We start from the raw sequence: 57,671 nt of genomic DNA, 5'->3' as shown, positions 1-57,671 counted from the left end.
CGCACGCCCCGACACCAGGCCATCAAAAGCAGGTGTCAGCGCTTCTCGGTCCTTCGCGGCACAGCGCACCCGGGCGTCAGGCGCGGGAGCCGTCCGGCCCCCGCGGCACAACCGAGAAATTCAAGGAGATACGGCCATGGCCGTCGTCACGATGCGGGAGCTGCTGGAAAGCGGCGTCCACTTCGGTCACCAGACCCGTCGCTGGAACCCGAAGATGAAGCGCTTCATCTTCACCGAGCGCAACGGCATCTACATCATCGACCTGCTCCAGTCGCTGTCGTACATCGACCGCGCCTACGAGTTCGTCAAGGAGACCGTCGCCCACGGCGGCACGGTCATGTTCGTCGGCACGAAGAAGCAGGCGCAGGAGGCCATCGCCGAGCAGGCCACCCGCGTCGGCATGCCCTTCGTCAACCAGCGCTGGCTGGGCGGCATGCTCACCAACTTCTCGACCGTCTACAAGCGTCTGCAGCGCCTCAAGGAGCTCGAGCAGATCGACTTCGAGGACGTCGCCGCGTCGGGTCTGACCAAGAAGGAGCTTCTCGTGCTCTCGCGCGAGAAGGCCAAGCTGGAGAAGACCCTCGGTGGTATCCGCGAGATGTCCAAGGTGCCCAGCGCCGTCTGGATCGTGGACACCAAGAAGGAGCACATCGCGGTCGGTGAGGCCCGGAAGCTCAACATCCCGGTCGTCGCGATCCTCGACACCAACTGCGACCCCGACGAGGTCGACTACAAGATCCCGGGCAACGACGACGCGATCCGCTCCGTCACCCTGCTCACCCGCGTGATCGCCGACGCGGTCGCCGAGGGCCTCATCTCCCGCTCCCGTGTCGCCACCGGCGACAAGGGCGAGAAGGCCGCCGGCGAGCCGCTCGCCGAGTGGGAGCGCGACCTGCTCGAGGGCGAGAAGAAGGCGGACGACGCCGAGGTCCAGACCTCCGCCGAGACCGAGAAGGTCGCCGACGCCGAGCAGGCCGAGGCTCCGGCTGCCGCTGAGGCCGCTGTCGAGGCTCCGGCCGCCGCCGAGGCCGCCGAGGCCGTTGTCGAGGCTCCGGCTGCTGCCGAGGCCGTTGTCGAGGCTCCGGCCGCGGACGCCGAGCAGGCCTGACCCCTCTGCTGAAGCGTTGACGGTGGGGGCGGCGGCAGGAACTCCGCCCCCACCGTTCATCCGTAGGTCAGCCAACGGTCCGCGATCCACCCCTGCAGGTGGAATCCGCACATGGAATCCATGGAATTCATGTGGATCGCAGACGCGCAGATCTTCGATCTTCCAGACTTCGAGAAAGACTTACAGACTCATGGCGAACTACACCGCCGCTGACGTCAAGAAGCTCCGCGAGCTCACCGGCGCCGGCATGATGGACTGCAAGAAGGCCCTGGACGAGGCCGAGGGCGATGTCGACAAGGCTGTCGAGGCGCTCCGCATCAAGGGCCAGAAGGGCGTCGCCAAGCGCGAGGGCCGCTCCGCCGAGAACGGCGCCGTGGTCTCGATCATCGCCGACGACAACTCCTCCGGCGTCCTCGTCGAGCTGAAGTGCGAGACGGACTTCGTCGCCAAGGGTGACAGGTTCCAGGCCGTCGCCAACACCATCGCCGAGCACGTCGCCAAGACCGCTCCGGCCGACCTGGAGGCGCTGCTCGCCTCCGAGATCGAGCCCGGCAAGACCGTCCAGGCGTTCGTGGACGAGGCCAACGCCAACCTCGGCGAGAAGATCGTCCTGGACCGCTTCGCGCAGTACGCCGACGGCTACGTCACCGCCTACATGCACCGCACGATGCCCGACCTGCCGCCGCAGATCGGTGTCCTCGTCGAGCTGGACAAGCCGAACGCCGAGGTCGCCAAGGGCATCGCCCAGCACATCGCCGCCTTCGCGCCGAAGTACCTGGCCAAGGAGGACGTGCCGGCCGACGTCGTCGAGTCCGAGCGCCACATCGCCGAGGAGACCACCCGCGCCGAGGGCAAGCCCGAGGCCGCGATCGCCAAGATCGTCGAGGGTCGTCTGAACGGCTTCTTCAAGGACGCCACGCTGCTCGGCCAGCCCTACGCGCTCGACAACAAGAAGTCGGTCCAGAAGGTTCTGGACGAGGCCGGTGTCACCCTGAAGCGCTTCGCGCGCATCAAGGTCGGCATCTGAGTCCGTACCGCGATCGACGCGCGACCCACGGGGAAATCCCGATAGGGTCGGTCGACAGCAGTCGTCCGTACACACCGCCACACCCAGGGACGTGACGGACGGCGGCAGATCTGACGAGGAGGCCATTGCCGCGCATGGGCAGCGAAAAGCGACCCCACCGGCAATGGCCTTCTTCGTATGCGTATGTGCAACACGTGAAAGAGGCGGGATCTCCATGACCACCAAGGCCCAGAAGAGCGACGACGGCAAAGTACGCGGCCGGTTTCTGCTGAAGCTGTCCGGAGAGGCCTTCTCCGGTGGCGGGGGCCTGGGCGTGGACCCCGACGTGGTGCACAAGATCGCCCGCGAGATCGCGGCCGTCGTCCGCGACGGAGCGCAGGTCGCCGTCGTCATCGGCGGCGGCAACTTCTTCCGCGGCGCCGAACTCCAGCAGCGCGGCATGGACCGGGCCCGCTCCGACTACATGGGCATGCTCGGCACCGTCATGAACTGCCTCGCCCTCCAGGACTTCCTGGAGAAGGAGGGCATCGACAGCCGGGTGCAGACCGCGATCACCATGGGACAGGTCGCCGAGCCGTACATCCCGCTGCGCGCCGTGCGCCACCTGGAGAAGGGCCGCGTGGTCATCTTCGGCGCCGGTATGGGCATGCCGTACTTCTCCACCGACACCACCGCCGCCCAGCGCGCCCTGGAGATCGACGCCGAGGCGCTGCTCATGGGCAAGAACGGCGTGGACGGGGTCTACGACTCCGACCCCAAGACCAACCCCGACGCCGTCAAGTTCGACTCGCTCGGCTACGGCGAGGTCATCACCCGCGAGCTCAAGGTCGCCGACGCCACCGCGATCACGCTCTGCCGCGACAACAAGCTGCCGATCCTGGTGTTCGAGCTGGTGACGGAGGGCAATATCGCGCGCGCCGTCAAGGGTGAGAAGATCGGCACGCTGGTGGGTGACCAGGGCAGCCGGGCCTGACCGGCAACACCTGACGCACCCTGACCGGGGGATGGACAATGTCCTGCCGGTCGGGAACCGTCAGGGAAAGAAGACGCGACGCAGCCGGCCGCCGCCCCGCAACGGAACCGCAGCCGGGCCTTACTCAAGACACGCAGGAGCAAGTGGTGATCGAAGAGACCCTCCTCGAAGCCGAGGAGAAGATGGAGAAGGCCGTCGTGGTCGCCAAGGAGGACTTCGCCGCGATCCGCACCGGCCGTGCGCACCCGGCGATGTTCAACAAGATCGTGGCCGACTACTACGGCGCGCCGACGCCGATCAACCAGCTGGCCTCGTTCTCCGTGCCGGAACCGCGCATGGCGGTCGTGACCCCGTTCGACAAGACGGCCCTGCGCAACATCGAGCAGGCCATCCGCGACTCGGACCTGGGCGTCAACCCGAGCAACGACGGCAACATCATCCGGGTGGTGTTCCCGGAGCTCACCGAGGAGCGTCGCCGCGACTACATCAAGGTCGCCAAGGGCAAGGCGGAGGACTCCAAGGTCTCCATCCGTTCCGTGCGCCGCAAGGCCAAGGACGCGATCGACAAGCTGATCAAGGACGGCGAGGTCGGCGAGGACGAGGGCCGTCGCGCCGAGAAGGAGCTCGACGACACCACCGCGAAGTACGTCGCGCAGGTGGACGAGCTCCTCAAGCACAAGGAAGCGGAGCTTCTCGAAGTCTGATGAACGACTCATCCTGGGGAGCCCCGCCGCAGGCGGGCTCACCCGCCGGGCAGGCCGGATCACCGGCCGGGTACTGGGGACCGACCGATCAGGGCACCGGCCAGGGCTACGACCAGGGCAACGGGCCGGACTCCGGCCAGGGGTACGGCTCCGGCGAGGGGTACGGATCCGGCCCTGCCCAGGGGTACGTCCACGCTCCCGGTCAGGGGTACGACCTCGGTCGTACCCACGGCTATGACCAGGGGCATGTCCAGGGAGCCGTCCCGGCGGGTCCCGCGTACGATGCGCAGAACGCGCAGCAGACTCGCCCCATGCCCATCGTGCCCGACGACGTACCCGCGTACGGCTCAGACCAGGACGACGACCGGGGGGCCGCTCGGCTGAGCGGCCCCTTGTTCCGCGACGAGACGTTCCGCAACGAAACACCGTCGGCGCAGCCCCTGCCTCACGCGGCGGCGCCGCAGAACCAGAATCCGGAGCCCATGCCCGACGCCCCACAGCCGGCGCCCGCGCCGCAGAAGAAGAGCGCGGGACGCGACCTGGGTGCGGCCATAGGGGTCGGCGTCGGACTGGGCGTCGTGATCGTGGCATCCCTGTTCGTCGTCAAGGCCGTCTTCGTCGGCGTCGTGGCGGTCGCGGTCGTGGTGGGCCTGTGGGAACTGACCAGCCGGCTCCAGGAACGCAAGGGCATCAAGGCGCCCCTAGTCCCGCTGGCGCTCGGCGGCGCCGCGATGGTCGTGGCCGGCTACGCCCGGGGTGCCGAGGGCGCCTGGGTCGCCCTGGCGCTCACCGGGCTCGCGATCCTGGTCTGGCGGATGACGGAACCGCCGGAGGGCTATCTCAAGGACGTCACGGCGGGTCTCTTCGCGGCGTTCTACGTCCCGTTCCTGGCGACGTTCGTCGCGATGATGCTCACCGCCGACGACGGCCCCTTCCGGGTCATGACCTTCCTGCTCCTCACGGTGGTCAGCGACACCGGCGCCTACGCGGTCGGCTGGCGCTTCGGCAGCCACAAGCTGGCCCCGCGCATCAGCCCCGGCAAGACCCGCGAGGGCCTGGTCGGCGCGGTGCTGTTCGCGATGGTCGCGGGCGCGCTGTGCATGCAGTTCCTGATCGACGACGGTACCTGGTGGCAGGGCCTGCTGCTGGGCCTCGCGGTCGCGGCCAGCGCCACGCTCGGCGACCTCGGCGAGTCCATGATCAAGCGGGACCTGGGCATCAAGGACATGGGCACGCTGCTCCCGGGCCACGGCGGCATCATGGACCGCTTGGACTCGCTGCTGCCGACGGCTCCGGTGGTGTGGCTGTTGATGGTGCTGTTCGTCGGCAGCGGCTGATCTGCTTCGCCGGGAGCGGCTGATCTACAGACACGTCGGCAGTGGCTGACGTACAGCTGTCGTAGGCGAGCCCCCGTCCTTCACAGGGCGGGGGCTCGGCGGCATGTCGGCCCCGGATGACGCAGCAGAAATCGCATGGTCAGGCCGGTCAGAGGGAGACTCCCTGTGAGGACGCGGTGTCCTCCGACGTGCGTGCAGGGAGTGTGCCCATGCCCCTCGACCCGGCCCCGGCCTCCACCCCGTCCCCGACCACGCCTCCTCCGCCGGTGCGGTTCTGGCCCGTCGACGATCTGCCCGCGCTCGACCCGGACCCGTTCCTGGACGAGCTGCTGCGCGACGAGCCCGTCACCCGCATCAGACTCGCGCACGGCGAGGGGGACGCCTGGCTGGTCACCCGGTACGAGGACGTCCGCTTCGTCACCTCCGACCCGCGTTTCTCCCGGGAGTCGGTCGTCGGCCGCGACATCACCAGCATGCGCCCGGCGCCCGTGGCCTCCCAGACGGCCGGCCTCCAGTACATCGACCCGCCCCGGCACAACCGGCTGCGCCGGGTCGTCGCCCGGGCCTTCACCGGGCGGGCCATGCAGCGGCTGCGGCCGATGGCGGAGCGCCGGGCCGGCGAACTCCTCGACACCATGGAGGCCGCGGGCCCACCGGCCGACCTCATGGAGTATCTGCACGGCCCCTTCCCCATCGCCGTGATCCGTGACTTCCTCGGCATCGACGAGAAGGACTGGCACCGCTGGGCGGCCACCGGCGAGGCGCTGCTCTCCGCGGGCCCCGACGCGGAAGCGCGCGCCCGGGAGGCCGCCCGGACCACCCGGGCCCGGATCGCCGAGCTGCTGCAGAGCCGCCGCGAGGAGCCCCGCGACGACCTCGCCGGGGTGCTGGCCCAGGCCACCGCGGACGGCGAGATCACCGGCGACGAGGCGATCTCCCTGGCCACCGCCATCCAGGTCAGCGGAGGGCACGCGGTCCGCAACAACAGCGGCTCGATGATGTACGCGCTGCTCACCCACCCCAAGCACCTGGACCGGCTGCGCCGCGAGCCGGAGCTGCTCCCCAAGGCGGTGGACGAGCTGTTCCGCTACGTCCCGCACCGCAACGGCGTCGGCATCCCGCGCGTCGCCGTCGAGGACGTCGAGGTCGGCGGCCAGCTGATCCGGGCCGGCGAGGTCGTCTACAACGCCTACGTCGCCGCCAACCGCGACCCCGCCGTCTTCGACGACCCGGACGACCTGGACTTCGACCGCGCCAACGGCCCCCACCTGGCCTTCGGCCACGGCCCCCACCACTGCATGGCCGCGATCATGGCCCGCATGGAGGCCGAGACCATGATCGGCTCGGTGCTCTCCCGTTTCCCCGGCATCCGCCTGGCCGTACCCCCCGAGGAGGTCGAGTTCCAGCGCCAGGGCCTGATCCGGGGACCGCGTACGCTGCCCGTGACCTGGTGAGCGAAGGCGGCCGCAGACGGCCGAGGAGGACCCCGCAATGCTGACAACCCAGTATGTTCCCGGCGCTCCGAACTGGCTCGACGTGGGCACCCCCGACACTGACGCGAGCGCCGCCTTCTACTCCGCCGTCTTCGGCTGGGAGCACCGGTCGGCCGGACCGGAGGCGGGCGGCTACGGCTTCTTCGAACAGGACGGCGGAACGGTCGCCGGGATCGGCCCGCTCACCGAGGCGGGCGCGAGCGCGTCCTGGCGGGTGTACTTCCACACCCCGGACGCCGACGCCACCGCCAAGGCCGTGGAACAGGCGGGCGGCAGCGTCCGGATCGCCCCGGCGGACGTCTTCGCCTTCGGGCGGGCGGCCGCCTTCGTCGACCCCACCGGAGCGGACTTCGCGGTCTGGCAGCCGGGCGACACAAAGGGCCTGGACCTCGTCGCGGTCCCCGGCAGCCTGGCCAGGACGGAGCTGTACACCACCGACGCCGGCGCGGCGAAATCGTTCTACGAGTCGGTCTTCTCCTGGCAGACCCGCGATGTGCCGATGGGCCCGGAACTGACCTACACGGTCCTCACCCCGGCGGGCGGCGGCCCGGCGGCGGCCCACGGCGGGCTGATGCAACTGCCCCAGGCCAACCTCGACGCCGGATCGACGCCGAAATGGCACCCGTACTTCGAGGTGACCGACTGCGACGCCACGCTCGCCAGGGCCACCGAGGCCGGAGCCACCGTCCTCATCCCGGTCACCGAGGCCCCGGGCATCGGCCGCTTCGCCATGTTCCTCGACCCCTTCGGCGCCCTCCTCGCCATCATCACCACCGCCGTGCGCTGAGCCCCTGGACCCCTGCCGAATCCACGGTCGCGGGCCACCGCAGTTGATCTGCGACACTGGTTGGGTTATGCCTAAGCCCGGAGAACTCACTTTCGTCGCGCCGCGCGGAGCCAAGAAGCCGCCGCGGCATCTCGCTGATCTCTCGCCCGCCGAGCGCAAGGACGCGGTGGCCGAGGTCGGGGAGAAGCCGTTTCGTGCCAAGCAGCTCTCGCAGCACTACTTCGCGCGGTACGCGCACGACCCCGAGCAGTGGACGGACATCCCGGCCGCCTCGCGGGACAAGCTGCGGGAGGCGCTGTTCCCCGAGCTGATGACCGTCGTACGGCATCTGTCGACCGACGAGGGGACGACCCGCAAGACGCTGTGGAAGCTCTTCGACGGGACGCTCGTCGAGTCGGTGCTGATGCGTTACCCGGACCGGGTGACCATGTGCATCAGCTCACAGGCGGGATGCGGGATGAACTGCCCGTTCTGCGCGACCGGGCAGGCGGGGCTGGACCGCAATCTGTCCACCGCGGAGATCGTGCACCAGATCGTCGACGGGATGCGGGCGCTCCGGGACGGTGAGGTGCCCGGCGGGCCCGCGCGGCTGTCCAACATCGTCTTCATGGGGATGGGGGAGCCGCTCGCCAACTACAAGCGGGTGGTCGGAGCCATCCGCGCGCTGACCGACCCCGCCCCGGACGGGCTCGGGCTCTCGCAGCGCGGGATCACCGTCTCGACCGTCGGACTCGTCCCGGCCATCCACCGGTTCGCCGACGAGGGCTTCAAGTGCCGGCTCGCGATCTCGCTGCACGCCCCCGACGACGAACTGCGCGACACCCTCGTCCCCGTGAACACGCGGTGGAAGGTGCGCGAGGTCCTCGACGCCGGGTTCGAGTACGTCGAGAAGAGCGGGCGGCGGTTGTCGATCGAGTACGCGCTCATCCGCGACATCAACGACCAGGCCTGGCGCGGGGACCGGCTGGGCCGGCTGCTCAAGGGCAAGCCCGTGCACGTCAACCTCATCCCGCTGAACCCGACGCCGGGTTCGAAGTGGACCGCGTCGCGGCCCGAGGACGAGAAGGCGTTCGTCGAGGCGATCGAGGCGCATGGTGTGCCCGTCACCGTCCGGGACACCCGGGGTCAGGAGATCGACGGCGCCTGTGGTCAGCTCGCGGCGACCGAGAGGTAACCGCCGTAGGCACCGAGCGGTAGGATCTGGCCAACACATCTTCATAATCCGACAGGGGAGCGCCACAGCGCTGAGAGTGCGGCAACCGGGCCGCAGACCCTCTGAACCTCGCCCAGGTCATTCTGGGTAGGAAGTTCGGTCATCACTCAAGCTGTTGCGCCCTGCCCGCACACCGCGGGCAGGGCCGCGTCTCTTCCTGGTCAACTCCAGGAGGAAGAACACCAGTGCACACCATGCACACCAGAACCTTCGTGGCCGCGGCGGTCGGGCTCGGGCTCGTGACGCTGTCCGCGTGCTCGTCCTCGTCCTCGGGAAGCGGGGCCGAGTCAAAGACCATCACCCTCGTCAGCCACGACTCGTGGGCCGTCTCCAAGAACGTGCTCCAGGACTTCGAGAAGCAGTCCGGCTACCAGGTCAAGGTCCTCAAGGACGGTGACGCCGGGCAGGCCGTCAACAAGGCGATCCTGACCAAGGACAACCCGCAGGGCGACGTCTTCTTCGGCGTCGACAACACCCTGCTCTCCAGGGCCCTCGACAACGGTCTCTTCCAGCCGTACGAGGCGAAGGGGCTCGACACGGTCGGTACGGCGTACCAGCTCGACGCGGCCAGGCACCGGGTCACGCCCATCGACTACGGCGACATCTGCGTCAACTACGACAAGGCGTACTTCAGCAAGCACAAGCTGACCCCGCCGACGTCGTACGCCGACCTCGTCAAGCCCCGGTACAAGAACCTCCTCGTCACCGAGAACGCGTCCACGTCCTCGCCGGGGCTCGGGTTCCTGCTCGGCTCGGCCGCGCAGTACGGGGACAGCGGCTGGCAGGGCTACTGGAAGCAGCTCAAGGCCAACGGCGTGAAGGTCGTCGACGGCTGGGAGCAGGCCTACAACGAGGAGTTCTCCGGCTCGGCCGGCGGGAAGAAGGCCGGCGGCGACCGGCCGCTCGTGGTGTCGTACGCCTCCTCGCCGCCCGCCGAGGTGATCTACGGCGACCCGAAGCCCAGCACCGCGCCCACCGGTGTCGCGACCGGCACCTGCTTCCGGCAGATCGAGTTCGCCGGGCTGCTGAGCAACGCCGGGAACAGCAAGGGCGGCAAGGCGCTCATCGACTTCCTGGTCTCCAGGGAGTTCCAGGAGGACATGCCGCTGAACATGTTCGTGTACCCGGTGGTGAAGGGGGCGAGCGTGCCTGCCGAGTTCACGAAGTACGGGCCCGCCGCCCAGGATCCCGAGACCATGGCGCCCGACAGGATCGCCGCCAGCCGTGACCAGTGGGTCAAGACGTGGACGTCACTCGTACTGAAGTAACCGGAGCAGCCGGCAGGCGCGGGAGCGCGGCGCGGCTCGGGCTGATGGCCGTGCCCGTCGCGTTCTTCGCCGTCTTCTTCGCCTGGCCGGTCGCGGCGATCGTCACGCGCGGCCTGAAGGCCGACGGGGTCTGGCGGTTCGGGCGGATCGCCGACGTCCTCGGCCAGTCCGACATCCGGCACGTGCTCTGGTTCACCACCTGGCAGGCGCTCGCCTCCACCGCGCTGACCCTGCTGGCCGCGCTGCCCGCCGCCCATGTCTTCGCGCGCCTCGACTTCCCCGGCAAGCAGGTGCTGCGGGCCGTGGTGACGGTTCCCTTCGTGCTGCCGACGGTCGTGGTGGGGACCGCCTTCCTCGCGCTCGTCGGTCGGGGCGGGCTGCTGGACGAGTTGTGGGGCGTACGGCTCGACACCACCGTCTGGGCCATCCTGCTGGCGCACGTCTTCTTCAACTACGCGGTCGTCGTACGGACCGTGGGCGGGCTGTGGGCCCAGCTGGACCCGCGGCAGGAGGAGGCCGCCCGGATGCTCGGGGCCTCCCCGCTGGGCGCCTGGCGGAAGGTCACGCTGCCCGCGCTCGTGCCCGCCGTGGCCGCCGCCGCGCTGATGGTGTTCCTGTTCACCTTCACCTCCTTCGGTGTGGTGCAGATCCTCGGCGGGCCGACGTTCTCCACCCTCGAAGTGGAGATCTACCGGCAGACCTCCGAGATCTTCGACCTCTCCACGGCCGCCGTCCTCACGATCGTCCAGTTCGTCGCGGTCGGCGCGATCCTCGCCGTGCACGCGTGGACGGTACGGCGGCGGGAGAGCGCGCTGCGGCTGGTGGACCCGTCGGTGACGGCACGCCGGCCGCGCGGGGCCGGGCAGTGGGCGCTGCTCGCCGGAGTCCTCGCCACCATCGCCGTCCTGCTCGTGCTGCCGCTGGCCGTGCTGGTACGGCGGTCGCTGGACGGGGGGTTCGGGTACTACCGGGCGCTGGGCGACGCCGACGGCGGGACCTTCCTGGTCGCGCCGATCGAGTCGGTGGTCAATTCCCTGGAGTACGCGGTCGCGGCCACCGCCATCGCGGTGGTGATCGGCGGACTCGCCGCCGCCGTACTGGCCCGGCGGGACGCGGGGCGGCTGGTCCGGGGCTTCGACGCGCTGCTGATGCTGCCGCTCGGGGTGTCCGCGGTGACCGTCGGCTTCGGGTTCCTGATCGCGCTCGACAGACCGCCGCTGGATCTGCGCCAGTCCTGGATCCTCGTCCCGCTCGCCCAGGCGCTGGTCGGTGTCCCGTTCGTCGTACGGACCATGCTGCCCGTGCTGCGGGCCGTGGACGAGCGGCTGCGGGAGGCGGCGGCCGTGCTCGGGGCCGCGCCGTGGCGGGTGTGGCGGGAGGTCGATCTGCCGATGGTGCGGCGGGCGCTGCTGATCGCGGCGGGGTTCGCGTTCGCGGTGTCGCTCGGGGAGTTCGGCGCGACGGTGTTCATCGCGCGGCCGGACAACCCGACCCTGCCGGTCGCCGTGGCCCGGCTGCTGTCCCGCCCCGGTGATCTCAACTACGGCCAGGCGATGGCCCTTTCCACGATTCTGATGGTGGTGTGCGCGGTGGCGCTGCTGGTGCTCGAACGGCTGCGGACCGACCGGACGGGGGAGTTCTGATGCTGCTGGCTCTCGACGCGGCCACCGTGCGGTTCGGCGGGCGGGCCGTGCTGGACGCCGTCGATCTCGAGGTCGCCGAGCACGAGGTGGTCTGTGTGCTCGGGCCGAGCGGAAGCGGCAAGTCGACGCTGCTGCGGGTGGTCGCGGGGCTGCAACCCCCGGCTTCCGGGCGGGTGCTGCTCGACGGACACGACCAGACGCGGGTGCCGGCGCATCGGCGGGGGGTCGGGCTGATGTTCCAGGACCACCAGCTGTTCCCGCAGCGGGACGTGGGCGGGAACGTGGCCTTCGGGCTCCGGATGCGCGGTGCGGGGAAAGCACAACAGGCCGAGCGGGTCGGCGAGTTGCTGGAGCTGGTGGGGCTTCCGGGGGCGGCCCGGCGGGCTGTCGCCGGGCTCTCCGGCGGGGAGCAGCAGCGGGTGGCGCTCGCGCGGGCGCTGGCGCCCCGGCCCCGGCTGCTGATGCTCGACGAACCCCTCGGGCAGCTCGACCGCTCGCTGCGGGAGCGGCTCGTGGTCGAACTCCGGGAGCTGTTCGGGCGGTTGGGCACCACCGTGCTCGCCGTGACGCACGACCAGGGCGAGGCGTTCGCACTGGCCGACCGGGTGGTGGTGATGCGGGACGGGCGGATCGCCCAGTCCGGCACGCCCCTCGACGTCTGGCAGCGGCCCGCGGACGAGTTCGTGGCCCGCTTCCTCGGCTTCGACAACGTGGTCCCGGCGACCGTCGAGGGAACGGTCGCGGTGACGCCGTGGGGGAAGGTGCCGGTGCCCGAGGGCTCCGGGCAGGGGACGCGGACCCTGCTCGTACGGCCGGCCGGCGTACGGCTGGTCGCCGCCGACGCGGGGCTGCCCTGCACGGTGGCCGCCCGTACCTTCCAGGGCACCCATGTCACCGTCCACCTCCAGCCCCAGGACGGCGGCGGCCCCCGCCTGGCGGCGGCCTGCGCGCTGCGGGAGGCACCGGAGGCCGGGGACGCGGTGGGCGTCGAGTTCGACGCGGCGGAGACCGTCGTACTGGACTGACCGCGTGCGCGGGTACGGCCGAGGCCCGTCCCCCGGGGATACGGGGACGGGCCTCGACGGTGTACGAGCGTGAGGTGCGTCAGTTACCGCTGTGCGCGCCACGACGGCGCATGCCGAACCAGACCGCGCCACCGCCGACCGCCACGAGCGCGGCCGCGACACCGGCGATCAGGCCGGTGTTGGAGTTGGCACCGGTCTCGGCGAGGTTCGACTCACCGACGGCCGGGGACGGGGCGTTGTCCGACGTGGACGCCGGGGCGGTGCTGCTGCTGTCCGTGGCCGACGGGGTCGGGGAGTCCGACTCGGCCGGGGTGGACTCGGACTCCGACGGCGACGGGGTGGCCGACTCCGAGGGGGAGGGGCTGGTGCTCTCCGCTGCCTTGCAGGCGGTGGAGGGAGTGGTCAGGTTGTCCTTGATGTCCGCATCGACCTTGCCGTTGTCGGTCGTGACGCGGATACGGTACACGGCGTTCGGCGCCCAGTCCTCGGAGAAGCTGACCGTCGCACCTTCCTTGGTGCCCTTGATGGGCTTCGCGTCGCCGACCTGCTTGGCGTCGGCGCCGTTGGTCTCGAGGAAGACACTGATGGTCGCCGGAGTACCTGTGGCGTCCTGGTCGGTGACGGTGATGACACCGTTGGAGCCGTCGCAGGTGGCTTCGGCGGAGAACTCGGAGATGTTGCACGCGAGGGCGGTGCTGGACACGCCCAGGACCAGCGCGGCCGACGCGGAGGCAACACCCAGGATGCGCACGGAACTACGTGCACTGCGGCGGGATATGGACACGTTTGTCCTTACTGAGTGCATAACTGCGGGGGGTAGTGGGGGGAGTTGACGCAACGGTGAGGTGAGGCATCAGCATCCCCGGGAGGCTCACAGGTCTATAAGCGCTCCATAAGTAGTGTCAATGCATATGCGGTCCACGTGCGTTGACTTTGCTCGCTTATTAATCAGCGAGGCGTTTCAGCGCCTGTGAAGCTTGCTCGATCCGGTCAACGAGGGCGATACGGGACGCCATCGCGCGTTCCCCCGCGAGCGAGGTCAGCAGCTGCCAGGCCGGCAGCTTCTCGCTCCAGTGCGCCTCGTTCACGAGCACCATCGGGGTCGGCTTGCCCCGCGACTCGTAATAGTTGGGCGTCGCGTTGTCGAAGATCTCCTGTACGGTCCCGGCGGCACCCGGCAGGAACACCACACCGGCGTTGGAACGGGCCAGCAGGCCGTCCTCGCGGGTGGCGTTGGCGAAGTACTTGGCGATGTGCGCGGCGAAGGCGTTCGGCGGCTCGTGGCCGTAGAACCAGGTGGGGATGCCGACCGAGGGGCCGCCGTCCGGCCAGCGCTCGCGGACCTCGAAGGCGGCGCGCGCCCAGTCGGTGACCGACGGCCGGAACGAGGGCGCCTTGGCGAGGAGTTCCAGGGCCTCGTCGAGCATTCCGTCGTCGAAGGGGGCCGCGTAGGCGCCGAGGTTCGCCGCCTCCATCGCGCCCGGCCCGCCGCCGGTCGCCACGGTGAAGCCGGCCCGTGCCAGCTCCCGGCCGAGCCGGGCGGCACCGGCGTACTCCGCCGTGCAGCGCGCCATCGCGTGGCCGCCCATCACGCCCACCACCCGGGCGCCGACGAGGAGTTCGTCCAGGGCGTCGGAGACCGCGTCGTCGTGGATCGAGCGCAGCATCGAGCCGAAGATGTCGCCGTCCGCCCTGGTCTGCTGGAACCACGCGTACGAGCGGGCGTCCGGGGTCGCCTCGTAGCCCGCGTCGAGCGAGTCGAACAGCTCGCCGGGCGTGTAGACGAAGGCCCGGTAGGGGTCGAAGGGGAGGTCCGGGACCGGCGGGAACACCAGGGCGCCGGACGCGCCGACCCGGGCGGCGGCCTCGGCGGACATCGGGCAGCCGAGGAAGACGGCGCCGGTGGTGTCGGTGGTCAGCAGGACGTCCGTACGGTCCGTCAGATCGACGGCCTGGAGCCGGTACCGGGCGAGCGTCCCGTGCGCGGCGACGACCTCGTCGAACTCGGCGAGGGACTCGATCTCACGGTCACGGGCGGCGCGGTGCGGCTGGGCGGGCCGGGGTCGGGCGGGCTGCGGCTGGGCGGGTGTCGGAGGCACCCGCCCATGCTAGGCGTCAGCCCTGGACCGCCGCTGGCGCTCTCGTGGCGCTCCGGGGTACAACGCCCGCCCCGGCGCGGCCGGAGAATTCAGTCGTCCGGCCGCGCCGGGGCGATCAATGGCGCTGGATCGGCGTCACAGCAGATTTCGGTTCAGTGCGTCGGCCTCCTCAGGGGTGAGGGCGTAGTTCCAGGCTTGGACGTGGCTGACGGCGCCCGGTACGAAGTCGGTGGCTGCGCCGTTGTACTGGCCCCGGCCGACGGTGAAGGCACCGGAGGAACTCCAGGAGGCGGCACCGGTGACGGTGGCGGCGAGGGTGCCGTTGACGTACAGCTTGGCCGTCTGGGTGGTGGCGTCGTACGTGCCGAGGAGTTGTGTCCAGGTACCCGCGGTGGCGCCGGCGGCGTAGGCGTTCCAGAAGCCGGCGCCCGCGGTGTCGCTCTTGCTGAGGCTGAACGACCAGCCCGGGGTGCCGTTGTAAGTGTCGTTGTACTGGAGCATGAAGGGGCTGGTCTGGCTGCCGTCCTGGGCGGCGATGGTGGCGTTGTGGCCGGGCAGGGAGGACATGTCGACCCACGCGGAGACCGAGTAGCTGCCGGTCGTGTTCAGCGCGCTGCTGCCGGAGGCGGCGTAGCCGCTGGTCCCGTCGAGGCTCAGCACCTCGCCACGGGTCGTGTCGTTGGTCCAGGTGGTGCCTCCGCTCAGGGTGAGCGGATTGTTGCCCACGGTGGGATCGGGCATCGCGTAGGCGGTGTCGGTGGGCGCGGTGTCGTTGGCGAAGGTGTAGCCGTCGCCGTCGTCCAGGTTCCAGGTGTTGTGCGGCGAGTCGTAGGCGCCGACGATGGCACCGATGCCCGCCGGCTTCGGATTGACGTGGTCGAAGCTGTCCGCGCCGGGCGCCAGCTTCTCCTCGCCGTTCGTGGTGTCGACTGCGGCCAGGGTCGAGTCGATGTCGGTGACGAAGACGGGCGGAGTGTCCCACCACCCTCCGAGGTTGTAGCTGCGCAGCCAGTCGTTCACCGCTGAGCGGTACTGGTCGACGGTCGAGCTGCAGGGGTCGTTGACGGGGGACGACGCCGAGGTGCCACCGCCGGCATAGCCGTCGCAGGGGGTGAGAGTGCTCACGGTCGTGCCGATGTCCCAGGCGGTGAGCTGCTGGACGAGGGCGGTATAGCCGTTGGTCTCCAGGTCGACGTCCGTGCGGCCGCCTTCCAGCACGTCTTCGAGTCCTTCGTAGATGAGGACGTTGTCCATTCCCGGCTGGTCGAGCACGTCGCGGTCGATACGGGACAGGAGCGAGGGACCGGTCCTGGGCGGAGTGCCGTCGGCGTAGTCGCTCATGATCTGGTTCGCGGAGATGCCTTCGGATATCTCGCCGTAGGCCTGGCTGCCGGAGGCGTCGGAGCGTTGCAGCACGTCGTCGATCTGCGTGCCGCTCGGATAGGCCTTGTCGCGCGGTGAGTCGATCTCGCCGTTCCCGACGATGCCGCGGGTGGGGGCGCCGGCGGTCGTGACATCGACACCGGTGAGCAGGTCCGTGACCGGAGTGCCTCCCCACTTGGAACTGGTGAACGGGGTCCCTGTGGTGTTGGTGGTGTTGTCGCCGGTTCCGGGGTCGGCGAGGTATTCAAGCCCCGCGTAGGCCTCGGAGTGCCCGACGATCTCGGTGACCGAGCTCGTCAGGTAGTAAGAAACGAGCAGGAACCGGTTCCGGGTCACGGTGAAGGACAGCGGATCGCTGTAGATCATGCCGCCTGCCGGCACGGTGACGCTCTGGCTGCCGGAGAAGGTCAGAGAGGTGGGGGTCCCGCTGGGTACCGCTGAGGGCACGTAAGGGTTGGGCGTCGTGTCGGACGACGTGGCGATGGTGGCGTGCCCTATGGACAACTTCGAGGACCCCAGCGCGTTGTCGAGCTTGATCCGCACGGTGTTGCCCGAGGCGGAGGGGCGAAGTGCGAGCCGGAACGTCTGGTTGCCGTACGGCCCCATCCCCCCGGCCTCCCCGTCGAGGGGGCTGGCCCAGGCGCCGGTCCAGGTCTGGCCGTTCGGTGCGGCCACGCTGGTGCCGTTGGACTCCGCCGTACGAGCGGTGGTGTTGCGCGTCGCGAGGGAGAAGACGTGCAGCGAGGGCGTGTGGTTGCCGATGCGGTTGCCGACGTCGGGCAGGGTGACCGACGCGATGGTCCTGGCCGGGTCGAGCGGGACGGAGAACGCGTACAGCCGCCGCTTGCTCGCGGCCTGTCCGCTGGGGTTGTTGCGGTGCGGAAGGACCACCGCGGCGATCGAGTCGTCGGCGACGGTCCAACCGGGCACGGTCAGGGCGTACGAGGCGGAGGTGCCGTCGGTGTAGTTGATGGTGCCGGTCGCGGCACACGGCCCGTCAGGCGTGGTCCCGGTGAAGCAGTAACTGCCGGTCACGGAACTTCCGGCGGGCACGTACGGCGCCGTCGCCTGGCCGTCGATGGCGCCGGGGTCGGTGGCGTTCGAGTACGAGGACGAGGCCAGGAACTCCAGCGCGTTGCCGGAACCGCTGTAGGTGACGGTCTGGTTGGCGGCCAGCACGTTGTCCTTCTGCCCGGACCCGAAGGCGGGCAGCGTGAACGTGGCGCCGTCGACGGTGACCTTGCCGCCGGAGGTCCAGCCGACGTTGTTCAGGTCGGTGGCGGAGTAGCTGCCGCCGGTGCCGTCCATGTCGGCCTGCGACGGGGTGGCGTCGGCGCTGATGCCGGTGTTGTTGTAGCAGGCGGTCAGGCTCGTGCAGGTGGTGGCGGTGTGGCCCATGGCCAGGAAGCGGTACGGGTGGGTGGCGGAGAAGTCACCGGCCGCATCGATGGCGTAGACGTACAGGGTGTGCGGGCCGGGCGCGTACGGAGTGACGGTCACCTTTCCGGTGTTGCTGGTGGCGGGGACGGTCTGGGAGGCCGCCGGGGTGACGGTGGGGTCGAGGCCGACGTCGAGGGAGTAGACGAACTTCGTCGCGCTGGCGCCGCCGCTGGTGGCCACGTCGAAGGTGCCCGCGGTGCCCGCCACCGCGCCCGCCGCACCCCCGTTGTCGGTGTCGGGGTAGAGGCTGTTCTCCGAGGTGACGGTCGGCTCGTCGGGGGCGGTGGGCTGGGCGACGAAGTGGCAGATCGAGGAGTAGGCGGAGGTGTCCTCGCCGTCGGTGACCTTGGCCTGCCAGTCGACGATCTTCCCGTTCGTCAGGGCGCTGGTGAAGCTGGAGGGCAGCGAGAAGGCGGCATAGCTGCCGCTGGCGAGGTTGTCGCCGCTGAGCCCGGTGGCCTTGGTGGTGGAGCCGTCGACCCAGTACTGGAAGGTGGCCCGCAGCTTGTCGCCGTCACCGTCGCTGACCTTGGCCTTGAGCACCGGCGGGGTGGAGGCGACGGTCTTCCCCATGTACGGGTACGGGGAGGCGGTGTCGCAGCCCGCCGAGTGCGCGCCGGACACCGCGGACATGGTGCCGACGGCCGGCACGTTCGGGATGGTGTTGTAGAAGATCTCCAGGCTGGGGTTGTCCGTGAAGCGCGAGAAGCCCGACGCGCTGTGGGAGCTTTCGGCGGAGTCCTCCTTCAGCGTGACGGCGAAGGTGGAGGAGTGCCCGGCCGCGTCGGACCTGATCGGGGTGAGCACGTTCAGCCCGTGGGTGACGTCGCCGTTGGACGGGCAGAAGGTGGGGTTCCAGGCGCGGGCGTACGAGGCCGAGGTGGAGTAGCTGTTGAAGCCGGGCCGGTTCGACCAGTCGGTCCCCTTGCCGAAGCCGCCGGACCAGTGCAGGTCGACGGTGTAGCTGCTGGAGCAGGAGGCGGAGTAGACCTCGGTGGCGTTCACGGTCGCGGTGTTGATGTGCGCCCCGTACAGGGTGGAGGACAGCTTCCACTGGTACAGCGCGTGCTCGCTGCCGGCGGCGCAGTCGCCCTCCGACCAGCCGTTGTAGCCCACGCCCAGCCGGCCGGAGTCGGACAGCGCGTCGGTCTTGTCGTAGAACGAGGTGTTGGGGCAGCCCTGCTTGATCTCGTCGAAGTGCGGGGCGGCCGGGTCGTACGGGTGCCAGTTGAACGTCGGGTCCACGTACACCGGGAACACGGTCTTACCGCCCGTCAGCAGCCGCGCGTCCGGTGTCAGGGTGAGCGCCCCGGCGGATGCGTGCAGGGCGACCGGCGCCTGGCGGGCGGCCAGCCCCGGGTGGGCGGCGTCCGAGGCGTCCGCCGCGACCTTGGCGCCCGCGGTCCGGTGAGCGGCGCTCCCCGCGGGCCGCAGGGTGGTGTCGGAGTCCCACATCTGCGCGGCCGGGGCGTCCATCACATCACGGCCGTGGGTGTCCAGCAGGCTCAGCCCGCCGTCCGGGGCACCGCGCAGCCGGCCTCCCCTGACCGTGGTGCCCAACTTCAGGGCCTTCAGCGCGGGATCGGCGGCCGCCGACCTGTTCCTGACCACCAGGGTGTCGGTGAACCCTCCGGCCCCGGTCGCCGCCACCACCAGGTCCATACCGGGAAGGACCGAGCGGTACGTGGCCGTCGTGCCCCTCACGACCGGGGCGGGCAGCCGCCCGGGCCAGGCGACGGACACCGTCGCGTCCCCGTAACGGGTGCTGACCAGCGGCGCGTTGCCGCCCGCGGAGAACGAGACACTGCCGTACGCGGTCGCGGCCGGTGCCAGGCGTCCGTCGGCGGAGGTGTGCAGCCGCAGGTCGATCGGCACCCAGCGGCCGTGCTGCCTGGTGCGCACCGGCTTGGGGTTGCTGTCCAGCTCGAAGCCGCCCGTGGGCAGCGCCCGCACCCGCTGGACGGGAGTCGTCAGCGCATCGACCGTGACCTTGTCCCCCGTACGCCGCGCGCCGGCGGCGGCCCGCTCCATGGCCCGGCGCTGCGCCGGAGTGGGACCGAACCCGTCCGGCAGCGTGGGGAGGTCGGGGTCCTTCACCGGATGGCTGGCCCGCACGGCTCCGGGCTTGCCCGGGGGAGCGCCGTGCGCGCCCTGACCGGCGGCGACTGCCTGTGCGGGCACGACGCCGACCACCACGGCCAACGCCACAAGTCCGGTCAGTGCGGCCCGTCGTGCGCGGGATGGTCTATGGCGGCCGCCGCGCATGCGGTGAAGGGGCATGAAGAATCCTTTGGTTGCTGATCCCGAGGGACAGCAGACGAACGTAGGAAGTGCCACCCCCTTCCGACCAGTGGAGAAGCGCCCTGGATTGAACGAACTTGACTGCAATGCTGCCCATATTCGATCTCATAGATTTCTCAAAGGAATGACCATGAACAGGTTCTGGTGATCACCCCGGTACCCCCGGCCGGGATACGTTCCCGCTCGTTTCGAACACACAGTGGCAGCACAGGAATTGTGCGGGGGGCGGGACCGTGGCAGGCACCAGAGCGTGGGCGATACGGGCCAAGAGACCAGGACGCGGCGGGCAGTTCGGACGCGGCCGGGTCGTGGCACTCGTGGCCGCCGTACTGGCACTCTCGCTGCCGGGCACCGGCCCGCTGGCGGCGGCAGCCACCCCCAGGCACGCCCCGACACCGCCGCACGCCAAGCCCGTTGACGTGCACCCGGTGCGCTCGCACTACCGCGCACCCCGGCACATGCCGGCCTACCGGACCCCGAAAGTCGGCTGGCCCACCGGCACCGCCACCCTGGCCGTTCCGCGGACGGGCGGCAAGACCGCGGGCGCGGGCTCACTGCCGGTACGGATCGGGCGAGCCGGCCACGCCGGTGCCCCCGCCCGGGTTCAGGTCCGGCTGCTCCCCCACCGTTCCGCCACCGCCGCGGGCGTGCACGGCGTGCTGCTGAACCTCAGGAGCACCGCCCCCACCGCCGGCGCCGTGACCGGCTCGACGGGCGGCAAGGTCGCGGTGAGCCTGGACTACTCGGCGTACGCGGGAGCGTTCGGCGGTGACTTCGCCTCCCGCCTGCACCTGGTGCGGCTGCCCGCCTGCGCGCTGACCACCCCCGAGGTCCGCTCCTGCCGCACCCAGACGCCGCTGGTCTCGCGCGACGACACGAGCGCCCACTCACTGCACGCCGACGTGACGCTGCCGGGCGCGCAGCCGACCGGAGGACGGCAACCCGCCCGGTCCGGCGCCAAGTCGGCCGTGCAGCAGACCCAGGGCGCGGTGCTGGCGGCGACCTCGGACAGCGGCGGCGGTGGCGGCGACTTCTCGGCCACCTCGCTGAGCCCGTCCGGTTCGTGGCAGGCGGGCGGCAGCTCCGACGCCTTCGAGTGGTCGTACCCGATATCCGTCCCCGGGGTGCCCGGCGGCATGGCGCCGAAGCTCGGGCTGAGCTACAACTCCCAGGCGGTCGACGGTCTCATCTCCTCGACGAACAACCAGGCGTCCGTCGTCGGTGACGGATTCGGCCTCCCGGCCAGTTTCGTCGAGCGCTCGTACAAGTCCTGCAACGAGAACCCCGCGGGCAGCACCAAGACCCGGGACTACTGCTGGTCGGACGACAACCAGCTGACGCTCTCGCTCAACGGCCAGACGTCCACGCTCATCAAGGACGACAAGAAGGGCACGTACCACCCCGCCGGCGACTCCGACGAGAAGGTCGAGTACCTCACCGGCGCGAGCAACGGTGCGCAGAACGGCGAGTACTTCCGGGTCACCACCGACGACGGCACCCAGTACACCTTCGGCCTCGACGAGCTGCCCGGCTGGGCCACGGGCGACACGAAGACGAACTCCGTGCTGACCGAGCCCGTCTACGCCACCGCGTCGGGCCAGCCCTGCTACAACGCCACCTTCTCCAGCTCCTGGTGCCAGCAGGCCTACCGCTGGAACCTGGACTACGTGAAGGACACGCACGGCGACGTGATGTCCTCCTTCTACACGGTCGACACCGCCTACTACGCGCGCGATCTCGGCACCACCGCGAACACCCCGTACAGCAGGGACTCCCGGCTCACCCGCATCCAGTACGGCCAGCGCGACAACTCCGTCTACACGACCAGCCCCGCCGCACAGGTCAACCTCACCTACAACGGCCGCTGCAAGACGTCCGCCACCGGCTGTGCGACCTCCACGCTGTCCTCGTCGACGGCCGCGGACTGGCCGGACGTCCCGTACGACCTGAACTGTGCCAGCGGCGCCTCATGCAGCGTCGACTCGCCCACCTTCTGGTCCGAGTACGAGCTGAGCACGGTGCAGACGCAGGCACTGTCCGGCACCACCGAGACCAACGTCGACAAGTGGGACTTCACGTACTCGTTCCCGGCGACGGGTGACTCGACCTCTCCGGCGCTGTGGCTGTCCACCCTGGTGCACACCGGCCAGGACACCACCGGCGGCGGCTCCACCGCGCCGATCGCCATGAAGCCGGTCACCTTCACCGGCACACCGCTCTCGAACCGGGTGAACGTCACCAACGGCTACCCGCCCATCACCCGCCACCGGCTCAACACGATCACCACCGAGACCGGCGCGATCATCAACGTCAACTACTCCGCGCCCGACTGCGCCTCCGGCACCCCGTCCGACCCGAGCACCAACACCAAGCGGTGCTACCCGGAGTACTGGACGCCCACCGGGCAGACCAGCCCGATCATGGACTGGTTCAACAAGTTCATCGTCACCGGCGTCACCCAGCAGGACCCCACCGGTGGCGGCGTCAACGACACCATCGCCACCCACTACGCCCCCATCGGCGGCGGTGCCTGGCACTACGACACCAACCCGCTGACGAAGTCCTCGCAGCGCACCTGGAACCAGTGGCGCGGCTACCAGGGCATGACGGTCACCACGGGCACCGCCCCCGATCCCGTCACGCAGACCGACACCACGTTCTTCCGCGGCATGGACGGCGACACCCTGCCCGGCGGCGCGACCCGCTCGGTGAGCATCACGGACTCCCGCGGCGATGCCCCGGTCAAGGACTCCAACCAGTTCGCCGGCCAGACGTACGAGTCGGTCGCGTACAACGGCAGCGGCAGCGGCAAGGTGGTCAGCGACGCCGTCACCACCCCGTGGACGTCGGCCGCCACCGCCACCCACGTGGTCTCCGGGCTCCCCGACCAGCAGGCGTTCCTCACCGGCGCCGCGGACAGCAAGGTCTACACCCCGCTGGCCGCCGGCGGCACCCAGGTGACCGAGACGGCGTTCACCCATGACGCGTACGGCCGCGTCACCCAGACCGACGACCGCGGCGACGTCTCCACCTCGGCCGACGACCTGTGCACGACGACCGGGTACGCGGACAACACCGCGAAGTGGATCCTGGACACCGCCGACGAGGTCCGCACGGTGTCCGTCGACTGCGGCACCACGCCGACGCTGCCGAAGGACGCGGTCTCCGACACCCTGACCTTCTACGACCTCTCCACCACCCTGGGCGCGACCCCGAGCGTCGGCGACCCGACCTCCACGCAAAAGGCCACCTCCTACACCGGTTCCACCCCCGTCTACACGACGATGGCCAGCAGCACCGTCGACCAGTACGGGCGCCCCGTCACCTCGACCGACGCCGACAAGCGCACGGTCCGCACCACGTACGCCCCGACGACCGGTGCCGAACCGACCTCCGTCACCGAGACCGACCCACTCGGCTACGCCACCGTCAAGACCTACGACCAGGTGCGCAACCTCCCGCTGTCGGTGACCGACCCGGCCGGCTACAAGGCCTCCGGCACCTACGACGCGCTGGGCCGCCTCACCCAGGTCTTCAACCCCGGCATCACCTCGCCGGTCACCAAGTACGTCTACACGCTGAGCAACACCGCCCCGTCGACGATCACCACCCAGTCGCTCAACGACGACGGCACCTACCGCAGCGCGACCATGCTCTACGACGCGCTGCTGCGGGTGCGGGAGACCCAGACCCCCACGCCCGACGGCAGCCGGGAGGTCAGCGACACCGTCTACAACACCATCGGCCAGGTGGCCAAGACGGCCAGCCCGTACAACGCGAGCGGCGTTCCGGACAGCACCCTGGTCCAGGCGCAGGACGGCCAGATCGCCTCGGAGACCGGCTACACCTACGACGGAGCGGGCCGCAGGACGGTCGCCACCGCGTACAAGCTCGGCTCCGAGACCTGGCACACGACCACCGCCTACGGCGGCGACTTCACCACCACGGTCCCGCCGTCCGGTGCCACGGCCCAGAGCCTGCTGACCGACGCCCGCGGCCGTGTCACGGACCTGTACGAGTACCACACCGGTGCGGCCGCCGATCCGGTGAACGACACCGCCTCGGACTACTCGGACACGAAGTACGCCTACTACCCGGACGGGAACCGGGCCTCGGAGACCGACGCCGCCGGCAACACCTGGTCCTGGAAGTACGACCTGCTCGGCCGGCAGACCTCCGCCTCCGACCCCGACAGCGGCACGGGCCACACGGCCTACGACGACGGCGGGCTGGTACTCAACACCACCGACTCGCGCGGCAAGCAGGTCTCGTACAGCTACGACGCCGACGGACGCAAGACCGGGGCGTACGACACCACCGGAGGCGTCGCCCAGTCGACCGCGAACCAGATCGACGCGTGGACGTACGACACCCTCAAGAAGGGCATGCCCACCGCCAGCACCTCCTACCAGATGGGCACCGGCAGCCCCTCGGTCACCACGACGGCCCTGGCGTACAACTCGCTGGGCAAGGTCGCCGCGGAGAAGACCACCCTGGCGAACCTGCCGGCCGACGAGGCGGCGCTGGCCCCCGCCGCCGGCTACACCACCGGCTACACCTACAAGCCGACCGGATCACTGGCCACCGAAGCCGACCCGGCAGAGGGCGGTCTGCCGGCCGAGACACTCACCACCGGCTATGACACGTTGGGGGAGCCGACCAGCCTCAGCAGCAGCGGCACGAACGCCTGGACCTACGTCAGCGCCGTCGGCTACTCGGAGTCGGGCCAGCTGCTGCAGTACACCTTCGGCCCCTCCACCAACTGGGTCGCACTGTCCCTCGGCTACGACGAGCAGACGGGCGCGCTGACGGACGCGCAGACCACGGACTCCACCAGCGGCACGGTGGTGGACCACGCGCGCTACACCTGGGGCGATGCAAGGATCTCCAAGGGCGCGGGCCTGCTCACCGCGGTCAGCGACGCACAGGACGGCGGAGCCGTCACCGACACCCAGTGCTACACCTACGACTACGCCGACCGACTGAGCAGCGCCTGGACGGCCACCGACGACTGCGCCGCGGTCCCCGCCGGGGGCGCGAGCAGCACCGTCGGCGGCCCGAACCCGTACTGGCAGAGCTGGACCTACACCGCGGACGGCCTGCGCAAGACGCAGACCGACCACGCCACCACCGGCACCACCGCCGACGACACCACGACCACCTACAACTACCCGCCCGCCGGCTCGTCGACCGACCAGCCGCACACCCTCACCAGCACCACCGCCACCGGCCCCGGCGCCGCCGCGAACACCGCCTCGTACACGTACGACACGGCGGGCAACACCCAGAGCATCAGCGGCGGTGCGGCAGGGAAGCAGGACCTCACCCTCAACGACCAGGGCAAGGTCGCCACCGACACCACCAGCAGCGGCACGACCAGCTACCTGTACGACGCCGCCGGCGGGCTCATCCTGCGCACCGATCCCGGAAAGGCGACGCTGTTCATCGGCGACGCGCAGATCACCGAGGACACGACGGCCCACACCCTGACGGGCACCCGCTACTACTCACTCGTCGGCCACACCATCGCGCAGCGCAGCAGCTCGGGCGACATCCAGTATCTGATCCCGAACCGGCAGGGCAGCGAGACCCTCGCCATCGACTATCAGACGCAGTCCGTCACCCGCCGCCAGTACCTGCCGTTCGGCCAGGTCCGCAGCGGCTCGGCGAGCACCTTCCCGAACGGCACGGGTTTCGTGGGCGGCACCCCGGACCCGGCGACCTCGCTGGTCAACCTCGGCGCCCGGGAGTACGACCCATACACCGGCCGGTTCCTGTCGGACGACCCGGTGTTCGAGTCCATGGACACCAACGAGCTGCCCGGCTACGACTACGCGGGCAACGACCCCGTGACCCTGTCCGACCCGACCGGCGAGGACAACTGGTGGGCCGATCCCACGATGAACAAGCCGGTCGATCCGGGCGGCACGCCGATCTCGCAGAGCCTCGCCGACGAGCAGGGCTTCGGCAGCCTGTGCAACGCGCACAACTGCTCGAACTACCACCCGCATCCCGTCTTCATCTCGCCCCACTTCGGCTTCAGTGCGAACACCCCGAACATCAAGCAGCTGGCCGCGGCGTTCGCGAAGGAACTGAAGACGCACTACGACAAGATGTTCGACCCCCGTGCGGCGACGTACAAAATGCCCGACAAGCTGCTCTCGTACGGCACCGAGGTCGGCACCTGGGACGACGTGTGCAAGGGGAAACCGGGCCTGTGCTCCAAGTCGTTCGCCGATGAGGTGAGCGGGCTGCACGCGGCACTCGACAAACAGGCCAAGGCGAACGAACGCGGCACCATGTGCATGTTCTTCGGCGAGTGCCACTGGTGGAAGGTGACGGCGGCCGGTGCCATCTACTTCCGCACGATGCGTGCCGGGGCGGACGGGAAACCGATGCTCGGCAACTCCGCCCGTACTCTCGGCGGACGGGAGAGGGATTACGAGGACAACCTCGACGAGGACGGGAACATCGTCGTCGACGAAGACGGTGCCACACCCCCGGGCCTCTCGACCGGCACCAATCTGCCGAAGATGTTCAAGGTGGCACGGCCGAACTGGCTCAAGGGCGGGCAGTCCAAGGACCCGCTGTGGGCCATCAAGGATGACGCACTCGCCGCGCGTGGTCTCAAGGCGCGGCCAGATCCCGACGACGAGTTCCATATCATGCTCGGGCCGGACGAGAACGGCGTCTCACCCGACGAGTACAACGCGCGGATCCAGTCGTCCCAGAACGACTGGATCAACACACAGGCCGAGTCCATGGAGGACGTCCAGGCGTTCCTTGCGGAAGCCGAGGGTGAGGAGCCCTGATGAAAGTGGAAGACGGCATGGAGCTCAAGGAGATCCTGGCCGACTGGCGGGACTACGACGACGCGGCATTCCTGCTCGGGGTGTTCCTTGGCGTCTTTCCGCGCGACCAGAAGTTCTCCCAGGTGAAGCGGATGTTCTGGACGGCCGGATATCCGCTGGGCGACATGCTCGTGGACATTCTTGACCGGATGGCAGAAGCCGGAGTTCTTCTCAAGGACGAGGACGACGCGCGGTACAAGTGGAACCCGGCGCCCATCGATCTGTCGTGAAGGTGCCGTGAGTCAAAGCGAGTGATCGACGGGCGGCGCGAGTTCGTGGCGCCGCCCGTCGCGGCGAGCCGCGGAGGGATTTCGCCCCGCGGGCTCAGCCCTGGACCGCCGCCGGGTCCATCCACACGACCTCCCAGGAGTGGCCGTCGAGGTCCTCGAAGGAGCGGCCGTACATGAAGCCCTGGTCCTGGACGTCGTCGTTCGCCGTGCCGCCGGCCGCGACCGCCTTCTCCACCAGCTCGTCGACCTTCTCGCGGCTCTCCGCGCTCAGGCAGAGCAACACCTCGCTGGTCTTCGTCGAGTCGGCGATCTCCTTCTTCGTGAAGTCGGCGTAGCGCTGCTTGCCGAGCAGCATCGCGATGATCGTGTCGCTGATCACGACACAGGAGCAGTCGTCGCCGCTGAACTGCGGGTTGATCGAGTAGCCAAGCTCCGTGAAGAACTTCCGGGACGCGGCGACGTCGTCGGTGGCCAGGTTCACGAAGATCATCTGCTGGTACATGGGGGTCTCTCCCTCGGGTGTCGTGCCGTTCGCGGGGATAGACCGCGGGACCCGGCGAAAGTCATCGCCGGGTCCGGATTTGTTCGTACGGCCTTTCAGCGTGCGAGCGGGAGTGCGGCGAGCTCGGCGATCAGCACGGTGAGGGGGCCGAAGAAGGTCAGCAGGGCGCCGGTGCGCAGGGCCGCCGCGCTGCGCAGCATGGCCGCCGGGGCGCCCAGGCGGAGCAGGGCCGCGGTGGTGTCGGCGCGGGACTGCCGGGCCTCCACGGCGGCGGTGAGCAGGGTGGCGACCGTGCAGCCGGTCACCAGCAGGCCGCCGAGGGCGGTGAGGGGGCCGAAGGCGGGGGTGCTGCCGTCGTGGCCGTCGAGCGTGGTGGCCGCGAAGGCCGCCGACGCCACGGTGCAGACGACGCCGAGGGGACGGCCGAGGCGGGTGGCCTCCGTCATCAGGACGCGGCCGGCGAGGAGGCGGCGGGCACCGGGTCGGACGGACTGGAGGAGGCGGCCGCAGAGGTGGGTGAGGCCGGGGGCGGCGAGGATCAGGCCGAGGGCGGTGAGGGACCAGCCGGCGAGGACGCCGACGGGGCCTACGGCCAGGCCGCCGGGGAGGGCGGTGCGGGGGGTGGCCTCGGTGACGCCGGCGTAGGACTCCACGGCGAGGCCTGCGGCGAGGACGGCGATGCCCCAGGGGAGGCCGGGCGGGGTGTCGCTTCCCGGCGCTTGCAGGGTGCCTCCCCCGGAGGGGGGACCCCCAGCGCCCACCCGTGCCGCCCCAGCGGCACGACTGCCCGTGGGCTGCAGCGGTGGTTGAGGGTCGTCCGCGGGTTGAGGTGGTGGCTGGGCGCCGTCCGTGGGCTGCAGCGGTGGCTCGGTGTCGTCCGTGGGCTGGGTGGGTTTGGGGGTGCGGAAGATGCGGGCGCCGAAGCGGCCGTAGGTGCCGAAGGTCTCGCGCTTCGCTGTTCTGTCGTAGGCGCCGAAGCGGCCGTAGACGCGGGAGCGGGTGCCGGGGTGGGACAGGTCGCGGGGGCGCAGGGCCAGCGCGACCGTCGTGGATGCCAGGAGCGGGGGGACGGTCAGGAGGGTCAGGGCCGCTGGGACCGGCAGGGACCTGTTCGCCGCCAGGAAGTCCTTCGCCGCGCCGTCGAAGGGCATGCCCGTGAGGTCGCCGCGCAGGTGGAGGAAGACCAGGAGCGCCAGCAGGGAGCCCAGGGTGCAGGCGAGGGCCGTGTTGAGGGCGGCGATCGCCATCAGGCGGGCCGGGCCCAGGCCGAAGGCCGAGAGACCGGTGCGCGGCTTGGCGCCGGGGTCGGTGCGGGCCACCGCGACCGCGAGGTACACCGTGGCGGCGAGCGGGATCGCGCACCAGGAGAGGCGCAGGAGCGCCGCCGTGGAGTGGGTCGGGTGGGTCAGTGCGTAGCCGAGGGCGGAGAGGAGGAGGAAGCCCGTTCCCGCCGCCGCCGTGGCCACCAGGAGGCGGCGCAGGTGGACGGCCGGGTGGGCGGCGCGGGTCAGACGGAGAGCGAGCACTCGGCCCGGCCTTCCGCTTCGGGGACCGGCGGGAGGTGGACCGTGTGCACCCGGCGGCCGTCGAGGAGCGCGATCTTGCGGTCGGCGAGGGCCGCCGTCTCCGCGTCGTGCGTGGCGAGGACCACCGTGATGCCGTGCGAGCGGGCCGCCGTGGTGAGCATGCGCAGCACGTGGGCGCGGTCGGCGCGGTGCAGCGGTGCCGTCGGCTCGTCCGCGAAGAGGACCGTGGGCGCCGGGGCGAGGGCACGGGCGATGGAGACGCGCTGGCGTTCGGCCTGCTGGAGCTCGGCCGGGTGCTTGCGGGCCTTGTCGCCGACGTCGAGGCGCTCCAGCCACTCCAGCGCGGCCACCTTGGCCCGGCGCCTGCTGGTGCCGCGCAGCATCAGGGGCAGCGCGGTGTTCTCCCAGACGTTCAGCTCGGGGACGAGCGTCGGGGCCGGGTCGATCCAGCCGAAGCGGTCGCGGCGCAGCCGTTCGCGGGTGAGCGGGCCCATCCGGTGCACGGCCTTGCTGTTGAACCAGACCTCGCCGCCCTGGGTCGGGACCAGGCCGGCCAGGCATCTCAGCAGCGTCGTCTTGCCGCTGCCGCGCGGACCGCTGACGGCGAGGATCTCGCCCTCCCGCACACCGAGCGAGATCCCCGTGATACCGGGTGAGCCGTCCTGGTGGCGGAAGTGCAGGGAGCGTGCCCACAGCACGTCGTTGTCCGGCGGGGCCTCCATGGGCGTACACCTCGGTTCTGATCCGTTTTGCCGTGCCTTCCCACGTCCGGGGGAACGAAGGCTGGGCCGATCGGTCACGTGCACGCTAGGCAGGTCGGGGACGGAGCCCGCACAGCACACGGCCCCGGGCCGCCGTTCTCACTCGAACGGACGGCACCGGGGCCGGATCAGACCGCTGGTCGGATGATCTGATCTTGATCAGAGTTTGATCAGAGCTTCGTCCACGCCTCCGAGAGGGTGGCGCGCAGGATCTGCTCGATCTCGTCGAAGGTCTCCTGGTTGGAGATCAGCGGCGGGGCGAGCTGGACGACCGGGTCGCCGCGGTCGTCGGCACGGCAGTACAGGCCGTTCTCGAACAGGGCCTTGGAGAGGTAGCCGTACAGGACGCGCTCCGTCTCCTCGTCGTTGAAGGACTCCTTCGTGGCCTTGTCCTTGACGAGCTCGATGCCGTAGAAGAAGCCGTTGCCGCGGACGTCGCCGACGATCGGCAGGTCGTGCAGCTTCTGGAGGGTGGAGAGGAAGGCGCCCTCGTTGTCCAGGACGTGCTGGTTGAGGTTCTCGCGCTCGAACAGGTCGAGGTTGGCGAGGCCGACCGCCGCGGAGACCGGGTGGCCGCCGAAGGTGTAGCCGTGCAGGAACGTGTTGTCGCCCTTGTAGAACGGCTCGGCGAGCCGGTCGGAGACGATGCACGCGCCGATCGGGGAGTAGCCCGAGGTCATGCCCTTGGCGCAGGTGATCATGTCCGGGACGTAGCCGAACTTGTCGCAGGCGAACATCGTGCCCAGACGGCCGAAGGCGCAGATGACCTCGTCGGAGACCAGGAGCACGTCGTACTGGTCGCAGATCTCGCGGACCCGCTGGAAGTAGCCGGGCGGCGGCGGGAAGCAGCCGCCGGCGTTCTGGACCGGCTCCAGGAAGACCGCGGCGACGGTGTCGGGGCCCTCGAAGAGGATCTGCTGCTCGATCTGGTCGGCGGCCCAGCGGCCGAAGGCCTCCGGGTCGTCGCCGTGGATCGGGGCGCGGTAGATGTTGGTGTTCGGGACCTTGTGGGCACCGGGGACGAGGGGCTCGAAGGGAGCCTTCAGCGCCGGGAGGCCGGTGATGGACAGGGCGCCCTGCGGGGTGCCGTGGTAGGCGACCGCGCGGGAGATGACCTTGTACTTGGTCGGCTTGCCGGTGAGCTTGAAGTACTGCTTGGCCAGCTTCCAGGCGGTCTCGACGGCCTCGCCGCCGCCGGTGGTGAAGAAGACCTTGTTCAGGTCTCCCGGGGCGTGGTCGGCGAGGCGCTCGGCCAGCTCGACGGCCTTCGGGTGGGCGTACGACCACACCGGGAAGAACGCCAGCTCCTGGGCCTGCTTGAACGCCGCCTCGGCGAGTTCCACGCGGCCGTGACCGGCCTGGACCACGAACAGCCCCGCGAGACCGTCGAGGTAGCGCTTGCCCTTGTCGTCGTAGATGTAGGTGCCCTCGCCCCGGACGATGGTCGGGACGGGGGAGTTCTCGTACGAGGACATGCGGGTGAAGTGCATCCACAGGTGGTCGTACGCGGTGCGGCTGAGGTCCTTCTGGGTCACGGTTATCGGGTTCCCCACATGTAGGTCTGCTTCTTCAGCTTCAGATAGACGAAGCTTTCGGTGGAGCGCACACCGGGCAGCGCCCGGATGCGTTTGTTGATGACGTCCAGCAGGTGGTCGTCGTCCTCGCAGACGATCTCCGCGAGGATGTCGAACGAGCCCGCGGTCATCACCACGTACTCGACTTCCGACATGGCCGTCAGCGCGTCCGCTATCGACTCGACATCGCCCTCCACGTTGACGCCGACCATCGCCTGCCGGCGGAAGCCCACGGTGAGCGGGTCCGTGACGGCGACGATCTGCATCACGCCCTGGTCGAGCAGCTTCTGGACGCGCTGGCGCACGGCCGCCTCCGACAGGCCCACGGCCTTGCCGATCGCGGCGTACGGACGGCGGCCGTCCTCCTGGAGCTGCTGGATGATGGCGAGGGAAACGGCGTCCAACTGGGGGGTGCCGTTCCTGGACTCGCGGGACGAGTCCCTCTGGTCTGCGCTTCGACTGGCCACGACCTCACTGTGCACGACGTCTCGACGGTTCCGCAAGGCCGCATCGATGAAATTCGTTGTTTGAGGTGTCGTGGATTGCGGATTTCGCAGACGTGACGGCCGTGGGGGTGTTGAAAACGTGGGATCTCGGATTACTGTGGGTGTCTCAGTCAATGGACACCCGAACTTGGAGGGCCGGCAGTGAGCACCGAGCTGCGTCGTCTGCGCAATTACATCGACGGTGAGTTCCGGGACGCCGCCGACGGACGGACCACCGAGGTGGTCAACCCCGCGACCGGCGAGGCGTACGCGACGGCCCCGCTGTCCGGGGCGGCCGACGTCGACGCCGCGATGGCGGCCGCGGCCGCGGCCTTTCCGGGCTGGCGCGACACCACGCCGGCTGAGCGGCAGAAGGCCCTGCTGAAGATCGCGGACGCGTTCGAGGAGCGGGCCGAGGAACTCATCGCGGCGGAGGTGGAGAACACCGGCAAGCCGACCGGGCTCACCCGCTCCGAGGAGATCCCGCCGATGGTCGACCAGATCCGGTTCTTCGCGGGCGCGGCCCGGATGCTGGAGGGCCGGTCGGCCGGCGAGTACATGGAGGGGATGACCTCCATCATCCGCCGCGAGCCGGTCGGCGTCTGCGCGCAGGTCGCGCCGTGGAACTACCCGATGATGATGGCCGTGTGGAAGTTCGCCCCGGCGATCGCCGCGGGCAACACGGTCGTGCTGAAGCCGTCGGACACGACGCCGGCGTCGACCGTCCTGATCGCGGACATCATCGGCGGGATCCTGCCGAAGGGCGTCTTCAACGTCGTCACCGGCGACCGTGACACCGGCCGGCTGATGGTCGAGCACCCGACCCCGGCGATGGCCTCCATCACCGGTTCCGTGCGGGCCGGCATGTCGGTCGCCGAGTCCGCGTCCAAGGACCTCAAGCGGGTCCACCTGGAGCTGGGCGGCAAGGCCCCGGTCGTCGTCTTCGAGGACACGGACATCGCCAAGGCCGTCGAGGACATCTCCGTCGCGGGCTTCTTCAACGCCGGCCAGGACTGTACGGCCGCCACCCGCGTGCTCGTCCAGGAGTCGATCCACGACGAGTTCGTGGCCGCGCTCGCGAAGGCCGCGGCCGAGACGAAGACGGGGCAGCCGGACGACGAGGACGTGCTGTACGGGCCGTTGAACAACCCGAACCAGCTGAAGCAGGTCTCCGGGTTCATCGAGCGGCTCCCGGCCCACGCCAAGGTCGAGGCCGGCGGACAGCGGGTCGGTGACAAGGGGTACTTCTACGCGCCGACCGTCGTCTCCGGGCTCAAGCAGGACGACGAGATCATCCAGAACGAGGTCTTCGGACCGGTCATCACCGTCCAGTCCTTCACGGACGAGGACCAGGCCGTGGAGTGGGCCAACGGAGTCGAGTACGCCCTCGCGTCCTCGGTGTGGACCAAGGACCACGGGCGGGCCATGCGGATGTCCAAGAAGCTGGACTTCGGCTGCGTGTGGATCAACACGCACATTCCGCTGGTCGCGGAGATGCCGCACGGCGGGTTCAAGAAGTCGGGGTACGGCAAGGACCTGTCCGCGTACGGGTTCGACGACTACACGCGGATCAAGCACGTGATGACGTCGCTGGACGCGTAGGTCGTATGTCCGCTGCGGGTGCGTGGGGGCTGGTCGCGCCCCCGCGGCGGAGCCGCATATGGACAAGGCCCCGCGCCCCTTTCAGGGGCGTTGCGCCGCCCGGGGTCGAGAAGTAACGCCGTGTTGACCCAGGTCATCGACAAGGTGTCCGGTCCGCGTCAAGGGGCTCGACGCAGCGTCGATTGCCGGGCGACAGGCGGGCGCGACATCCTTCAGGTGTGCCCCAGACCTCTTCTCAGACGCCCGCGCTCTCCCGTCGCTCCCTGCTGCGCGCGCTCGGCGGCACCGCCGCGCTCGGCGCGCTGGCCGGCTGCGGGGTGCCCGCCGCCTACGTCAAGGCCGGCGACCGCGCCGTGACCGACGTGTCCGCCACGGACCACAGGCTGGTCTTCGCGAACTGGCCGCTGTACATCGACGTGGACGACGACAACCCGAACAAGCGGCCCACCCTCGACGCCTTCGAGAAGCGCACCGGGATCTCCGTCGACTACATCGAGGAGATCAACGACAACGACGAGTTCTTCGGCAAGATCAGCCCCGCGCTGATGAACCACCAGTCCACCGGCCGCGACCTGATCGTCATCAGCGACTGGATGTGCGCGCGGTTCGTCCGCCTGGGCTGGGTCCAGAAGATGGACCGCGCCCACCAGCCGAACGTGGCGAAGTACCTGGACCCGCTGCTCCGCTCGCCCGCCTTCGACCCGGGCCGTCTCCACACCGTGCCGTGGCAGTCGGGCATCACCGGCATCGCGTACAACCGCAGGAAGCTCGGGCGTGAGATCCGGCACGTCAAGGACCTCTGGGCGAGCGACCTCAAGGGCCGGGTGACCCTGCTGTCCGGCCTCGACGAGGCGTTCGCACTGCTCATGCAGGGCAACGGCGTGGACATCACCAAGTGGACGGCCGACGACTTCCACGACGTCTGCGACGAGGTGCAGAAGCAGGTCGACCGGGGCCAGATCCGCCGCTTCACCGGCAACGACTACACCAAGGACCTGGTCAGCGGGGATGTCCTGGCCTGCCAGGCCTACTCCGGCGATGTCATCCAGCTCCAGGCCGACAACCCCGACATCCGCTTCCTCGTCCCCGAGGAGGGCGCGGAGCTCTGGTCGGACTCCCTGATGATCCCGGACCGCGCCGCCCACAAGACCAACGCGGAACGCCTCGTCGACTACTACTACGAGCCGGAGGTCGCCGCCGAGCTGGCCGCCTGGGTCAACTACGTCTGCCCTGTCCCGGCCGCCCAGCAGGTCCTCGCCGACTCCAAGGACAAGGACACCGCGGCCCTCGCCGACAACCCCCTGATCTTCCCGAACACGGCCATGCGCAAGAGCCTCGCCATCGCCCGCGACATCACGTCGAAGGAACGCGTCGAGTTCGCCAAGCGGTGGAACCAGATCGTGGGGCTGTAGGCCTTCTTCCTCCGGTTGTGACGAGGATTCCTGGTTGGCACAAAAGAGGGATGGTTGACACCGGTCAGAGGTTCGATCCGCGAAGAGCGGAACCTGAGGTTTGCTGGTTCTGTTGGTCGCCGGCCTGGGCCGGCGCGGCAGCGCAGCGTTCTGGTAACTCCCATGCCGGGGCCCGGGGTTACGGTGCGACGTGCGTGCGGGGGAGTCGTGAAGAGTTCCCGCATGGTTCTGGGGATCCGGTCACGGGAACGGAAAGATCCGGGGGGCTTTCTCGGCGCCCGCGAACAGGTCGGACGCCGCTCCATGCGATGGGAGACCGATCAACGATGTTCACTCCGGTGCGGAGCAGAATACGGACGGCCGCGCTCGCGCTCTCGGCCATTACGGCCCTCGCCTTAGGCGTGACCGCCACGACCGGCGCGGCGGCGGCCCCCGCTCCCGCGAAACAGGGACCAACCTCGGTGGCGTACGTCGAGGTGAACAACAACAGCATGCTGAACGTCGGCAAGTACACCCTCGCCAACGGTGGCGGCAACGTCTTCGACGTCGCCGTGATCTTCGCGGCGAACATCAACTACGACACGGGCACGAAGGCGGCGACCCTGTACTTCAACGAGAACGTGCAACGCGTCCTCGACAACGCCGCCACGCAGATACGGCCGTTGCAGCAGAAGGGCATCAGGGTCGTCCTCTCGGTGCTCGGCAACCACCAGGGCGCGGGCTTCGCCAACTTCCCGTCCCAGCAGGCGGCTTCGACGTTCGCGAAACAACTGTCGGACACCGTGGCCAAGTACGGGCTCGACGGCATCGACTTCGATGACGAGTACGCCGATTACGGCAACAACGGCACCGGCCAGCCCAACGCCGGCTCGTTCGTGTACCTGGTGTCGGCACTGCGTGCCAACATGCCGGACAAGATCATCAGCCTTTACAACATCGGCCCGGCCGCGTCGCGCCTGTCCTACGGCGGCGTCGACGTCTCGTCCAGGTTCGACTACGCCTGGAACCCGTACTACGGCACCTGGCAGGTCCCCGGCATCGCACTGCCCAAGTCGAAGCTGTCGCCGGCGGCTGTCGAGATCGGCGGAACCTCACAAGGCACGGCCGCCGCCCTCGCCCGCCGCACGGTCAGTGAGGGGTACGGCGTCTATCTGACGTACAACCTCGACGGCGCCGACCGCAGCGCCGATGTCTCCGCGTTCACCAGGGAGCTGTACGGCAGTGACGCCCACTACACGCCGTAGGCCGACCACATTCCCCGGCGTCCGGTGTCCCCTCGGGGCGTGCTGCATCCAGTAGGGCCGCGCCTCGGGCAGGCCGCGCTTTCGACAACGATGTCGGAGGCGCGGTCGCCACAGGTACCGTGACCTGCGCTGTACCAAAGTGCCAACCATCTCCCTGATTCTGTGCTTCCGGCCGCGGAGGATGGTTGGCATCAGTGCAGGTCGCGACTGTAGGCCGTGCCTGGCCCGGCTGGTGTGAAAGCCAACTGACCCGTCGTTCGCGCCTCGAGGATCAGCGCTTCGCGTACGCCGGTCAGAGGAGCCCGGTGAGCCGCCATGAGGCGACTCCTGGGTGCGGCGGCTCACTGCGCGGTGTGGTGGGTGCGGCGGAAGGCGCCCGGTGTCGTGCCGGTGTGGCGGGTGAAGAACTTGCCGAAGTTGGTGGGTTCGGAGAAGCCCAGATGGCGGGCGATGACCGCGACCGGCTCGTCGGTGTGGGCGAGCAGTCGCTGGGCCTGGAGGGCGACCCGGGCGTCGATGACCTGCTTGACGGGCTGTCCGGTGGCGGCCAGGCAGGCGCGGGTGAGGGTTTTGACCGTGTAGCCGAGGAGGTGGGCGTAGTCCTCGGCGCGGCGGGTGGCGGCGTAGGAGTGTTCCAGTTGGGCGCGGAAGCGGGCGTAGACCTCGCCACCGGCGCGCGGGTCGCCGTCCGTCTCCGGCTGCGGCAGCCGGTCGATGTGCAACAGCACCGTGGCGAGCAGCAGTTGGAGGATCTCCCGCGACACGGTGCCGTCCGGGCGGGTGAACTCGGCGCGCACCCTGTCCAGCAGGGCGGACAGGGTGGCGTGGTCGTGGCCGGTGCCCAGCTGCCGGCAGACCGGGCCGTACCACTCGCGTACGAGGCGGTCGGTGCCGGCCAGGTGGGGCGGGAAGGTGGGGGTGAACAGCAGGTGGGTGCCGTTCATGGTGCCGGGGCGGCCGAAGCGCTGGACCTGGCCGGGGCGGATCCACAGCAGTGTGCCGGGGCGGCAGGGGTAGGTGACGAAGTCGACCGTGTGTTCCCCGCGGCCCTCGGTGATCAGGGTGATGGTGTGGAAGTCCACCCGGTGGACGCGCTGGAGGCTGCCGTCGGGCATCCGCTCGTGCAGGGCGGCCAGATCGATCAGCTCGAATCCGGCGACCGGCCCGGTGGGCGGGTTGAACCCGAACCCGGGGATCGGTCCGTCACGGGTGGTGGCGGCGGCTTCGGAGGCCGACATGGGAGACCTCGCTCATGTCCGTCTTTGACCATCAGAGGTCTCCAGCGTATCTCGCCCGACCGTGGTGCGCGGGCGACAGTGGAGGCAATGACGGTTGATCGGATACCGCCTGACCAGGAAGAAGCGCAGCATGAACGGCACTGTGACGGTCATCGACATGGGCACGGTCCGCGTCCACAGCTACATGGCACCGGACGACAGTCTGAATGTCACCACCCAGCTGATCGAGACCCCGGGCCGGATCGTGGCCGTCGACGCGCAGTACGCGCTGGGGTACGCCGACGAGGTCGTCGCCTACGCCAAGGGGCTGGGCAAGCCGATCGACCGGCTGATCGTCACGCACGCCCACCCCGACCACTTCCACGGCGCGGCCCGCTTCGGGGCGCCCGTGCACGCGCTGCCCGCCGTGCGCGACCAGATCGCCGCCCAGGGCGACGCCCAGGACCCGACCGGCATACTCATCCCGGTCACCGACGTCACGCCGACCGTCGAGATCAGCCCCGGTACCGAGGTCATCGACGGCGTGCCGTTCGTCTTCGAGGGCGTGACGGGCGGCGAGGCGGCCGACGAACTCGTGATCAGGCTGCCCGTGCAGGGCGTCCTGGTCGCCCAGGACCTCGTCTACCACGCCACCCACCTGTTCCTGGGCAACAACGACATCGACGGCTGGCAGAAGGCCCTCGACGCCCTGGCCGCCGACACCTCGTACGACACGATCCTGGCCGGGCACGGTCTGCCCGCCACGCCGGCCGTCTACGCCGAACTGCGCGACTACCTCACCGCCGCACGCGAACTGCTCGGCGACGACGGCGAGGCGTACAAGAAGGCCCTCCTGGAGCGCTACCCGACCTACGGCGGCCCGTTCCTGATCGACATCGGCAACCAGTACCTCTTCGGCGCGCAGAGCGCCTGAACCGCCGTACCGGACCCTGTACCGCCGTACCGAACAAGGAAAGAGAACAAGGACGATGAGCAGGATCGTGGTGTTCGGAGCCGCCGGAAAGGCCGGCTCCCGTGTCGTCGCCGAGGCCGCCGCACGCGGTCATGAGGTCACCGCGGTGGCCCGGGACCTCTCCCGGATCGCCTCCGTGCCCGGCGGGGTGCGGCTGGTGTCCGGTGATGTCACCGACCCCGGGACGGTCGCCGACCTGGCCCAGGACGCCGACGCGCTGGTGCTGACCGTCGGCGGACCCGACGCCCGCCTGTACGCCGAGGCCGTGGCGTCCGTCGCCTCGGCCGGGCGTGCCCTGGCCCCGGCCGGGCCTCGCATCCTGCACATGGGCGGCGGGGCGAGCCTCCTCGACGCCGAGGGTGTGCGCTTCTTCGACGCGCCTGGCTTTCCGGAGGAGTTCAAGCCCTACGCCATCGGCCAGATCCAGGCCCTCGATGCCTACCTCGACCTCGGCGACGACGTCACCTGGACCTACCTCTCCCCGCCGCCCGTGCACTTCGCTCCCGGCGAGCGCACCGGCCGTTACCGCACGGGCCTGGATCACCCGGTCACCGGCGCGGACGGCCAGGCCCGCATCTCCTACGAGGACTACGCCGTCGCTCTCGTGGACGAGGTCGAGAACCCCCGGCACCTCAACCGCCGCTTCACCGTCGGCTACTGAATCCGTTACCCGGCGACTTCCCACAGCAGACCGCACCCCGCCCTCACGCCGGCTTCCCCCTGGCCGGTGGCCGCTCCGAAAGGGCTCAGCCGGCCGTTTGCTCAGACGGGAAGTTCGGTGATGCTGAGGGCGAAGTCCAAGTTCCCCACCCCGTGGTTGGCGAGGCCCACTGTGACCACGCCCGCGCCTTCCAGCCAGTGCGCCATTTTCAGGCCGCCGACGTCCAGCGGGCGCAGCCCGAGGCTCTCGGTGAACGCCTCCACGCTTGCCTTGGCCTGCGCATTGTCGCCGGCGATGAAGACGTCGGGCCGACCCTTCTCCAGGACGTGGCGGAAGATGGTGTTGAACGCCTTCACCACGCTGGCGCCGGCCGGGGCCGCCTTGGCGACTTCCTGCGCGATCGAGGTCTCCTCGCGGTGGGCCAGCCCGTCGAACGTGGAGTTGAAGGGATTGCTGATGTCGACGATGACCTTGCCCGCGAGAGCGTCTCCGTACTGGGCGACGACCGGCACGACACCGTCGTACAACAGGGCCACGATGACGATGTCCCCGGCCGGGGCGGTGCCCCATTCTCCCGTCGTGGCGCCGCCGCCGAGAGCCTTGGCCAGGTCAGCGGCCTTGGACTGATCGCGGCCCATGACCTCGACGGTGTTGCCGCCCGCTACCGCCCGCGCGCCGATGGCGCGGGCCATGTTCCCGGTGCCGATGATGCTGATGCTGCTCATGAGATGTCCTGCCCTGGTTGTGCGTTGTCCGGTTCAGATGGCGGTGGTGCCGCCGTCGGCGACGAGTTCCATGCCGTTGACGTAGCTGGAGTCGTCGGAGGCGAGGAAGAGGGCGGCGGTGGCGATCTCGTCGGGGCGGCCCATCCGACCGCGGGGGATGAGGGACTCGAACTGGCGCTTGGTGGCCTCGTCGAAGAGTTCTTCCTGCTTGGCGGTGGCGACCTGGCCGGGGGTCAGGACGTTGACGCGGATGCGGCGGTCCTTGAGCTCGTTGAGCCAGACGCGGGCCCAGGCCTGCTGGACGGCCTTGCTGCCGGCGTAGACGCTCCAGCCGGGGAAGGCGCCGAGGGAGGCGTTGGAGCCGGTCATGAGGATGGAGCCGCCGTCGTTGAAGAGCGGGAGGGCCTTCTGGACGGTGAACAGGGTGCCGCGGGCGTTGAGGTAGAACGCGGCGTCGAAGTGGGCCTCGGTGATCTCGCCGAGCGGGGCGGGCTCGCCCCCGCCTGCGCTGGCCCACAGCACGTCGAGGCTTCCCTTCTCCCGCTTGACGGTGTCGTACAGGCGGTCCAGGTCGTCCAGGTCGGCGGCGTCACCCTGGACGCCGGTGACGTTGCGGCCGATCTGCTTCACGGCCTCGTCCAGGGCGTCCTGGCGACGGCCGGTGATGAAGACGTGCGCTCCCTCGTCGACGAACAGCTTCGCGCCTGCCAGCGCCATGCCGGTGGTGGCGCCGGTGATGACCGCGACCTTGCCGTCGAGCTTTCCCATGGTCATTCCCTTGGGTCGGTGGTGCCGTGCGTACCTGGGGCGACGGTGTTATGTACACCGTCCTGTGTGCTTACGGTATGGGGCGGGCGGCCGGGGCGCAAGCTATGTACACCGGTCGTTACCCGGCTGGGGTAGCATGGAGCCATGACGGAGTTGGAGAAGGGCCCCACGGGCCGCCGCCGCGGCCGGGGCGCCCGCGAGCGCATCCTCGGCGCGTCCCAGCAGCTGTTCCGCGAGCAGGGCATCAACCGCACCGGCATGGACCAGCTCTGCGCGGCGGCCCAGGTGTCCAAGCGCACGGCCTACCAGCACTTCTCCGGCAAGGACGAACTCGTCGCCGAGTACCTGCGCCGGTTCGACCCCTCCGTTCTGTCCGGCGTGTTCGACCGCACCGACCTCACGCCTCGCGAACGGCTCCTCGCCGCCTTCGACATCCCCCCCACCACCCCCCTGTGCCCCTACATCGCCGCCGCCGTCGAACTCCACGACCCCCAGCACCCCGCATCCCGGTACGCACGCGACTACAAGAAAGCCGTCGCCGCGCGGCTCGCCGACACGGCCCGCGAAGCCGGCGCCGCCGACCCTGAACGGCTCGGCGAGCAGCTCGCGCTGCTCATCGACGGCGCCGCGGCCCGTACCCGGGTCCTCGACGCCGATGCCTTCCCCACCGCCGCCGCCATCGCCGCCGTCCTCGTCGACAACGCCATCCCCGCCACGGGCGGCGATGACCGGCGACGGGAGGAAGTGTCAGGTTGACTTGGCGCTCCGCGGCCGGACTGGACGCGCTGCCGGTCGCGCGACTGCACCCGCTGGTGCGCGACACCGGCCGCCCGGCACCTGGCCCGGACCTGCCGGCCTTTACGAAACTGGCCACGCTGAAAATGCTCAGTGTGTGCTGCCGCGTCCCGCGTCCCGCGTCCCGCGTCCCGCGTCCCGCGTCCCGCGTCCCGCGTCCCGCGTCCCGCGTCCCGCGTCCCGCGTCAGGCGGCCTGGCGCCGGGAATCGCTCGGTACATGCCATGCTCGAGTGCGGCAACGTCCCTCCTGACCTGCGCTGTACCAAAGTGCCAACCATCCTTCTGATTCCGTACCTCAGCTGCGGAAACCTAGTTGGCATCAGTGCAGGTCACGAACGTTGCGCAGTGCCAACTATCGAGCCTGGTCACACTGCGTTGTGACTGGTCGAGACAGATGACACCTGGTCGAGGCGGATGACACCGGCGCCTCGTCGGCACGGTCGTCGGGATGCGCGGGGTCGTTGACCGGATGACACCTTGGTCCCGGTGACAGACAGGCCGACCAACGCGAGCGAGTGCCGGCAACGATGACCAAACGGTACTGTCGGGGCCGGCCTGGGCGAGTGCAGTGGCGACGGTGGTGACCATCCATCGGGCCTCGCTCTCGCCCACAGTGTCGGGCTCCAGCAGGGCGCCGGTGTCGGTGTGGTCGACGTACGGGCCGCGGAACTTCGAGGCATTGGTCTGGCGGGCCGAGGCGATCGCGTCGTCCAGCAGCTGCTGCAGGCTTGCGGGGCTGGTACGCGTCCAGGACGGCCTGGGCGCTGGTGAGCAGGGAGCGCGCGTTCTTGAAGGACGCGACCGCGACGCCGATGGCCACGGCCGGCCGGTGAGGAACGAGGAGCCGGAGCAGTTCGCCGGGGTGACCGCACTGATGCCCGGCGCCGCAGGTGACCAACCAGCTTGTCCCGCGTGGCGCAGGGCACGTTCATGACAGGATTGCGATGGGGAAGGTTCAGGGCAGTCATAAGGGCGTCCATGACTGCCGTGAAGGGATCACCCGTGACGTCCACTGCGCCTCCCCCCATACCTCGGGCTGCAGGATCGTTTCCGCTCATCGGCCACGCGCTGAAGATGCGCGACAACCTCGGCTTCATCGACTCGCTGCGCGAGACACGGGAACCACTCGTCGAGATCATCCTGCAACCCGGGACGCGCACGATCGTGGTCCAGGACCCGGCCCTGATCCACCAGATGCTCAAGGGCCTGGCACCCAGCCTCGACAAGGGCCGGCTCTACGACAAGCTGGGCCAGCTGCTGGGCGACAGCGTCGTCACCGCCACCGGCCGCGACCACGTACGCAGACGCCGCCAGCTTCAACCCGCGTTCGCCCACACCGAGATCAGCCGGTACGTCGACCTCATGCGCGGCGAGGTGACGGCCACCGTCGCCGCCTGGGAGCGCGGGCGGCCCCTCGACGTACACGAGGCGATGGTCGGGCTCAGTCTCGACATGCTGGCCAAGACGGTGTTCGCCGGCAGCCTCGACGACGCCGTCTTCCGCCGGCTGCGCAGCAACGTGTCGGTGGTGATGAGCGGCGTCGGTCTGCGCATCATGCTGCCCGACTGGGCCGAGCGCCTGCCGCTGCCCTTCAACCGCCGCTTCGACCGGGCCCGGGCCGAGGTGCGCGCCACCATCAGCACCGCCGTCGACGAACTGCAGGCCTCCGGGCACGACACCGGGGACATGCTCTCCATGCTGCTGCGCACCATCGACGAGGAGACCGGCGAGCCGCTGACCGGGCATCAGATCTGCTCCGAGATCTTCCTCCTGGCCGTGGCGGGCACCGAGACGACCGCGTCCTTGCTGGCCTGGACCCTGTACGAGCTCGCCCGCAACCCCGGCATCGAGGCCCGGGTCCTGGCCGAGCTGGACGAGGTCCTCGGCGAACGGCCGGTCGCCTTCGACGACATGATGCGGCTGCCGTACCTGGACCGGGTGATCACCGAGACCCTGCGGCTGCACCACCCCGGCTGGCTGGTCACCCGCCGCACCACCGAGGAGACCCGGCTCGGCGAGTGGACGCTGCCCGCCGGTACCGAGCTGGCCTACTGCCAGCACGCCCTGCACCGCGACCCCGAGCGCTTCCCCGACCCGCACACCTTCGACCCGGACCGGTGGACCGACGCCGCTCAGGAGCCTCCGCCGGGCGCGTTCGTGCCCTTCGGGGACGGCAAGCACAAGTGCATGGGGGACCGTTTCTCCCTCACCGAAATGGTCACGGCGCTCGCGACGATGCTGCGTTCGGTACGGCTGGAACTCGCCGAGGGCCAGGTCATCCGCCAGGTCGCCCGGCTCACCGTACGGCCGCGCAACCTGCGGATGACCGTCCGCCCCCGAGCCGGGGCCGGCCTCTAGCGCGTATCTCTTGCGGCACCACCGTCAGGGCCGGTGCCGGCGTTGCCATCCCCCTCGCGCGCGATGCTCATCGCCGCGGACAAGGCCCTGAAGGCCGCGGACGCGCTGAGCCACATGCGCTGAACCGGGCACCACCTCACGGGTGCCCTCGGGCCGTGATGGCATTGGACGGCAGAATACGGGCGGGAATGGTCACGTCGGCATGCGACGCGGGTTCGTACGTGCGCGCGACGGGTCGGAGAGGCGGTACTGGGAGACAGCCTGCCGGCCACCTCATGCAGTTTGCTGGTTGCAACAACCACAGCGGGGTCGCTTGGTCCGGCGAGGCGAGAATCAAGTCGATCAACAACAAGACCGGCACGGTGACGCTGAAGTTCCACGCCTGCAACACCTCCGACTGGCAGTCCGCCACGCATGCAGTGCCCCGCTCCTGGAACCCGCGATTCGCGGACACCTACGGGGCGGCAGTGAAGGAGGGCTTCAACTGGGAGGAGAAGTGGCCGCCGGTCAATGAGTCCATCAATACCTCGGACTGGCTGAACTAGCCGGGATCATCCCCAGATACCGCCCCCTTGTTACGGTGGCCGCGTGTACCGTACCGCCCTGAGAACACTCGCCGCCCTGGGGCCGTTTCTGCTGCTCACCGCGTGTGCGGGGAGCCAGCCGACGACCAAGGCCGCGGCAGACCGCATCACCGGGAACTGGGCGGGACCGCACAGCGAGAAGTTCACCTTCGCCGCCGACCGGACGTTTACCGCCAGCGGTCTCGATTCGAAGAACCTCGCCGATGCAATGTGCACCGAAAAACCCTCCAAAGGTGGCTGGGCTTTCTACGTCGCGACCAGCAAGCACACTGAGATCTCGGACGAGACCGCCAAGTCCGGCTCCTGGATCGGTCTTTCATTCGATGGCGCGGCCGAGAACTGCCGTATCGACCTGGCGGTGGTGGATGGCGGCAAGGCACTGTGCGCGACGGACGACCCGGATGCGCCGTGCGGGCTGGACGTGAAGTTCACCAAGGAGTCGTAGCGGGACGGCTCATTTCTTGAGCGAGCATTGCGAACAGGACGCTGATGCGTTGGCGGGCGATGCGGAGGAGGGCATGGGTGTGGGTGTGGGTTTTTCCGCGGCCTCGCTGGCGGTCGTAGCAGGGCGGCGGCGGTCCTGACGCCGACGCCGGGCATCGACGTCAGGACCGGGCCCACCAGTCAAAACGCCTGATCGCCACCAATCATCAGCAAAGTAGGGGCAGTTGGAGTCATCTCGGTGGAGCTGTTGGCGGACGCACCAGCCGCAGCGTCCCGCTTCGGGCGGCCTGACACCGGGAATCGACCAGTACATGCCCTGCTTGAATACGGCGACGCCCCTCCTGACCTGCGCTGTACCAAAGTGCCAACTATCGATCATGGTCACATGCGTGTCGGTGAGGTCCCGAGTTCCGTGAGGTGATCACGTGCGGTCCCGCATGGGCGCGTCGGCTTGTGGGCAGCGGGCGAGAGCCGGGAACCGTGGCCCCGGCTCGGGGTCGGCGGGTGCTGGGCCCGATGCCGGTGCCGGTGTCGGTGTCGGTCAGGCGCAGGTGTTGGTCAATGTCCCCAGTCCTTCGATCGTGGAGCGCAGGACGTTGCCCTTGGTCAGGTAGCGGGCGGGGTCGCGGGAGAACCCGACGCCGGACGGCGTGCCGGTGAAGACCAGGTCCCCGGTGCGCAGTTCCACCACACCGGACAGATGACCGATGAGGGTGGGGATGTCGAAGATCAGGTCCCGTGTGCGGCCGCTCTGCACGGTTTCCTCGTCCAGCGTGCAGGTCAGGGCGAGGTCGGTCGGCTCGTCGAGTTCGTCGGGGGTGGTGATCCACGGGCCGATCGGGCTGAAGGCCCGGTGGCTCTTGGCGAGGCTGAACTGGGGTGGGGTTCCTGCCATTTGGCTGGTGCGTTCGGAGATGTCCTGGCCCACGCAGAAGCCGGCGATGTGGTCGAAGGCCTTGTCGGCGGGGATGTCGCGGCCGCCCAGGGCGAGCACGACCACGAGTTCGATCTCCCAGTCGCAGGTGGCGGTGGGCAGCGGGATGTCCTCGGCCGGTCCTGCGAGGGAGGAGGGGAACTTGGTGAAGACCAGTGGGGAGTCGGGGATTCCCAGGCCGGTCTCGGCGCCGTGTTCCCGGTAGTTGAGGCCTACGGCGAAGATCTGGCCCGGTGCGGTGACCGGAGGCCCGAGCCGGGTCGCGTCTGCCTCCAGGCTTGCGAGCGTGACAGAGGCGTCCACTGCGGGGCGGGCGGTGGCGAGCCAGTCACGGATCTCGGGGATCCGGGTCAGGGCCGCGTCGGGAAGCGCCGGAAAGCGGCCTCGGGACGCGGCTTCGAGGTCGATGACACCGTCGGCCGTGACGACGACGGCACGTCCGTCCAGGTTGGCGAGTTTCATGGTGGCCTTTCCGGAGGGGCCCGCGGTGCGGACGCGGGCCCCTCCCGGGGGTGGTGGCTCAGTCCTCGACCTTCACCGGGGGCTCGGTGTCGCTGAGCAGCTCGCGCAACTGCTCGTCCGAGGCGGTGGCGAGAAACGCGTAGATGTCGTCAGGGAAGTTGATGTGCGGCTTGGCGCGGTCCAGCGCGGGCTGCGGCAGCGCCTCCGGCGGACGCACGTAGTCGGCCGGCCGCCGGTAGCGGGCGAGTGCAGCCTCGTCGATACCGGCCAGGGCGACGACCTCCGGGTCGATCCAGGCCCGGTCGTCGATGGCCTCTCCCGTGGTGATCTCCAGCACCATGCCCTCGGGCCCGCCGAAGTAGACGGACTGGCAGAAGCCGTGGTCTATGGGGCCCAGCGCCATGATGCCCCGGCTTCGGATGCGGTCACGCAGGGTCAGCAGCTCCTCGACACTCGCCACGTCGAAGGCGACGTGCTGCATGGCGCCGGCGGCGACCGGGCTGGTGGGGGTGGCGGCGTGCGTCAGCCCCCACTCGGTCTTGCCGGGGTTCTCGGGGTGGTGGACGAAGGCGATGTAGGACGTCGGATTGAGCTCCAGGAACGCGTGCCAGGCACCCTCGACGCCGTGCATCCAGTACAGGGCCTTGAGTTCGCAGCCCAGCACGTCCGTGAAGAACTCGATCTGGGCCTTGATGTCGCGGGTGGCGATGGCGAGGTGGTTGACGCCGCGGGGGTGGACGGTCATGTCGATCACTCCTTTGTGATCACGCGCCGACGGAGGAACCGGCGCGCAGGGTCTTGTGACACCAGTCGCCGACCACTCGGGCGTAGTCGGCGGTGTGGAAGAGCATCAGCTGGTGGACGCCGTCCGGGTGAACGTGCAGTTCCACCGGACCGCCGGTGGCGCCGGCGACGGCACGGGCGATGTCCGGGGTGAACACCGGGTCCTTCTCTCCGACGGTGAAGAGGATCGGTTTGGTGTTCTCCGCCAGGGGGACTGCGGGCTCGTAGCGCATCAGGGATCCCCAGGACGCCAGGTCGTAGGACCAGGTGTTGAGCGGGTCCTGCCGCTTCTGGCGGTCGGCGCCCGCATAGCCGTAGTCCTCGTCGAAGTCGTAGAAGCGGCCGATGTCGAACTGCAGGGCCTCCCCGAAGCGCGCGATCAGCTGCTCGTAGGCCTCCGTCCGGAACGGGTTGTCGGCCGGGATCATCGGGGAGGACGGGATGGCGTACCCCATGAGCACGGCGCCGGCGAACACATCGGACGCGGCGTAGGCGCAGTAGGCGGCGGCAGCGCCCAGGGACGAGCCCTTCACGAACACGGGAAGCCCGGTCTCGGCGGCGATGTGCTCGCCCATCTCGACGGCCGCGGTCGTCCACTCGTCCAGGGTGAACCGCCCGGCAGGCCGGATCGTCCGGGAGCGGCCGTGGCTCGGCGCGTCCATGGACCACACCTCCGCGCCGAGCCCCGCGTAGTGGGCGGCGAAGGTGTCGTAGATCCCCCCGTGGCCGCCGATGCCGTGCTGTACGAGCAGCACGTGGTCGGCCTCCGGATGGGGGTAGCGGTAGGCGAAGGTCTCGCCGACCACGTGGTCTTCACGTTTCATGACTGCCTCCAGACGGCGGGCGTCGTCCTCGCACCCCGCCAGATGTTGATGAGTATCAACTTTAAATTGATGAGGGTCAACATCTGGCGTTAGCATTGCGACCATGAGCCCTGCCATCTCGCGTACCGGACGACCGCCGGCCGAACTCGCCCCCGCGACCCTCGACGAGATCCTGGGCGGGGCCCTGAGGATGTTCGCGGAGAAGGGCTACGACGGAGCCTCCGTCGCGGCGCTCAACCGCGAGCTCGGGGTCAGCCACAACCTCATCCACCAGCGCTTCGGATCGAAGGAGAAGCTCTGGTACGCCACCGTCGACTGGGCCTTCGCCGGCATCGCGGCCGAGCTGCTGCCGGAGCTGGAGAACACCGAGGGCGGGCCGCTGGAGCAGACGCGCCGGATCATCCGCCGCTTCGTCCTCGTCCACGCCCGTCGCCCCGAGGTGCTCCGCCTCGTCAACATCGAGGGCGTCGCCGAGACGCCCCGGCTTTTCCATGTGTACGAACGGCACATCGAGCCGGTCCTCGGCATGCTCACCGCGCCCCTGCGTGACCTGATGGACAAGGGCGAGATCGCGCCCGTGCCGATCCGTACGCTGCACTTCCTCGTGGCGCACGGCGCCAGCGCCCCGTACAGCCTCCTCGGGCTCGCCCGCCGTCTCGGCCCCGGTGATCCGCTCGATCCCCGGGTGGTCGCAGAGCACGCCGACGTGGTCGCCGACCTCATCGTCGGAGGACTGCAGTACCGTACGCGGCGCGGCGGGGAGCAAGCGTGAAGGTGACGCTGACCTTCGACAACGGCCCGACGGCGGCGGTCACCCATCAGGTGCTCGACACGCTCGCCGCCCATGGGGTGAAGTCCACGTTCTTCCTCGTCGGCGACAACCTCCGTGATCCGGCGAACCGCGCCGCGGCCGAGCGCGCCGCCGGGGCCGGGCACTGGATCGGCAACCACACCCTGACCCACTCGGTGCAGCTCGGCGACAGCCCCGACGCCGACACCGCCCGGCGCGAGATCGGCGAGGCCCAGCGCCTCATCGGTGAACTCGCCACCCCGGGAAGGCTGTTCCGCCCGTACGGGCGTGGCGGCATCCAGGACCGGCTGCTCTTCAGCCGGGCAGGTCTCGCCCGTCTCCGGCGCGACGAGCACACCTGTGTGCTCTGGAACAGCGTCCCCCGCGACTGGGACGACCCGGACGGCTGGGTGGACACCTGCCTGGCCGACATCGCCACCCGCGACTGGAGCCTGGTCGTCCTGCACGACCTCGCCACCGGCGCGATGGATCACCTGCCCGGGTTCCTCGAAGGTCTGAAGGGCGTCGGAGCCGACGTCGTCCAGGACTTCCCGCCTGACTGCGTTCCGATCCGGGACGGTCGTGTCCGGCGTTCGCTGGAGCATCTCGTGGCCGACTGAGGCGTGTGCGGCGCACCGTCCGTGCCCGAACTCCAAGCCCTGCCGGTAAAAATAATGGTTACAGTGTTACCTTTAATTGAACCGGAGCTGGAGAAGGCATACTTTTCGCGTGTCGATGCCACGTGATCAGAAGCAGGGGGGTGGGGCGTCGGTGCGGCGTTCTCCGGGGCGTCCGCCCGTTCCGCTGGAGCGGATCGTCGCCGCGGCGCTGCAGATCGTCGACGAGGAGGGCGCCGAGGCCCTGTCGATGCGGACGCTCGCGCAACGCCTGGGATCCGGGACGGCCACCCTCTACCGGCACTTCGACAACCGCTCCGCTCTCGTGGCGCACGTGGTGGACCGTGTGTTCGGCACGGTCGAGATCAAGGGGGACGAACTGGCCGCGGCCGGCTGGCAGGGGGCCTGCCGTACGGTGGCGCAGGCCATGTTCGACGCCTTGGGCCGGCACCGTGGTGTGGCGCCGTTGCTCGTCGAGCGGATCCCCATCGGCCCCCATGCCATGGCCGTGCGTGAGTCCTGCATCGCGGCGTTGCTCGCTGACGGATTCCCGCCGAAGACCGCGGCGCACGCCTACGCGACGCTGTCGCGCTATGTGCTGGGTTTCGCGATCCAGTTCAGGGGGCCCGGTGGAGCGGCACAGCTCGACGGGGCTGAGGCGTCCGCCGTGTTCCGGGAGGCCGATCCGTCCCGGTATCCCGCCACCGTGGCGGTGGCGGCCTGGATGCCCGTGCCTCTGGAGGACGAGTTCGCCTTCGGGCTCGATCTCGTCCTCGACGGGCTCGGCCGTCTCCGGGGCGGCGACTGACCCGCGCGGACGGGTCGGCCCAGGCGCCGGCTCCGCGGCCCCCGCGTACGGCTGGGCGTCGCCGTGCGCTGGAGGCCGGCCAGGCTTCAGCGGAAGGTGAAGTGCTCGGCGTGAACGTGGTCTCGGGGAAGGCCTTGGCGGTGCAGGGTGCGGCTGAGGTCCTCAACCATGGCGGCAGGGCCGCAGAGGAAGACGTGCAGGTCAGGAGTTATCGGACCGGCTGCCTGCTGGATACGGTCGGCGGTCAGGCGGCCGTGGGTTCGGCTGAAGGTCGGGTGCAGCCGCAGGTGGGGGAGATGTTCGGCGGCTGCCGTGAGTTCCGGCAGGAACGGCGCGGTTTCGGCGTCGGGGGCGCAGTAGAAGAGGTCGGCGGCGGGCAGGGTGCCGCTGGGGTGGGTGAGCCAGCCGAGGAAGGGGGCGATGCCGATGCCGCCGGCGATCCAGATCTGGCGCGTTCCGCCGAGGGTGTGGTCGAACATGCCATAGGGGCCGTTGAGGGTGGCGGGCAGTCCCTCGCGTACGTCGCCGTAGATCCTCCGGGTGCCACGGCCGAGCGCCCGGATCGTGAGGCGCACTGTGCCGTCGGGGTGAACTCCGGCCACGCTGAAGGGGTGTTCGCGCCAGGCGCGGCGGCCTCCGACACGCAGGTACACGAACTGGCCGCCCGTCAGGGGCAGTCCTTCCGTGCCGACGGGGGTGAGGGTGAGGTCGATGACGTCGGAGGTGGGGCGGTGGATGCGGCCGATGGTGTAGTCGGCTCGGGGTTCCCTGCGGCGCAGCGCCAGTTCGTCGTAGACATAGGCGGCCATGCCGGTGAGGCCCATGGTGAGGTAGACGGCCAGGAGAGGTGTGGATCCGTCGATGACGAGGTCGAGGATCCAGCCGTGGACGAGGGCGGTCAGAAGCAGCAGGCCGGTCAGGCGGTGCAGGAGCAGCCAGCGCTCGTACGGCAGCCGCAGGATCCGGCCGACCTGGCCCAGCGAGACGATGACGAGCGCGAGCAGGCCGATGGCCGATCCCGCACCGAGCAGGTGCCCGATCCCCACGAGCTGAGCCGCCTGGTGGGCGTCGACGTCTCTGTACGCGCGCCCGGCGAACAGGAAGTGGAAGAGGATGTGGGGGGTGAGCAGGAGCATGGAGAGCAGGGCGTACTGCCTGTGCCGGAAGTACATGCGGTCCAGGCCGCCGAACCACTGCTCCAGCCATGGCAGCCGGGTGGCCAGTATCAGTGTGCATGACATCAGGTAGGCGGCGGCGACTCCGGCGAACTCCCCGACGAAGTACAGCGTGTTGATGCCGTCGGGGCGCAGCCGGTCCCAGGCCAGGTACAGGACCACGCCACCGGCCGCCACGGCCAACGGGCCGGCGTGACGCTTCTTCAGGCGTACGTCCACGGGGGCCCGGCAAATCCGTACGGCGTAGAGGGCCATGATGATCAGAAAGGGCATGGTCGGTCTCTCGGATGCGGGAGGTGTGTCAGGTGCGGAGCTGTTCATGGGGCGTGCTCTTCGGGGTTCATGCCACTGCCCTGTCCGCGGAGGGCCACCAGGGCGCCTGCGGCCAGGAGCGCCACGCCGAGGCTGAAGCCCGTCCCGGCGGTTCGCAGCCCCACCGCGCCGGCGGCCAGGCCCACACCGATCACCGGCAGCGAGGTCGCCGTGTACATCACCACGAAGAAGGCGGAGGCCACTTCGGCGCGTCGCGCGCTGGGAGCCTTTGAGTTGAGCACGGTCAGGGCGCCCCGGAAGGCCACGCCCTGACCGAGCCCCGCCACCGCCCCGGCGGCCACGAGCAGGAGAAGTGAGGCTGCGGCGAGCCCGGCGGCGAGCAGGGCCATGCCGACGACGATCAGCCCGCACGCGACGGGCAGAGCTCTGTGACCGAGTGGCTTCACGAGGACGATCTGGCCCAGTGCCGATGCCGCGCACAGGGTGCCGGCGACCGCGCCGGCCAGGGCCGGGTCGGGAAGGCCGAGGAGGCGGCTCAGGAAGGACGGTGCGACCGAGGTGTACAGCCCGAGCACGGCGAATCCGGCGAAGCCGGCGGTGGAGGCCCGGACGAAGGTGGCCTGCATCGCGGCGGGCACGCGCGGCCGGGTGACACGCAGGCGTGGGCGCGGCGTGGACGTCGGCACGGGCTCGGGCGTCAGCCAGATGCCCACCACCGCGCAGGTCAGCAGGAGCAGATGAACCAGGAAGGGCAACCGCAGTGGATCGGGGGCGAGTCGGGCCAACGTGCCGGACACCGACGGTCCTGCCCCCAGGCCTCCGATGTTCGCCACGGTGGCCACCAGGGTGGCGCGCTCGGAACCGTTTTGGCCGGCCAGGTCGACCAGGGTGGCCGTCGCGGTGCCGGTGAAGACGCCGGCCGACAGTCCCGACAGCAGCCGTGCCACGAGCAGCAGCGCCAGGTCGTGCGCGGTGAGGAAGACCATCGCGCTGAGCGCCGAACAGGCGAGTCCGGGCAGCAGGGTTCGTCGGCGTCCGATGGCGTCGGAGACCCGCCCGAACAACACCAGGGCGGTGAGGACACCCAGCGCGTAGGCGGCGAAGATCACCGTGGTCGTCAGGGTCGAGAAACCCAGCTGCCGTTGGTAGAGCGGATACAGCGGTGTCGGCAGAGTGGCGCCCAGCATGGTGATGTGGAAAGCCAGAGCCACCAGCCAGAACGCCGTGCCCCGCGACACGGTCCGCCGGAGCGGACGCCCGCCTGCCCGCGGTGACAGGGGAGTTCCGGGCAGGCGGGCGCGCGAGTCGGGAACGGTCATGTGCCGCCCCCGCGACCTGTAGTCACAGCCTCGCCGGGCTGGTGGGTGCTCATGTGGCGTTCTTTCCGGTCAGGCGGCAGAGGAGGAGGCGGAGGGGCCGGTGCGCATCGTGCTCAGCAGCCGCCGTCCCGACCGCAGCAGCCGGTCCTGCACCTCGTCGAGGCCGGTGTGGAGCAGGGTGTGGTCCCGCTTGCGCCAGCGACCGGCGATCATGACCGCCTCGATGTTGACGATGTCGGCGTGCAGGACCGTGGCGACCGGGGCGTGCGCGGGCCAGAGATTGAGCGCCCGGGCGTCGACGGCGACCAGGTCGGCCTGCATGCCCGGCTCGATCCGGCCGACCTGGTCGGCGAGACCGAGCGCCTTGGCTCCTTCGACGGTCGCCCAGGCCAGCGCCTGCCTGCCGGTGACCGACGGCGCGTCGGCGTACGTGCCGGTCGTCCGCCGGTGGTGGGCGTGGTCGAGGCCGCGCTGGTGGGCGAGGGCGATCCGGGCGGCGGTGAGGACCTTCCCCGGTACGACGGTGTCCACGTCGGTGCCCAGGGAGGGGGCGCTGCCCAGGCGCAGCAGCGCGCCGGTGACCAAGGCCCCGTGGCCCTGGCCGAGTTCGTTCTCGGGGGTGCTGGTGAAGGTGACGCCCGCCTCGTCGAGCGTCTTGATCCATTCGTCGGGCAGGTCTGCTCCGTGCACCACGTTCGTACGCGGGCTGAACAGGCCGGCGGCGCGCAGGGCCTCCCAGCCTGGCGCGAGCTCGCCGCCGCTCTGGTGCATCGACACGACGAGTCCGCGTTCGGCGGCCGCGCGGAAGTCGGCGACGGCTGTCTCGGGAGCTGAGTACTGGGGGCCCTGGAGCGCCATGCCGAGGGTGAGCAGGGCGTGGCGGCGGACGGGCCCTTCCAGCAGCCGGTCGATCTCGCCGAGGGGGTGCGGGATGTCCGGGGCACGATAGGGCGTGCCGTGCAGGAAGGCGGCGCGGATCCCGGCCTGGACGAGGCCTTCGACGGCCGCGTCGGCGTGCTCGGGCGTCAGGCTGTTGTGACACCAGTCGCCGAGGGTGGTCGTACCGCAGTTGATCTGGTTCAGCGCGCCGGCGAGGTTGCTGACGTACATGTCGTCGGGGGTGTAGTCGCCGACGCACTCGCCGTGGAGGTGGGTGAGGTACTCCATCAGCGTCCAGTCGGCGCCCACGGAGCGCAGCGCGGTCTGCCAGGTGTGCAGGTGGGCGTTGACCAGGCCGGGGATGACGATACGGCCGGAGAGGTCGACGACCTCCGCGGCGGACGACTCGAGGTCCCTGCCGACGGCGGCGATACGGTCGTTCTCGACCAGGACGTCGACGGGTTCGGCGTCGGGCCGGTCGGACGCCATCGTGACGACCTGCGCACCGCGCAGGAGCGTGCGGCTCATTCGGTGGCCCCGGCACCGGTGCTGGGGCGGCTCTTCTGGGACACGGTGCGGCTCCTTGCCCGAGGCGTCATCGCCTGCGCGGCCGTTTGCGTGGTGGTGAGGAAGTCCCGGGTGGCGATGTGCCCGATGTAGCCGTCGGGACGGATCAGCAGCAGGGCGTCTCCGGTCAGGCCGTAGGCCCGCTTCAGCGTGTTCGCGGAATCGGAGAAGGCGCGGTCGGCGTTCCCGCGGGTATCGATGGTGATCCTCTTCAACTGGGCGCCCGTCGTGGGCCAGTCGAGCTGTTCGACAGCGCGGGCGGCAGGCGAGCCGTAGGCGACGGCGGTGAAGTGCGGCCCCCGGAAGGTGTCGAACAGCCGCAGCCGGGCGCCGTCGGGACCGATCAGCTCGGCGTCCGGGGCGCGGTCTCCCACCCGCAGCGTGCCGGTGCGTTGGCCGTCGGCGGGAGCGAGCGGCCCGCCGTAGTAGGTCAGGGCGAGCTGCTGTTCGTCCTTGCCGCGCTTCATGCTCGACGGGTCGAGCTTGGAGATGCCGGCCCACTTCTCCGTGGACAGCCCGAGGACACCCGCGGCGATGGGTTGGCGCTCCGCCTCGTAGGTGTCCAGCAGGTGCGGGTCGGCCCCGGCGAGGACCTGGCCGAGCTTCCAGCCGAGGTTGTAGGCGTCCTGGACACCGGTGTTCAGCCCCTGGGCGCCGGCCGGGGTGTGCACGTGCGCGGCGTCACCGGCGAGGAAGACACGTCCGCGGCCGTAGTGCTCGGCCAGGCGGATGTTGGGCCGGAACACGGAGGTCCACCGGATGTCGTGCAGCTGGATGCGCCGGTTGCGGGTGTGCGAGCGGATCCGTTCGGCGATCTGGTCCCTGTCCAGGGAGGGTTCTTCATCGGGCGCCAGCCGGATGATCCACTGGAACATGTCGTCGCCGGGCAGCGGGCAGGCGCCGATGAGCCTCCCGCCACGGCCGGGCCACATGTGCCACCGGTTGCGGGACAGGCCGCTGACCGTGGCGTCGACGATGAGGATCCGGTCGGTTTCGTCGGTCGACCCGACGAAGCCGACGCCGAGCTGCTTGCGGACCTGACTCGAACCGCCGTCCGCTCCCACGACGTACCGGGCGGGGATCTCCTCGATGCCGTCCGGGCCCGCCACCTTGGCCACGGCGGTGTCCGTGTGCTGGGCCAGCCCGACCAGTTCCTTGCCGAACTCGGCGCCGTGGTCCAGCTGTTCGAGCCGGGTGTGGAGGGCTCGGTCCGTGCGGAACTGGGGGATCAGCCACGTGTTGGGATAGGGAACATCAGGAGTGGCCTGCTTGTGGGGGAACATGCGCCACGGAACCGCCAGCGGCCCGAGATGGACACCGAGCAGCGGATAGACGCTGCCCCCGGCCAGCACGTCGTCCAGCGCGCCCAGGTCGTGGAGCACCTCAAGACTGCGCGGCTGCACACCCTTGGCCCGGGACCCGCCGAACGCCTGCGGCGCCCTGTCGACGACACGGACGTCCAGGCCGCGCCGGACCAGGTCGATCGCGAGCGCCGTACCGGACGGGCCCGCCCCGACGATCAGGACGTCGATGACGTTGCCGGCCGTCATGCCTCAAGCCTTTCGGAGTGGGTTTCCACGAAGGCGCTGATCCTGTCCGCGACCACGCCCGGGTGTTCGAAGGGGGGCATGTGGCCGCACTCGTCGATGACGTGGGACTCGAGCGGCTTCAGGAGGGTGCGCGCCCGGTCGAACTGCTCGATGGGGGTGACGTGGTCCTCGGCCCCCCACAGCAGCAGCGTGGGCACACCCGACTGGGAGGTGCGCCGGAACAACTCGGCCCGCCGGTGGAGAGGGAAGTGCTGCAACGTGTCGAAGACCGCGTGCAGGGAGCCCTCGTACCTGGAGGCGTCACGCAGCATGACGGCCAGTTCGGCGCCCTTGGCCGGATCGCGGACCTCGCTTCCCATGTGGCCGTCGAGGAGCCGGCGTCCGGACCGCCTGGCCACGAAGGAGGTCAGCAGGTCACTGCCCAGGACCCACTGCGGCAGTGGCGGCCTGTCCCGGAGGCCCGCGGTGTCGACGAGGGTGAGGGTGGAGACGCGCTCCGCGCACCTGGTCGTGTAGGCCATCGCGATCAGCGCGCCCATCGAGGTGCCGACGACGTGCAGGGGGCGCGTGAGACCGAGCCGGTCGGTCAGTTCGGCGAGCTGGCGGACGAACAGCGCCTCGTCGTACCGCGCTTTCGGCCGGTCCGAGTACCCGCGCCCGTACAGGCTGTAGACCAGCGTCCGCAGTCCTTTCGCACGCAGCTCCGACGCCAGGCCGTCCCAGAACGGAAGCGGGACGGTGAGTCCGCCGATGAACACGGCGACATCGCCCTGCTCCGGCCCGCTCAGCTCGTACTGCGTGACGCCGTCGGACAGCTCGACGAAGCTGCCGCGAAGGCTCTTCCGGGAGGCGGTGTCGAGCCCGCGGTCCTCGCCGGGCGCAGTGCAGTACTTCACTGTCGGCCTCCTTGCCGCCACTGTGCGTCGTCGACCCGGGAACCGAGGAAGGTCTCGATGGCGTCGCCGACCCAGCGCGGCTCCTCCTCCGGCAGCAGGTGTCCGCCGTCGGGATGCACCAGTTCCCGGGCCCCGGGGATGTCCCGGGTGAAGTGCTGGCCGTCGATGCACGCGCTGCGCAGAACCAGCGTGGGCGCGGTGATGCGGGGGATCAGACGGCTGCGGTCCGGCTGGTCGGTGTTGACCAGGTCGACGAAGGCCGACCGGTTCCCGCGCCGGCTCATCAGCTGGTACGCCCGGTCCACCATGACGTCGTCGACGATCGTCGAGCGGGGGCCGACGGCTGTACGCAGGTTGCGTTCGATGACGCGGCGCGGCATGGCCCGGCGCAGCAGGGGCCGCAGCAGCGGGTTGCGGGCCATGCGCATCCCCGCGGGCAGCGTCTTCTCCGGGTAGCCGGTGGCGTTCACCAGCACCAGAGCGCTGACCTGCCTCTGGTGGTCCAGCGCGACGTTCCAGGCGATGTTGCCCCCCAGCGAATTCCCGGCCAGCGCGTAGCGGGTCAGGCCCAGGACATCCAGGAAGCGGGCGACCGTCGCGGCGTAGGTCTGCATGCGGTAGTCGCGGTCCCTGCGTGGGCCGGTCAGGCCGAACCCGGGCAGGTCGGGGCGTATGACGTCGAACGACGACGACAACAGGCCCGCGACCTCGGTGAAGTGATGCAGGGACGAACCGCTGCCGTGGAGCAGCACGAGGGCGGGACCTTGTCCGGCGCGTTTGTAGTGGACACGCAGGCCGTCGACGGCGACGAACTGCGAGTCGGGCTGGGGATCGGACCAGAGGCTCATAATGGATACACTGTTGCCGTTATGTTGCCCGTGTCAAGGGCTCGCGGCTTGCGTGTGGCAAGGGAATCCGCCGGCGGTCGGTGGCCGTGCCGGAGCGGAGTCTGGAGGTCGCGCCGGGAAGGGGGCCGCCAGTGCCGCGGTTGGCGGCGCATCCTGCTCCGGGGTGCCCTGATCGAGAAAGAGCGCAGGTGCGGGCGCCCGGTGGGTCACGGCATCGCTCGAATCGTTGCCGAGGCCTCCGCCTCACGCGAAGTGCTGATGGGCCAGGCGGGTCTGCCGGAGGGGTGACCCCGGCCAACGACATCGGCCGACCGCCGCCTGTTCCCGCTGGGTCTCGTTCGTGCCGGGGATTCTCGGTGCGGTGGTTCCTGAGCGGTGGTGCCGTAGGGCGGCGGGCCGGGCGGGAGGCCCCGCCCCCCGGCCGCCCGGACC

45 protein-coding genes, 1 pseudogene and 1 riboswitch are annotated in these 57,671 nt (G+C 69.9%); of the genes and pseudogenes, 25 read left to right on the top strand and 21 right to left on the bottom strand.

The window, feature by feature from the left end:
- Positions 1–136: 136 nt before the first annotated feature.
- The 11 genes from rpsB (at position 137) to ACFWPS_RS15330 (ending at position 12,578) form a co-directional block, all read left to right on the top strand.
- A complete protein-coding gene (rpsB, locus tag ACFWPS_RS15380) occupies positions 137–1,108 on the top strand; it encodes a 30S ribosomal protein S2 (RefSeq protein ID WP_383705083.1) in 972 nt (323 codons plus the stop codon).
- Between the two features lie 190 nt (positions 1,109–1,298).
- The gene (tsf, locus tag ACFWPS_RS15375; RefSeq protein ID WP_383705081.1) at positions 1,299–2,135 is read left to right on the top strand and encodes a translation elongation factor Ts; all 837 of its coding nucleotides are present in this window, start codon (positions 1,299–1,301) and stop codon (positions 2,133–2,135) included.
- 214 nt (positions 2,136–2,349) lie between these two features.
- Entirely contained in the window at positions 2,350–3,108 is a 759-nt protein-coding gene (gene pyrH / locus ACFWPS_RS15370; protein WP_383705079.1) for a UMP kinase, read from the top strand.
- Positions 3,109–3,254: 146 nt separating this feature from the next.
- A complete protein-coding gene (gene frr, locus ACFWPS_RS15365) occupies positions 3,255–3,812 on the top strand; it encodes a ribosome recycling factor (protein ID WP_089098486.1) in 558 nt (185 codons plus the stop codon).
- On the top strand, positions 3,812–5,149 hold the full coding sequence (locus ACFWPS_RS15360) for a phosphatidate cytidylyltransferase (protein ID WP_383705077.1): 1,338 nt from the start codon (positions 3,812–3,814) through the stop codon (positions 5,147–5,149). Before frr ends, ACFWPS_RS15360 begins: the two co-directional genes overlap by 1 nt.
- Before the next feature lie 209 nt (positions 5,150–5,358).
- Positions 5,359–6,603 carry a cytochrome P450 gene (locus ACFWPS_RS15355; RefSeq protein ID WP_383705075.1) on the top strand — a complete coding sequence of 415 codons (1,245 nt, stop codon included), beginning with the start codon at positions 5,359–5,361 and terminating at the stop codon, positions 6,601–6,603.
- A gap of 37 nt (positions 6,604–6,640) precedes the next feature.
- Complete coding sequence (locus ACFWPS_RS15350) at positions 6,641–7,429, top strand: VOC family protein (protein ID WP_383705073.1); 789 nt, start codon at positions 6,641–6,643, stop codon at positions 7,427–7,429.
- 67 nt (positions 7,430–7,496) lie between these two features.
- Positions 7,497–8,603 carry a 23S rRNA (adenine(2503)-C(2))-methyltransferase RlmN gene (gene rlmN, locus ACFWPS_RS15345; protein ID WP_383705071.1) on the top strand — a complete coding sequence of 369 codons (1,107 nt, stop codon included), beginning with the start codon at positions 7,497–7,499 and terminating at the stop codon, positions 8,601–8,603.
- A 43-nt stretch (positions 8,604–8,646) separates the two neighbouring features.
- Positions 8,647–8,754: riboswitch (TPP riboswitch) on the top strand.
- Between the two features lie 82 nt (positions 8,755–8,836).
- Positions 8,837–9,910 carry a thiamine ABC transporter substrate binding subunit gene (locus ACFWPS_RS15340; RefSeq protein ID WP_383705069.1) on the top strand — a complete coding sequence of 358 codons (1,074 nt, stop codon included), beginning with the start codon at positions 8,837–8,839 and terminating at the stop codon, positions 9,908–9,910.
- 44 nt (positions 9,911–9,954) lie between these two features.
- A complete protein-coding gene (locus ACFWPS_RS15335; protein WP_383705067.1) occupies positions 9,955–11,553 on the top strand; it encodes an ABC transporter permease in 1,599 nt (532 codons plus the stop codon).
- Positions 11,553–12,578, top strand: a complete 1,026-nt coding sequence (locus tag ACFWPS_RS15330) for an ABC transporter ATP-binding protein (protein WP_383705065.1) — start codon at positions 11,553–11,555, stop codon at positions 12,576–12,578. The genes ACFWPS_RS15335 and ACFWPS_RS15330 overlap by 1 nt, the downstream gene beginning before the upstream one ends.
- Before the next feature lie 79 nt (positions 12,579–12,657).
- Here ACFWPS_RS15330 and ACFWPS_RS15325 read toward each other — a convergent pair whose 3' ends face one another.
- The 3 genes from ACFWPS_RS15325 to ACFWPS_RS15315 form a co-directional block, all read right to left on the bottom strand.
- On the bottom strand, positions 12,658–13,362 hold the full coding sequence (locus tag ACFWPS_RS15325) for an LAETG motif-containing sortase-dependent surface protein (protein WP_383705063.1): 705 nt from the start codon (positions 13,360–13,362) through the stop codon (positions 12,658–12,660).
- 160 nt (positions 13,363–13,522) lie between these two features.
- On the bottom strand, positions 13,523–14,677 hold the full coding sequence (locus ACFWPS_RS15320; protein WP_383705061.1) for an LOG family protein: 1,155 nt from the start codon (positions 14,675–14,677) through the stop codon (positions 13,523–13,525).
- 135 nt (positions 14,678–14,812) lie between these two features.
- Positions 14,813–19,681, bottom strand: coding sequence for a LamG-like jellyroll fold domain-containing protein (locus ACFWPS_RS15315; protein WP_383705059.1), 4,869 nt, complete (start codon positions 19,679–19,681; stop codon positions 14,813–14,815).
- Between the two features lie 353 nt (positions 19,682–20,034).
- Here ACFWPS_RS15315 and ACFWPS_RS15310 point away from each other — a divergent pair, with 353 nt between their 5' ends.
- On the top strand, positions 20,035–26,613 hold the full coding sequence (locus ACFWPS_RS15310) for an RHS repeat-associated core domain-containing protein (RefSeq protein ID WP_383705056.1): 6,579 nt from the start codon (positions 20,035–20,037) through the stop codon (positions 26,611–26,613).
- Positions 26,613–26,882: a hypothetical protein gene (locus tag ACFWPS_RS15305; RefSeq protein WP_383705054.1), complete on the top strand. Its 270-nt coding sequence runs from the start codon at positions 26,613–26,615 to the stop codon at positions 26,880–26,882. The genes ACFWPS_RS15310 and ACFWPS_RS15305 overlap by 1 nt, the downstream gene beginning before the upstream one ends.
- 94 nt (positions 26,883–26,976) lie before the next feature.
- On the opposite strand, the gene ACFWPS_RS15300 is transcribed toward ACFWPS_RS15305, so the two are convergent.
- The 5 genes from ACFWPS_RS15300 to ACFWPS_RS15280 form a co-directional block, all read right to left on the bottom strand.
- Positions 26,977–27,384, bottom strand: a complete 408-nt coding sequence (locus tag ACFWPS_RS15300; protein ID WP_383705052.1) for a VOC family protein — start codon at positions 27,382–27,384, stop codon at positions 26,977–26,979.
- A 95-nt stretch (positions 27,385–27,479) separates the two neighbouring features.
- Positions 27,480–28,910, bottom strand: a complete 1,431-nt coding sequence (locus tag ACFWPS_RS15295) for a hypothetical protein (protein WP_383705050.1) — start codon at positions 28,908–28,910, stop codon at positions 27,480–27,482.
- A complete protein-coding gene (locus tag ACFWPS_RS15290) occupies positions 28,892–29,632 on the bottom strand; it encodes an ABC transporter ATP-binding protein (RefSeq protein ID WP_383705048.1) in 741 nt (246 codons plus the stop codon). The genes ACFWPS_RS15295 and ACFWPS_RS15290 overlap by 19 nt, the downstream gene beginning before the upstream one ends.
- Before the next feature lie 209 nt (positions 29,633–29,841).
- Positions 29,842–31,224 carry an aspartate aminotransferase family protein gene (locus ACFWPS_RS15285; RefSeq protein WP_383705046.1) on the bottom strand — a complete coding sequence of 461 codons (1,383 nt, stop codon included), beginning with the start codon at positions 31,222–31,224 and terminating at the stop codon, positions 29,842–29,844.
- Positions 31,209–31,727 carry an Lrp/AsnC family transcriptional regulator gene (locus tag ACFWPS_RS15280; protein WP_089098474.1) on the bottom strand — a complete coding sequence of 173 codons (519 nt, stop codon included), beginning with the start codon at positions 31,725–31,727 and terminating at the stop codon, positions 31,209–31,211. Before ACFWPS_RS15280 ends, ACFWPS_RS15285 begins: the two co-directional genes overlap by 16 nt.
- Before the next feature lie 165 nt (positions 31,728–31,892).
- Here ACFWPS_RS15280 and ACFWPS_RS15275 point away from each other — a divergent pair, with 165 nt between their 5' ends.
- The 3 genes from ACFWPS_RS15275 (at position 31,893) to ACFWPS_RS15265 (ending at position 35,988) form a co-directional block, all read left to right on the top strand.
- Positions 31,893–33,332: a gamma-aminobutyraldehyde dehydrogenase gene (locus ACFWPS_RS15275; protein ID WP_383705044.1), complete on the top strand. Its 1,440-nt coding sequence runs from the start codon at positions 31,893–31,895 to the stop codon at positions 33,330–33,332.
- Positions 33,333–33,550: 218 nt separating this feature from the next.
- Positions 33,551–34,744: an extracellular solute-binding protein gene (locus ACFWPS_RS15270; protein ID WP_383705042.1), complete on the top strand. Its 1,194-nt coding sequence runs from the start codon at positions 33,551–33,553 to the stop codon at positions 34,742–34,744.
- Positions 34,745–35,070: 326 nt separating this feature from the next.
- Positions 35,071–35,988 carry an endo-beta-N-acetylglucosaminidase H gene (locus tag ACFWPS_RS15265; RefSeq protein WP_383705040.1) on the top strand — a complete coding sequence of 306 codons (918 nt, stop codon included), beginning with the start codon at positions 35,071–35,073 and terminating at the stop codon, positions 35,986–35,988.
- A 341-nt stretch (positions 35,989–36,329) separates the two neighbouring features.
- On the opposite strand, the gene ACFWPS_RS15260 is transcribed toward ACFWPS_RS15265, so the two are convergent.
- Positions 36,330–37,226: a helix-turn-helix domain-containing protein gene (locus tag ACFWPS_RS15260; protein ID WP_383705038.1), complete on the bottom strand. Its 897-nt coding sequence runs from the start codon at positions 37,224–37,226 to the stop codon at positions 36,330–36,332.
- Positions 37,227–37,356: 130 nt separating this feature from the next.
- Here ACFWPS_RS15260 and ACFWPS_RS15255 point away from each other — a divergent pair, with 130 nt between their 5' ends.
- On the top strand, positions 37,357–38,139 hold the full coding sequence (locus tag ACFWPS_RS15255) for an MBL fold metallo-hydrolase (RefSeq protein ID WP_383705036.1): 783 nt from the start codon (positions 37,357–37,359) through the stop codon (positions 38,137–38,139).
- 55 nt (positions 38,140–38,194) lie between these two features.
- Positions 38,195–38,839 (top strand): NAD(P)-dependent oxidoreductase, encoded by a 645-nt coding sequence (locus ACFWPS_RS15250; protein ID WP_383705034.1) that lies wholly within the window; start codon positions 38,195–38,197, stop codon positions 38,837–38,839.
- A 101-nt stretch (positions 38,840–38,940) separates the two neighbouring features.
- Here the strand turns inward: ACFWPS_RS15250 and ACFWPS_RS15245 are convergent, their stop codons facing one another.
- A complete protein-coding gene (locus ACFWPS_RS15245; RefSeq protein ID WP_383705032.1) occupies positions 38,941–39,564 on the bottom strand; it encodes an NADPH-dependent F420 reductase in 624 nt (207 codons plus the stop codon).
- A 33-nt stretch (positions 39,565–39,597) separates the two neighbouring features.
- The gene (locus ACFWPS_RS15240; protein ID WP_383705030.1) at positions 39,598–40,332 is read right to left on the bottom strand and encodes an SDR family NAD(P)-dependent oxidoreductase; all 735 of its coding nucleotides are present in this window, start codon (positions 40,330–40,332) and stop codon (positions 39,598–39,600) included.
- Positions 40,333–40,476: 144 nt separating this feature from the next.
- Here ACFWPS_RS15240 and ACFWPS_RS15235 point away from each other — a divergent pair, with 144 nt between their 5' ends.
- The 4 genes from ACFWPS_RS15235 to ACFWPS_RS15220 all read left to right on the top strand — a co-directional run bounded on the left by ACFWPS_RS15235 (position 40,477) and on the right by ACFWPS_RS15220 (position 44,515).
- On the top strand, positions 40,477–41,088 hold the full coding sequence (locus ACFWPS_RS15235; protein WP_383705028.1) for a TetR/AcrR family transcriptional regulator: 612 nt from the start codon (positions 40,477–40,479) through the stop codon (positions 41,086–41,088).
- Between the two features lie 1,018 nt (positions 41,089–42,106).
- Positions 42,107–43,486, top strand: a complete 1,380-nt coding sequence (locus tag ACFWPS_RS15230; protein ID WP_383705026.1) for a cytochrome P450 — start codon at positions 42,107–42,109, stop codon at positions 43,484–43,486.
- Positions 43,487–43,761: 275 nt separating this feature from the next.
- A complete protein-coding gene (locus ACFWPS_RS15225; protein ID WP_383705024.1) occupies positions 43,762–44,031 on the top strand; it encodes a hypothetical protein in 270 nt (89 codons plus the stop codon).
- A 43-nt stretch (positions 44,032–44,074) separates the two neighbouring features.
- Positions 44,075–44,515: a hypothetical protein gene (locus ACFWPS_RS15220; protein ID WP_383705022.1), complete on the top strand. Its 441-nt coding sequence runs from the start codon at positions 44,075–44,077 to the stop codon at positions 44,513–44,515.
- Here ACFWPS_RS15220 and ACFWPS_RS15215 read toward each other — a convergent pair.
- The 4 genes and pseudogenes from ACFWPS_RS15215 to ACFWPS_RS15200 form a co-directional block, all read right to left on the bottom strand.
- Positions 44,499–44,633 (bottom strand): annotated as a pseudogene (locus tag ACFWPS_RS15215) (IS110 family transposase); the annotation flags it as partial. The gene ACFWPS_RS15220 and the pseudogene ACFWPS_RS15215 sit on opposite strands and share 17 nt — an antisense overlap.
- Positions 44,634–45,055: 422 nt before the next feature.
- Positions 45,056–45,910, bottom strand: a complete 855-nt coding sequence (locus ACFWPS_RS15210; RefSeq protein WP_383705020.1) for a fumarylacetoacetate hydrolase family protein — start codon at positions 45,908–45,910, stop codon at positions 45,056–45,058.
- 58 nt (positions 45,911–45,968) lie between these two features.
- Complete coding sequence (locus tag ACFWPS_RS15205) at positions 45,969–46,655, bottom strand: VOC family protein (RefSeq protein WP_383705017.1); 687 nt, start codon at positions 46,653–46,655, stop codon at positions 45,969–45,971.
- 19 nt (positions 46,656–46,674) lie between these two features.
- A complete protein-coding gene (locus ACFWPS_RS15200; RefSeq protein WP_383705015.1) occupies positions 46,675–47,517 on the bottom strand; it encodes an alpha/beta hydrolase in 843 nt (280 codons plus the stop codon).
- 103 nt (positions 47,518–47,620) lie between these two features.
- Between ACFWPS_RS15200 and ACFWPS_RS15195 the strand changes: the two genes are divergently transcribed.
- From ACFWPS_RS15195 to ACFWPS_RS15185, 3 genes are all read left to right on the top strand, one after another.
- Positions 47,621–48,289, top strand: coding sequence for a TetR/AcrR family transcriptional regulator (locus ACFWPS_RS15195; protein WP_383705013.1), 669 nt, complete (start codon positions 47,621–47,623; stop codon positions 48,287–48,289).
- Positions 48,286–48,927, top strand: coding sequence for a polysaccharide deacetylase family protein (locus tag ACFWPS_RS15190; RefSeq protein WP_383705011.1), 642 nt, complete (start codon positions 48,286–48,288; stop codon positions 48,925–48,927). Before ACFWPS_RS15195 ends, ACFWPS_RS15190 begins: the two co-directional genes overlap by 4 nt.
- 151 nt (positions 48,928–49,078) lie before the next feature.
- On the top strand, positions 49,079–49,732 hold the full coding sequence (locus ACFWPS_RS15185; protein WP_383705009.1) for a TetR/AcrR family transcriptional regulator: 654 nt from the start codon (positions 49,079–49,081) through the stop codon (positions 49,730–49,732).
- A gap of 86 nt (positions 49,733–49,818) precedes the next feature.
- Here ACFWPS_RS15185 and ACFWPS_RS15180 read toward each other — a convergent pair whose 3' ends face one another.
- The 6 genes from ACFWPS_RS15180 to ACFWPS_RS15155 form a co-directional block, all read right to left on the bottom strand.
- Positions 49,819–51,180: a ferric reductase-like transmembrane domain-containing protein gene (locus ACFWPS_RS15180; RefSeq protein ID WP_383705007.1), complete on the bottom strand. Its 1,362-nt coding sequence runs from the start codon at positions 51,178–51,180 to the stop codon at positions 49,819–49,821.
- Positions 51,181–51,224: 44 nt separating this feature from the next.
- The gene (locus ACFWPS_RS15175; RefSeq protein ID WP_383705005.1) at positions 51,225–52,499 is read right to left on the bottom strand and encodes an MFS transporter; all 1,275 of its coding nucleotides are present in this window, start codon (positions 52,497–52,499) and stop codon (positions 51,225–51,227) included.
- 69 nt (positions 52,500–52,568) lie between these two features.
- On the bottom strand, positions 52,569–53,906 hold the full coding sequence (locus tag ACFWPS_RS15170) for an amidohydrolase family protein (RefSeq protein ID WP_383705003.1): 1,338 nt from the start codon (positions 53,904–53,906) through the stop codon (positions 52,569–52,571).
- Positions 53,903–55,495, bottom strand: coding sequence for an FAD-dependent oxidoreductase (locus tag ACFWPS_RS15165; protein ID WP_383705001.1), 1,593 nt, complete (start codon positions 55,493–55,495; stop codon positions 53,903–53,905). Before ACFWPS_RS15165 ends, ACFWPS_RS15170 begins: the two co-directional genes overlap by 4 nt.
- Positions 55,492–56,391 (bottom strand): alpha/beta fold hydrolase, encoded by a 900-nt coding sequence (locus ACFWPS_RS15160; RefSeq protein ID WP_383704999.1) that lies wholly within the window; start codon positions 56,389–56,391, stop codon positions 55,492–55,494. The genes ACFWPS_RS15165 and ACFWPS_RS15160 overlap by 4 nt, the downstream gene beginning before the upstream one ends.
- Positions 56,388–57,239, bottom strand: a complete 852-nt coding sequence (locus tag ACFWPS_RS15155) for an alpha/beta fold hydrolase (protein WP_383704996.1) — start codon at positions 57,237–57,239, stop codon at positions 56,388–56,390. Before ACFWPS_RS15155 ends, ACFWPS_RS15160 begins: the two co-directional genes overlap by 4 nt.
- Positions 57,240–57,671 lie beyond the last annotated feature (432 nt).

Source organism: Streptomyces sp. NPDC058457 (assembly GCF_042720695.1).
Taxonomy (GTDB): Bacteria; Actinomycetota; Actinomycetes; order Streptomycetales; family Streptomycetaceae; genus Streptomyces.
This window is presented reverse-complemented; position numbering and strand designations above follow the sequence as displayed.

Bases quoted from the DNA above. Each gene is read 5' to 3' on its own strand.
- ACFWPS_RS15355 (WP_383705075.1), top strand. From the start codon at position 5,359: ATGCCCCTCGACCCGGCCCCGGCCTCCACCCCGTCCCCGACCACGCCT.
- ACFWPS_RS15360 (WP_383705077.1), top strand. From the start codon at position 3,812: ATGAACGACTCATCCTGGGGAGCCCCGCCGCAGGCGGGCTCACCCGCC.
- ACFWPS_RS15240 (WP_383705030.1), bottom strand. From the start codon at position 40,332: ATGGGAAAGCTCGACGGCAAGGTCGCGGTCATCACCGGCGCCACCACC.
- ACFWPS_RS15165 (WP_383705001.1), bottom strand. From the start codon at position 55,495: ATGACGGCCGGCAACGTCATCGACGTCCTGATCGTCGGGGCGGGCCCG.
- tsf (WP_383705081.1), top strand. From the start codon at position 1,299: ATGGCGAACTACACCGCCGCTGACGTCAAGAAGCTCCGCGAGCTCACC.
- ACFWPS_RS15340 (WP_383705069.1), top strand. From the start codon at position 8,837: ATGCACACCAGAACCTTCGTGGCCGCGGCGGTCGGGCTCGGGCTCGTG.
- pyrH (WP_383705079.1), top strand. From the start codon at position 2,350: ATGACCACCAAGGCCCAGAAGAGCGACGACGGCAAAGTACGCGGCCGG.
- ACFWPS_RS15170 (WP_383705003.1), bottom strand. From the start codon at position 53,906: ATGAGCCGCACGCTCCTGCGCGGTGCGCAGGTCGTCACGATGGCGTCC.
- ACFWPS_RS15155 (WP_383704996.1), bottom strand. From the start codon at position 57,239: ATGAGCCTCTGGTCCGATCCCCAGCCCGACTCGCAGTTCGTCGCCGTC.
- rlmN (WP_383705071.1), top strand. From the start codon at position 7,497: ATGCCTAAGCCCGGAGAACTCACTTTCGTCGCGCCGCGCGGAGCCAAG.
- ACFWPS_RS15250 (WP_383705034.1), top strand. From the start codon at position 38,195: ATGAGCAGGATCGTGGTGTTCGGAGCCGCCGGAAAGGCCGGCTCCCGT.
- ACFWPS_RS15225 (WP_383705024.1), top strand. From the start codon at position 43,762: ATGCAGTTTGCTGGTTGCAACAACCACAGCGGGGTCGCTTGGTCCGGC.
- ACFWPS_RS15245 (WP_383705032.1), bottom strand. From the start codon at position 39,564: ATGAGCAGCATCAGCATCATCGGCACCGGGAACATGGCCCGCGCCATC.
- ACFWPS_RS15330 (WP_383705065.1), top strand. From the start codon at position 11,553: ATGCTGCTGGCTCTCGACGCGGCCACCGTGCGGTTCGGCGGGCGGGCC.
- ACFWPS_RS15175 (WP_383705005.1), bottom strand. From the start codon at position 52,499: ATGACCGTTCCCGACTCGCGCGCCCGCCTGCCCGGAACTCCCCTGTCA.
- ACFWPS_RS15210 (WP_383705020.1), bottom strand. From the start codon at position 45,910: ATGAAACTCGCCAACCTGGACGGACGTGCCGTCGTCGTCACGGCCGAC.
- ACFWPS_RS15200 (WP_383705015.1), bottom strand. From the start codon at position 47,517: ATGAAACGTGAAGACCACGTGGTCGGCGAGACCTTCGCCTACCGCTAC.
- ACFWPS_RS15230 (WP_383705026.1), top strand. From the start codon at position 42,107: ATGACTGCCGTGAAGGGATCACCCGTGACGTCCACTGCGCCTCCCCCC.
- ACFWPS_RS15195 (WP_383705013.1), top strand. From the start codon at position 47,621: ATGAGCCCTGCCATCTCGCGTACCGGACGACCGCCGGCCGAACTCGCC.
- ACFWPS_RS15180 (WP_383705007.1), bottom strand. From the start codon at position 51,180: ATGCCCTTTCTGATCATCATGGCCCTCTACGCCGTACGGATTTGCCGG.
- ACFWPS_RS15305 (WP_383705054.1), top strand. From the start codon at position 26,613: ATGAAAGTGGAAGACGGCATGGAGCTCAAGGAGATCCTGGCCGACTGG.
- ACFWPS_RS15260 (WP_383705038.1), bottom strand. From the start codon at position 37,226: ATGTCGGCCTCCGAAGCCGCCGCCACCACCCGTGACGGACCGATCCCC.
- ACFWPS_RS15335 (WP_383705067.1), top strand. From the start codon at position 9,955: ATGGCCGTGCCCGTCGCGTTCTTCGCCGTCTTCTTCGCCTGGCCGGTC.
- ACFWPS_RS15235 (WP_383705028.1), top strand. From the start codon at position 40,477: ATGACGGAGTTGGAGAAGGGCCCCACGGGCCGCCGCCGCGGCCGGGGC.
- ACFWPS_RS15255 (WP_383705036.1), top strand. From the start codon at position 37,357: ATGAACGGCACTGTGACGGTCATCGACATGGGCACGGTCCGCGTCCAC.
- ACFWPS_RS15290 (WP_383705048.1), bottom strand. From the start codon at position 29,632: ATGGAGGCCCCGCCGGACAACGACGTGCTGTGGGCACGCTCCCTGCAC.
- ACFWPS_RS15300 (WP_383705052.1), bottom strand. From the start codon at position 27,384: ATGTACCAGCAGATGATCTTCGTGAACCTGGCCACCGACGACGTCGCC.
- rpsB (WP_383705083.1), top strand. From the start codon at position 137: ATGGCCGTCGTCACGATGCGGGAGCTGCTGGAAAGCGGCGTCCACTTC.
- ACFWPS_RS15350 (WP_383705073.1), top strand. From the start codon at position 6,641: ATGCTGACAACCCAGTATGTTCCCGGCGCTCCGAACTGGCTCGACGTG.
- ACFWPS_RS15265 (WP_383705040.1), top strand. From the start codon at position 35,071: ATGTTCACTCCGGTGCGGAGCAGAATACGGACGGCCGCGCTCGCGCTC.
- ACFWPS_RS15205 (WP_383705017.1), bottom strand. From the start codon at position 46,655: ATGACCGTCCACCCCCGCGGCGTCAACCACCTCGCCATCGCCACCCGC.